The organism is Streptomyces sp. 184, from assembly GCF_045781775.1.
Taxonomy (GTDB): domain Bacteria; phylum Actinomycetota; class Actinomycetes; order Streptomycetales; family Streptomycetaceae; genus Streptomyces.
In genome coordinates this window covers 1,228,317-1,285,987 of the sequence record NZ_CP123230.1, presented here as the reverse complement: position 1 = coordinate 1,285,987, position 57,671 = coordinate 1,228,317, and the positions used below count along the sequence as shown (strand labels likewise).

The following is a 57,671-nucleotide window of genomic DNA, read 5'->3' as shown; positions in this document are numbered from 1 at the left end:
CTGCCGGCGCCGCGCCGCGAGCCGGAGTCCCTGGCGGCGGACATGGCGGCGAGAGCCGACACGGGCCGCGCGACCCGGGCCCTGGCGGCGGCGCTGCGCTCCCTGCGGGAGCGGGCCCGGCTGTCGAAGCTGGACATAGCCGAGGCCATGGGCCACTCGTCCTCGTACGTCTCGCGCATCCTCAGCGGCGACCGCAGCGCCCCGTGGCCGGTGGTACGGGCGCTGGTGACCGCCTGCGACGCCGACCCGGCGGTGGTGCGCCTGCTGTGGGAGCGCGCGCACGGCTTCGTGCCGCCGTCCCGTACCTCGGTCGGCGAGGCGGCCGGGCGGGTGCACGCCGCGGTGCACGGGCTGTATCTGGCCGCGGGCTGCCCCCGGGCCGAGGAGGTCGCCCGCGCCTGCGGCGCCGTCACGGCCGACGAGGTCGCGCACGCGCTGCACGGCACCCAGATCCTCGACTGGCCGCAGCTCAGCGCGCTGGCCTCCGCCCTGGGCGCGTACCCGGCCGACATCCGGCCGGTGTGGGAGGCGTTCCACTACGCCTCCCTGGCCACGCTCGACGCCCCGCCGGGCGCCGTCGCCGACGGCCCGGCGGCGCCCGGCCGCCCGGGGGCCTGAGCCGGCCGGGCCGGCGACCGACTTCGAAGCCGTGTCAGGGGGGTGCAGCCATGAAACCCGACTCCTACGGGCGGACGCTGACGATCGCGCTGCCGCTGGAGTACACCGCGTTCTGCCTGCTGCACGAGGAGCACTACGTCCACTACAGCCGTGCGCGCGTCGGGGAGGCGACGACCGGCCGGGTGGCGGTGGCGCGTGCCCTGGGCGATCTGGCGCTCGCATGGGACCGGGCGCTGCGCAGCGCGTCCGTGGCCGCCGCGGCGTGGGAGCTTCTGCGGATACGGGTACGGGCGGCGGCCCGCGCCGCCGGTCCCGCACCCGGCTGGGACCTGCACCGCACGCTGCCCGACCTCCAGGCCGACGCGATGATCCTCCGCTACCGGCTGGCGCTGACCGACGCCCAGTCAGCCCAGCTCATGGGCGTGGAGGAACCGGTGGTCGCCAGCCAGCTCCGCCTCGCCTGGCGGCAGTTGCCGCGCGCGACGGACCTCGCCTTCCCCTCCCGCGACACCGCGCACGACGCCTCCCGCGAAGACCCCCGAGGCGGCTCCCGCAACGACTCCCGAGACGGACCCCGCGACGGATCCCGCGACGACGCCGGCCGCGCAGGCGCGTTCCGCGGCGCGCGCGAACGCCGGCACCGAAGGGGGTGGCCGAAGTGCCCTGAAGCGCCCACCACTTGAGTGAGCGCGGCCTCGCCCCCGCCGACCCGGCTCCCTACCATGGACACGTCGGGCCGGAGCGTAGCTGGACGGGGGTCTGCCGCCGCATGGAACACGACGAAGAGGGACGTCCCCGCCTCCCCCGCGGTATCGACACACGGCTGCCCAGCGTCGCCCGCATGTACGACTTCTACCTGGGCGGCAGCAACAACTTCGCCGCCGACCGGGCGGCCTGCGCGGCGCTGTCCGCCCGGGCGCCCAGCACCGAGGTGCTCGCGCAGAACAACCGGCGGTTCCTGCGGCGCGCCGTGCAGGTGCTGGCCCGCGACTTCGGCGTGCGGTCCTTCCTCGACCACGGCTCCGGACTGCCGACCCAGGACAACGTCCACGAGGTCGCCCAGCGCGTGGACCCCGGCGCCCGCGTCGTCTACATCGACAACGACCCCATCGTGCTGGCGCACGGCCGGGCCCTGCTGGAGGAGAACGAGAACACCGCGGTCATCCAGGCGGACATGCGCGACACCGCGGGCATCATGGCCGACCCGCACGTCAGACGGCTGGTGGAGTCCGGCGAACCCGTTGCCGCGCTGTTCGTCTCCGTACTGCACTGCATCCCCGACGCGGACGACCCCGGAGGGCTGGTCCGTACGGTCATGGCCGGCCTGCCGCCGGGCAGCTTCCTGGCCGTCAGCCACCTGGTGAGCGACGACCCGGAGGTCCGGCGGTCCACCACGGACTTCATGCTGGAGAGCACCGGGGGGAACTGGGGGCGCGTGCGCGAGACCCACGACGTCGAGGGCTACTTCGGCGGCCTGGAGATCCTGCCGCCCGGCCTCGTCGAGGTCTCCACCTGGCGGCCGGACACGGACCTGGTGCCCAGGCAGCCGGGCACGGAGTGGATCGAGTACGGCGGCGTCGCGCGCCGAAGTCACCGGTAGAAGCGGATGGCCTCCTCCAGTCGATCCTGCGTCTGCCGGCGCGTCAGCGCGTAGCCGACGAGCGTGTCCAGCATCTCCAGGTGGTTGTTCACGTCCTCGGGGCCGTCGAGGTACTTCGCGCCCTTCAGGTACTCGACGTAGACGGTGTTCGGCAGCTCGGGCTCGGTGAACCGCAGGTAGGTGAAGGGGATGTACGGCTCCAGGTACACCCGGTCGAACGGCACGACCTGGAGCGTGACCCGCGGGTGCTCGCTCAGGTGCCGGAGGCGCTGCATCTGGGCCCGCATGACCTCGGCCCCGAACGCGCCGCGGACCAGCGCGGTCTCCTCGATGACCGCCCACAGCCTCGGCCCCTCGGCACCGCCGAGGATCCTGTCCTGCCGCTCCAGGCGCAACGCCACCCGCTGGTCGGCGAAGGCGTCCTCCAGCCTGCTGAGGGTGGCCATGCCCCGCGCGTACTCCTCGGTCTGCATGAGGCCGGGCACCACCTGCGCCTCGCAGGTGCGGATCATCTCGGCGGCGGTCTCCAGGCCGACCAGCGGCTCGAACCACTTCGGCAGCACCTTCGCGTACGGGCGCCACCACCCCGGCTGGACCGAGCCCTCGACCAGCTCCAGCACCAGGGCGATATCCGGCTCCCCCACCCCGTACCTGCGCAGCAACTCCGCGACGTCCGACGCCTTGCACGCACGCTTGCCCGTCTCCATCCTGCTGACCTTGGAGATGGACATGAGGTGGTCCTCGGACAACTGCTCCATCTGGATACCGGCGTCCTCGCGCAGTTTGCGCAGGTGGTAACCGAGCGCGATACGCAACGCCGTCGGGCTCTTTTTCGGCCGCTGGAGATGGTGCGTTATGGATGTCGCAAGATCCGGTTCCGGACGCATGAACGCTCCTGGGTACGTATGGAGGCGCCCAGTATCGCACCCAGGACCGCGCACTCGTGTGCTAACAAACAGACGGACAATCCGAATCAGCCCGCCAGGAAGTCGAACTCGCCGTTCTTCGCGCCGTCGAGAAAGGCGATCACTTCGTCCCTGGTGTATACCAGCGCCGGCCCCTTCGGATCACGGGAATTGCGGAACGCCGCCCCGCCGCCGGGAAGTCGGGCAACCTCCACACAGTTGCCTTCCACCCCGCTTCGCGCGCTCCTGATCCACCGAACGCCCGGAATCGAGCCGGCCATCACCCCGTTGTCGAACTGCTGCACGCACCCCAACTCCTCTTTGCCATCAGGGAACTCACCCGTCGCGGACCCGGGCGATTGCCGTGGCAATTGCCCGGATCAGCCGAACAGTGATACTACTCAGCGAGTTGAGATCATCTCTATGCCCGCCTCGGGTTATCGCTCGAAGGGATGAGGTATGACGGCGCACCACCACACCGCCGACCGGCGCCCCGAATACCGCTGTCCCGGAGGAGAAACACCCGATGCCCGCACTTCGGCACCCGGCCTCCTGCCGGGCGCCGGCTGCCACGACTGGGCCGTCGCACTGGGGCTGACGGCCGGCAGCCTCACCGCCATGCGCATCGACCCCGCCCCGGGATGCGCCCGCGCGGCCCGCCACTTCCTGCGTACCGCGTTGCGCCGCTGGCGGCTGACCCGGTACGCGGACGACGCCGCCGCCATCACGGCGGAACTCGTCACCAACGCCCTGCTGCACGCACTCCCCCGCGCCCCCCGGCGCACCACCCTGCACAGCGCCTGGCTCACCCTCACCCGCAAGGAACACGCGCTTCTGTGCGCCGTGACCGACCCGAGCCCGGACCCGCCCGTGCTCGGGAGCGCCGACCCCCTGGCCGAGGGCGGGCGGGGGCTGCACGTCGTCTCCGCGCTCAGCGCCGACTGGGGCTGGTCGCACGCCACCGGCCCGGGAAAGACCGTCTGGGCCCGCATCCCCACCGCCGCCGGCGAGGGCCGCGGACGTCGTTGACGGCGAGTCCGCCCGACATGGGGGCCCAACTGTCCGACGCCGTCCCCGGCCGGGACGACGTACAGTACCCCTAGGGGTATTTTGCGGAGGAGTGAGCGTGGAGCTGGAGCTGGAGGGCCCGGACCTCAAGGCCGTGCTGAACCGCCTGCGCCGGGCCCAGGGCCAGATCTCCGGGGTGATCCGGATGATCGAGGAGGGGCGCGACTGCGAGGACGTCGTCACGCAACTCGCCGCCGCCTCGCGGGTGCTGGACCGGGCCGGGTTCGCGATCATCGCGACCGGCCTCCAGCAGTGCGTGACCGACATGGAGTCCGGCCGCGCGAACGGCGAGGACCCCGAGGCGGTGCGCGCGCGCCTGGAGAAGCTGTTCCTGTCGCTGGCGTGATCACCCGGTCCGTACGGTGAGTCCCGCGTCCGCGGCGGAGTCGAAGGCGTCGTCCACGGCGACGACGTCCCGGCCCGCGGCGGCCAGCAGGGAGGCGGCGATGGCGGCGCGCATGCCGCTCGCGCAGTGCACCCACACCTGCCCCTCGGGGACCTCGGCGAGGCGGTGGTACAGGGTGTGGACGGGCAGGTGGACCGACCCCCCGACGTACCCGGCGGTGCGGCGCTCCGCCTCCCGGCGTACGTCCAGGACGACGGCGCCCGCGGACCTCCCGGCGAGCTGCGCGAAGGTGCCCCGGGGGAAGGAGGCCGGGACCTCGCCGTCGCGCACCCAGCCGGCCGGGGCGCCGGTGGCGGCGGCGGCCGGGCGGTCGATGCCCACCCGTACCAGCTCGCGCTGGGCGTCGGCGAGCTGCCCGGCCGACTCGGCGAGCAGGGTGACGGGCCTGCCCCACGGGATCAGCCAGGCGAGATAGGTGGCGAGCTGCCCGTCGGCCTCGAAGTTGAACGAGCCGGGGACGTGCCCGTCGGCGAAGGCGACGCGGTTGCGCAGGTCGACGACCCACTCCCCCGCGGCCAGCCGGTCGGCGATCTCGTCGGCACCGGCGAGCGCGGGCGGGGTCAGGTCGACGGGGGCCGGTCCCGCGGCGTTGGCGGGGCTCATGTGGACGTAGTACGCGGGGGTGTCGTCGAGGCCGGCGAGCAGGTCGGCGACGAAGCTGTCCACGTCCCGGGTGAGGGCGTCGTTGACGGCCTTCTCCCGGCCGATCGTGGTGTCGTCGCCGGTGGCCTGGGCGGAGGAGCAGAAGCTGCCGAACCCGTGGGTGGGCAGCACGGCCGTCTCCTCGGGCAGTTCGGCCGCGAGCCGGCGCGCGGAGGCGTGCTGCGCGCGGGCCAGTGACTCGGTGAGCCGGGGCTCCACGAGGTCGGGCCGGCCGACGGTGCCGATCAGCAGCGACCCGCCGCTGAACACCGCCTGGGCGGCGCCGTCCTCCTCCAGGACGTACGAGAGGTGGTGCGGGGTGTGCCCGGGGGTCGCCAGCGCGCGCAGCACGAGGCGGGCGGCGGGGTCGATCTCCGTACGGTCGCCGTCGTGCACGGGTAGGCGGGCGAAGGAGACCCGGGCGCCGGCGGGCACGAGGTACGCGGCGCCGGTGAGCCGGGCCAGCTCGGGGCCGCCGGTGACGTAGTCGTTGTGCACGTGCGTCTCGGCGACGTGCGAGATCCGCACCCCGCGGCGGGCGGCGGCGGCGAGCACGCGGTCGACGTCGCGCGGCGGGTCGACGGCGACGGCCGTGTGCCCGCCGCCGGCGAGATAGCCGCGGTTGCCGAGGCCCGGCACCTCGATCGTGTCGACGAAGAACACGCCGTACTCCTTTCCGGTGACTCATTACCCCAGGGGGTATACGAGGGCATGATTACCCCGGGGGTATCCGGCGATACGGGCCGCCCGCCCGCTCACCGCGGCCGGGGGGACGGGCCGGGGTCCGCCCGCCGGGCGGCGGCCCGGGCGATGTTGCGGGCCATGCCGCCGAAGACGACGCTGTGGAAGGGGAACACCGACCACCAGTAGGCGTGGCCGGACAGGCCGCGGGGGTGGAACAGGGCGCGCTGCCGGTAGCGGGTACGGCCCTCGGCGTCCGTCTCTGCGTACATCTCCAGCCACGCCAGCCCCGGCATCCGCATCTCCGCCCGGAGCCGCAGCAGGTGGCCGCGCTCGATCTCCTCGACGCGCCAGAAGTCCAGCGAGTCGCCGACCCGCAGCCGCTCGGCGTCGCGCCGGCCGCGGCGCAGGCCGACGCCGCCGGCGAACCGGTCGAGCCAGCCCCGTACCGCCCAGGCATGCCGGAAGGAGTACCAGCCGTTGTCGCCGCCGATGCCCTCGATCACCTTCCACAGGAGGTCACGGGGGACGTCCACCGAGACCTCGCGGTCGTCCTCGTAGAGGCTGCCGCCCGCCCAGTCCGGGTCGGTGGGCAGCGGGTCGCTGGGCGCACCGGGCACGGCGGCCGACGACCAGCGGGTGGCGACCTGCGCCTCGCCCACCCGGCGCAGCGCCAGGGCCAGCGCCTCGTCGAACGGCAGCGGGCGCCCCGGCAGGTCGGGCACGTAGCGGGCGATGTCGTGCTCGCGGCAGACGACCTCGTGTCGCAGCGACTCGGTCAGCGGCCGGGCGAGGGCGGCGGGCACGGGGGTGACGAGCCCGATCCAGTGGCTGGACAGCCACGGGGTGAGGACCGGCACCGGCACGATGACGCGCTTGCGCAGGTTCGCCGCCTCGGCGTAGCCGCGCATCATCTCCCGGTACGTCAGGACGTCGGGACCGCCGATGTCGAAGCCCCGGTCCACGTGCTGCGGCATCGTGGCGGAGCCGACCAGGTAGCGCAGCACGTCGCGGACGCCGATGGGCTGGGTGCGCGTGTGCACCCAACTGGGGGTGACCATGATCGGCAACCGCTCGGTCAGATAGCGCAGCATCTCGAACGAAGCCGAGCCCGAACCGATCACGACCGCCGCGCGCAGCACCGTGGCGGGCACCGGCCCGTCGAGGAAGATCCGCCCGACCTCGGCGCGGGACCGCAGATGCGGCGACAGGTCCGCCTCCGGTACGCCGCGGGGGGTGAGCCCGCCCAGGTAGACGATCCGCCGCACGCCCGCGACGTGCGCCTGCCGGGCGAAGGTGTCCGCCGCGCGCCGGTCGGTCTCCTCGAACCCGGCACCGGAGCCGAGGGCGTGCACCAGGTAGTACGCGACGTCGATCCCGCGCATCGCGGCCGCCACGGAGTCCGCTTCCGCGACGTCACCGCGGACGACCTCGGCCTGTCCGGCCCAGGGGTGGTCGCGGAGCTTGGCGGGCGAACGGGCCAGGCACCGCACCCGGTGACCGGCCGCCAGCAGCTCCGGCACCAGGCGCCCGCCGATGTACCCGGACGCGCCGGTGACCAGGCAGTTCAGCGGGCTCCCGGCGAGTTGCCCAACGGTGTCCATGATCGGTTCCTTCCTCCACGACTCCATGGTCACCGCGGCGGGCCCACGGCGCGACGGCAGCGGCCCCCGGTACGCCGCCCGGGCGCGCGCGGCCAGGCGCGGGGTGCCCGCCGGAGCCGGGGCTACCCGGCGATCCAGAGGTCGGGGCCGAACACCTCGTAGTGGACCGCCTCGGCCGGCAGGCCGCGCCGCAGCAGGTCGCCGCGGACGGTGCGCATGAAGGGCAGCGGCCCGCAGAGGTACGCCGTGGCGTCCGCGGGGACGTCGAGTGCGCCGATGTCTGCCCGGCCGGCGGAGATCCCGGGGGACGGCGGGGCGTCGGGGTGCTCGTACCAGAGGTGGAGCGTGGCGTTCGGGAGCGCCGCCACCAGCGCCCGCAGCTCCTCGCGGTGGGCGTGGTCGGCCGGGCTGCGGTCGGCGTGGACGACGGTGACCGGGCGGGTGGGGTCGGTGAGGGCGATGTCCTTGAGGATGGCCAGCATGGGGGTGGTGCCGATGCCGGCGGAGGCGAGCAGCAGGGGGTCGTCGCCGGGGCCGGGGACGAGGTCGCCGAAGGGGGCGGAGACGGCGAGGGTGTCGCCGACCCGCGCGTGGTCGTGGAGCAGGCAGGAGACCTCGCCGTCGGGCAGGGCCCCGTCGCGTACGCGCTTGACGGTGATCCGCCACTCGGCCTCCTCGGGCGCGGAGGTGAGGCTGTACTGCCGTATCTGCCGCGCGCCGTCGGGGAGTTCGACCCGCACGCTGACGTACTGGCCCGCCCGCGGCACGTCGGCGGGCCGGCCGTCGCAGGGGCGGAGGACGAGGGAGACGACGTCGGGGGTCTCCGCGCGCCGCTCGGCGATCGTCATCTCCCGCCAGACCTCGCCGTCCGCGGCACCGGCCTGCTGGTAGAGCCGGGATTCGACGGCGATGAGCGCGTTCGCCATCAGCCAGTAGACCTCGTCCCAGGCGGCGGCGACCGCCGGTGTCACGGCGTCCCCGAGGACGTCGGCGATCGCGGCGAACAGATGGGTGTGGACGACCTTGTACTGGTCCGCGGTGACACCGAGGGAGGCGTGCTTGTGCGCGATGCGCGCCAGCATCACGTCGGGCCGGGTGCCGGGGTGGTCCACGAGTACGCCCGCGAACGCCGCGATCGAGCCCGCGAGCGCCTTCTTCTGCTCGCCGTTGGACTGGTTGCCGCGGTTGAACAGGTCGCGCAGCAGCCCGGGGTGGGCGGCGAAGAGCTTCCCGTAGAAAAGCTCGGTGATCTCTTCGATGGCGCCGCCTACGGCGGGCAGGGTCTCGCGGACGACGGGGGTGGCCTGCTCGGAGAGCACCGGACCTCCAAATTGTCTTTTCACATACCAATTTTGGACCGTGCGAACCCCCGGCGCGGGGGCGGAGTCGATCAGCCCGGACGGGACCCGGTCAGGCCGACGAGGACCGGACCGGTGGGAGACGCGACCAGTTCGGCGACGGTGAGGGGGTCGAGGGAGGCGTGGAAAGCCTCCTGCGCGTCACGCAGCGCCCGCCGCAACCGGCAGGCCGCCCGCAGCGGACAGGGCGCGTCCCCCTCGCAGGAGACGATCTCCCCCACTCCCTCCAGCGCACGAACCAGCCACCCGACCGAGGCGTGCCGCCCCAGCGGGGTGAGGCCGAGGCCGCCGCTGCGCCCGCGCCGGGCCTCGACGACGTCGAGATGCTGGAGGCGGCTGATCACCTTCGCCATATGGCTGTAGCTGATCCCCATGGCCTCCGCGACCTCCCGGGTGGCCGGGGACGCGCCTTCGTCGGCGACCGCCAGGTACATCACGGCCCGCAGGCCGGCGTCAGTGAACTTCGTCAACCGCACGCCGCCACGCTAGCAAATACGCATGCTGGGTTCGCATTTGGGGTCCGGGGCCGACGCAGCAGACGAGCTGCCGCCGGTCCCGGTCAGTTGAACGCGCGGGCCACCAGCCGCACGACTCCCGTGACCCCGCGGCCGATCCACCCGAGAAGCCCCCGGCCCACGCCCACGTCGGCCGCGCCCGCGGCCACGTCCGCCCGGCCCTCCCCGGCCCGGCACCCGGGGCACGGGCGGGGCCAACGCCGCTTCCGCACCCCGCACTTCCCGCACACCGCCACGAACCCGTCCTCCCCACCGCGGAGCCCCGCCCGGCCCGGGCCGCACGGGAGTCTGTGGGACCAAACCCCATCTCTGCCCGAGATGCCACGATTGAGTGAGAGATCCGCAGCGGCGCGCTTACGGCCGGGTCCGGTCGCTAACGTGTGTCCGCAGCCCGGATATTCGTGATGACAGCGTTAGTGGGGGGAAATGCGTCGCTTGGGACAGGTTCCTTGGCCGGACGCAGTCGCAGCCGAGTACGAACGCCAGGGATATTGGCGCCATCTCCTGCTCGGTGAAATGCCGTTCCAGTGGGCACGGCATTTCGGCGACCGAGTCGCCCTGGTCGACGGCGACATCTCACTCACGTACGACGAACTGGCCGAAGCGGTCCGGAGGGTCGCGGCGCGGCTGGCGCGGCTGGGGCTGCGCGACGGGGACAACGTCGTGCTGCAACTCCCCAACTGCTGGGAGTTCGTGCCCCTTCTGCTGGGGTGCTTCCGCGTGGGCGTCGCCCCGGTCATGGCCCTGCCGCAGTACCGCGAGCACGAACTGCTCCACCTGCTGCGGAGCGCGGAGGCCGCCGCGCTGGTGGTGGGCGGGACCGGCCGCGGGTACGACCACGAGGCACTGGCGCACCGGGTCGTCGCGTCGAGCGGGCGGGACGGGCGCGTACTCGTCGTGGGCGAGGCGGCGAAGCCGGCGTCGGTGTCCCTCCGCGCCGCACTGACGGGCCCCGGCGACACGGACGCGGATCCGGCGCCCGACCCGGCGCCCGGTGCCACGTCTCCGGCCCCCGGCGACCTGGCCCTCGTCCTGCTGTCCGGGGGGACGAGCGGCGGCGCGCCGAAGCTGATCGGCCGCACCCACGACGACTACGAGTACAACGTCCGCCGCATGGCCGAGCTGTGCGGGTTCGACGAACGTACCGTGTACCTCGCGGTCCTGCCGGCCGCGCACAACTTCGCCCTCGGCTGCCCGGGCGTGCTCGGCGCGCTGGCCTGCGGCGGCAAGGTGGTCATGCTGTCCTCGGCGGCGCCCGAGGCGGCCTTCGCGGCCGTCGAGCGGCACGGGGTGACCGCCACGGCGCTGGTGCCCTCGCTCGCCCAGCGGTGGCTCGACCACGCCGCGGCACCCGGACGTCCCGCCGTCGCCCTGCCGCTGATCCAGGTCGGCGGAGCGCGGTGCCCGGAGTCGGTGGTCACCGGGCTGGAGGCGGCTTTCGGGGGCGTCGTCCAGCAGGTCTTCGGCATGGCGGAGGGCCTGCTGAACTGCACCCGGCTGGACGACCCGCCCGAGGTCGTCCGCCGCACCCAGGGGCGGCCCATCAGCCCGGCCGACGAGATCCGCATCGTCGATGCCGAGGGCAGGCCCGCCGTACGGGGCGAACTGCTGACCCGGGGGCCCTACACGCCGCGCGGCTACTTCCGCGGGGGCGCGCACGCCGCCCGCAGCTTCACGGCCGAGGGCTGGTACCGGACCGGTGACATCGTGCGCCTGGACCCGACCGGAAACCTGGTGGTCGAGGGGCGTACCAAGGACCTGATCAACCGGAACGGGGAGAAGATCTCGGCCGCCGAGATCGAGGACCTGACCTGTCTCATCCCCGCCGTCCGCGCGGCGGTCGCCGTGTCGCTGCCGGACCCCGCCACCGGAGAACGCCTCGGGCTGGGGGTGGTGCTGCGGTCCGGGGCCACGCTCGACCTGGGCGACGTGCAGAAGTTCCTCACCGGAAAGGGCATCGCCCGCTTCAAGATGCCGGAGCGCCTGCGCGTCCTTCCCGACATTCCGCTGACTCCCATCGGAAAGCCGGACAAGAACAAGGTGCGCACTCTCTTCACTGCCGCCGATCACGCATAAGTTGCCCGAACACATCACGCCGCGCACATTCCCGACGAATCAGAACGCAGAAAAGGAAAGAGAGTTCAACTTGGCTGCGAGGTCTCGCTACCAGGAATTCAGTGCCGAGCTTTCAGCGGACCCGCTGTCGGCCTCCGTGGGACTGGTCAGGTCGAAACTCTTCGACCGCTACGTGCTGTACGAGAAAGACGGTGTGTACGCGGTGGCCGGGGGAATCGCCGGCGAGGTGATCGTCAACCACGCGCGCGTCCGGCTCCGCTGGCAGGGTACGGAGACCTCGCTGCCCTGGGACGGCCGCGACCTGCGGCCGGTGGCCACCCTGCTCGACACGCTCCCCGTGGCCGACTGGCGTGTCTACGGCTGGGCCGCCTTCGAGTTCCTCCACGCACGCGCCGGACTGCCCGTACCGCCGACCGCCGATCCGCTGCTGCACCTCGTGGTGCCCCGGGTCGAGGTCTTCTTCCGGGAGGGACGCGCGCGGGGCCGCGCGCTGGACTCCGGCGAGCGGGAGAAGGTGTCGGAGTGGCTGCTCGACCCCGACGGCGGCCGGGCCGCCGCGGACGGCGGCGCCCCCTTCGGCACGGCGGAGCCGGCGCTCCACCGGCGCGTGGACGCCGCGGGACAGGACGCCGCCGCGTACCAGAAGTCCGTACGCGAAGTGGTGGAGCACATCAAGGCGGGCCACCTGCAAAAGGTCATCCTCTCCCGCGTCCTGCCCGTCGACTTCGACGTCGACCTGGCCGGCACGTACGCCGTCGGGCGGCGCCACAACACGCCGGTACGGTCCTTCCTCTTCGACCTCGGGCATTTACGGGGTGCGGGGTTCAGTCCCGAGACGGTCGCCGAGGTCTCCGCCGACGGCAGGGCGACCACCCAGCCGCTGGCGGGGACGCGGGCGCGCTCGGACGTACCGGAGGTCAACGACCGCCTGCGGACGGACCTGCTGCGCGACGCCAAGGAGATCTACGAGCACGCGATCTCGGTCAGGGCGTCCTTCGAGGAGCTTCAGCAGGTGTGCGACCCGCAGAGCGTCCGGGTCAGCGACTTCATGTCCGTCAAGCAGCGCGGAAGCGTGCAGCACCTCGGCTCCCGGGTCGCCGGTGACCTGGCGGCCGGGCGCACCGCGTGGGACGCGTTCGCCGCGCTGTTCCCCGGCATCACCGCATCCGGTATCCCCAAGCACGCCGCGTACTCGGAGATCCGCCGGCACGAACCCGTACACCGCGGGCCCTACGCGGGCGCGGTGCTGACCGCGGGCGCGGACGGCAGCCTCGACGCCGCCCTCGTCCTGCGCAGCATCTACCAGCAGGGCGGGCGCACCTGGCTGCGGGCCGGCGCCGGGATCGTGGAGAAGTCGGACCCGGCCCGGGAGTACGAGGAGACCTGCGAGAAGTTGCGCAGCGTCGCGGACTTCCTCGTGCCGCACCCTTCCGCGGTCCTCCTCAACTGACGCCGCGCCGCCCCGCGGGCGAGCCGAGTGCGACGCCCGGGCAGAGCGACCTTCGAGGCCGAAAGAGCTGACAAGCATGTCTGGAACCATCTCGTACGAGCTGACGGCCGGTCAGCGAGGCATCTGGCACGCCGAGCAGATCAGGGCGGAGGGCGAGGCGGCCTACTACACCGGGGAGTACCTGGAGATCCTCGGCCCGCTGGACACGGACCTCTTCGAGACGGCTCTGCGCCGGGCCGTCGGTGAGGCCCAGACCCTGCATCTGCGCATCACCACGACCGGCGACGGCACCGCACACCAGCACCTGGCGGTCTCCGACGACTGGCCGCTGCGGCGCATCGACGTCAGCGCGGAACCCGATCCGCGCGGCGCCGCCGAGGCGTGGATGCGTACCGAGCTGCGACGCCCCCTCGACCTGGCGACGGGGCCGCTCTTCGACCAGGCGCTGTTCACCCTCGGGCCGGACCGGTTCCTGTGGTTCAACGCCTTCCACCACCTGCTGCTGGACGCGTTCGGTTCCTTCCTCCTCGCGGAGCGGGCCGCACACGTCTATACGCGGTTGTCGCACGGCGGCGCCGTCGACGGCCCTCCGCTGGAACCGGTCTCCGTCCTCTTCGACGCCGACGCCGCCTACCGGGCGGCACCCGAACGCGAGGAGGACCGCCGGTTCTGGCTCGACACCCTCCACGACGTGCCACGTCCGGTCGCGCTGAGCGGCCGGACGGCGTCCCCGGGGGCGCAGGCACCACCCCTCAGGCACACCCACGGCCTGCGTCCGGCGGATCTCGCGGCCCTGAAGGCGGCGGCGGAACGCCTGGACACCAGGTTCTCCACCCTTCTCGTCGCCGCGGCGGCCGTCCTGCTGCACCGTGTCACCGGCGCACAGGACGTCCTCGTCGGGCTGCCGGTGCTCAACCGCGAGCGGGGCAGGGAGCGCCGCGCGCCCGGTACGGCGGCGAACGTCCTTCCGCTGCGCCTCCGCCCGCGCCCCGGCATGCCGGTGGGCGAACTGCTGGAGCAGACCGCCGCAAGCATCCGGGAGGCGCTGCGGCACCGGCGCTACCGGTACGAGGACATCGTGCGCGACCTGCGGCGCGTGGGCGACGCCGGCGGCCTCGTCTCGCTCTCCGTCAACGTCCAGTCCTTCGGCTCGGTCGCGTTCGGCGCCTGCGTGACCCGCGCGCACCTCGTCTCCTTCGGCCCGTGCCACGACCTGGCCGTCACCCTCTACGACCGCGCCTTCGACGGCAGCGCGGAACTCACCTTCGACGCGGGCGAGGAGCTGTACACCGCCGGGGAACTCCGCGACAGCGCCCGGCGCTTCCTGCGCGTCCTCGACTGGCTCGCCGACGTCTCCCCCCGGGACACCCTCGGAAGCGCCCCGCTGCTGGGCGCGGCCGAGCACCGACGCGTCCTGGAGGAGTGGAACGCGACCGGCAGCGCCACGACCGCGACGCTCCCCGGACTCTTCCGGGCTGCCGTCCGCTCCGGTCCCGGCGAGGTCGCCGTGGTGGCCGGTGACGAGCGGCTGACGTACGCGGAGCTGGAGACGCGGACCAACCGGCTCGCGCACGCGCTGATCAGCCGGGGCATCGGGCCCGAGGACGTGGTCGCCCTGGCCCTGCCGCGGTCGGCGGAGCTGATCGTCGCGATCATCGCCGTGCTCAAGGCCGGAGCCGCCTACCTGCCGCTGGACGTGACCCACCCCGCCGCCCGGCTCGGCGCCATGGTCGACGACGCCCGGCCGGCGCTCCTGCTGGCGGTCGCCGCCACCGCGGGCGCCGTCGGTCCCGGCGTACCGCGTCTGCTGCTCGACACGTCGGGCGCGGCCGGGGAGCTGACGGCCGCGGAACCGGCGGCCCTGCCGGACACCGATCCGCACCGGGAGCCGGCGCCGGACCAGGCGGCCTACGTGATGTACACCTCGGGAACCACCGGGGCTCCCAAGGGAGTCGTGGCGCGGCAGGCCGCCGTGGCCAACGTGGTCACGCAGTACCGGGACGAGGTCTTCGCGCCGGGGGCCGCGCGGGCCGGCGGGCGGCGGCTGCGGGTGGCGCTGGGGACCTCGCCGAGCTTCGACGCCTCGTGGAGCCAGCTCGCCGCTCTCCTGTCCGGTCACGAACTGCACGTGACCGACCCGGAGGTCTGGGCGGACGCGGACCGCTGCGTGGCCTGGCTGGCGGAGCACCGCATCGACTTCGTCGATGTCACCTCCTCGTACATGCGGGTGCTGGTCGACCGCGGGCTCTTCGCGGACGAGCGCCGGCGGCCGGGCGTGGTCGTGGTCGGCACGGAGGCGGTGCCGGAGGGGCTGTGGCGCGAACTGCGGGCCCTGGAAGGCGTGACGGCGTTCAACCTGTACGGGCCGACCGAGTGCACCGTGGACGCCGTACGGGCGCCGCTCGACGCGGCCGAGACCCCCGTCCTGGGCAGGCCGATCGCCGGGGCGCGCGTGTACGTGCTGGACGCCGGGCTGCGGCCCGTACCACCGGGGGCGGCCGGTGAGCTGTACGCGGCCGGCGCCGGTCTGGCGCGCGGCTACCTGAACAGGCCGGACCTGACCGCCCAGCGGTTCGTGGCCGACCCCTTCGGCCCGGCCGGGACACGCATGTACCGCACCGGGGATCTCGCCCGCTGGCGGGACGACGGACAACTGGAGTACCTCGGCCGCGCGGACCGGCAGGTGAAGGTACGCGGCCACCGCATCGAACCGGGCGAGATCGAATCCGCCCTGACCGCCCACGGCACCGTGTCCCAGGCGGTGGTGACCGTGCGGGCGGCGGGCTCGGGTGCCGAGCGGCTGGTCGCGTACACCGTGCCCGCCCCCGGGACCGCGACGGATCCGGGACGGCTGCGCGCCCACCTCGGCCGGTGCCTCCCCGCCCACATGGTGCCGTCGGCCTACGTGGAGTTGCCGGAGCTGCCGCTGACACCGAACGGCAAGCTCGACCGGGCCGCGCTGCCCGCGCCGGCCGCCGTGGCGGGAGAGGTGGGCAGGCGCCCCCGTACGGCGCACGAGGGCATCCTCTGCGGGCTGTTCGCCGAGGTGCTGGGGGTGCCGGCCGTGGGTGCCGACGACGACTTCTTCCTCCTGGGCGGTCACTCCCTGCTCGCCGCCCGGCTGATCGGCCGGGTCCGGGAGCTGCTGGGGGTTCCGCTCGGGATGCGGGCGCTCTTCGACGCCCCCACTCCGGCGCGGCTGGTGGCCCACCTCGGCTCGGCCGGCTCGGACGCGTTCGACGTGGTCCTGCCGCTGCGGGCGGCGGGCGGCCGGCCGCCGCTGTGGTGCATCCACCCCGGCATCGGGATCGGCTGGTCCTTCGGCGGACTGCTCCGCCACGTCCCCGCCGACGTGCCGCTCTACGCCCTCCAGGCGCAGACCCTGACCCGGCCCGAGCAACAGGCCGCCACGCTGGCGGAGATGGCGGCCGGATACGTCCGGCACCTGCGCACGGTGCAGCCGGAGGGTCCGTACCGCCTGCTCGGCTGGTCGACCGGAGGTCTCCTCGCACACGCCGCCGCCGAGGAGCTGGCCCGGCAGGGACAGCGGACCGGCCTCCTCGCCGTGCTGGACACGTACCCCCCGCGGGAAGCACCCGGCGCCTGGTCGGGCAAGTCGGTGCGCGACCTCGTCATCGAGACCTACGGCCCGTACGCGGACGCCCTGCCCGCCGACCCCGGCCCCGCCGACTTCGCGGCCGTCCTGCGCAGGCTGGACCATCCGCTGGCCGGTGCGGACACGCACCGGCTGGACGCCGCCCTGGTCACGTTGCGCCATCTGTACGAGGTGACCTCCGCGCACACGCCCGGGGTCGTCGACGGCGATCTGCTGCTGTTCACGGCCGCCCGCGAAGCCGTCGCGTTCTCTCCCGGGTCGTGGAGCGATCATGTACGGGGGCGGATCAGAACCCTGCCGGTTCCCGCGACGCACCTGACGATGACCAAACCGGACGCACTGGCCCGTATCGGCCCCGCCCTCACGGCGGAACTCGACCGGATGGACGCCCCGCCCCCGCACGTGTGACCGCCCGGCCAGCCCGGTCCACGCCTTGGAAGGAAAGTCACGTGGATGACGCAGGTCTCCAGAAGCTCGCGCTGCTCGGGTACGGCCACTTCACCTCGATGCGGGTCGACAACGGCTTCGTCCGCGGGCTGGGGCTGCATCTCGACCGACTGGTACGCGACTGCGCGACCGTCTTCGGCATGCCCCTGGACCGGGGGCGCGTCCTGGAACGCGTACGGGAGGCGGCAGACGGCCGGCCGGGCTCCTGGATCGCGCGTGTCACCGTCTTCGACCCGCACCTGGACGTGGGCCGCCCCGCCGACAACGGCCACCCCGCCATCGCCGTGACCGGCCGCAAGGCCCCGGCCCTGCCGGTGGCGCCGATCCGCGTCGCACCCGTGCGGTACGTCAGGGACTTCCCCGCGGTGAAGCACGTCGGCCTCTTCGGCGCGCTGCACGTCCGCCGGCAGGCCCAGCTCGCCGGCGCCGGCGACGCCCTCCTGCACGACGGCGACGGCGTGGTCTCCGAGGGCCCCACCTGGAACGTCGGCTTCATCCGCGACGACCGCGTGTGGTGGCCCGACGCGGCGGTGCTGCCGGGCGTCACCATGTCCCTGCTGCAAGGCGGCGGCCCCGACCAGGTCACGACCCGGATCACGCTCCGGGACGTCCGTCGGGCCGAGGCCGCCTTCGCCACCAACGCCGCCGTGGGGGTCCGGTCCATCTCGGCCGTCGGGGACACCGAGCTGCCGACCGGACACCCCGTGCTCGACATGCTGCGGAAGAGTTACCTGGCCGATGTGGGAGAGGAACTGTAGGCGGGGCCCGCCGACCCGCGTGAGCCGCTGTACCGCACCTCCTGCGGGTCGGGGAGCGCCTGGAGGGTCGCCGCGGCCTTGAGCAGCATCTCGGCGTACTCGTCGGCGGGATCGGAGTCGAGCACGATCGCGCCGCCCGCCCCCACCGTCAGGGCGTCGTCACGCACCACCGCGGTGCGGATGACGATGCTGAGGTCGGTGGCTCCCGTGGTGGAGAAGTAGCCGAGGGCGCCGGAGTAGATGCCGCGGGGCTGTCCCTCCAGCCGGTCGAGGATCTCCATGGACCGCTGTTTCGGAGCGCCGGTCATCGAACCGCCGGGGAAGCACGCGCGTACGGCGGCCACCGCGGTCACGTCCGGACGGAGCCTGCCGCGGATCGTGGAGACGAGTTGGTGCACGGTGGCGTAGCTCGCGGTCGCCAGGAACGCGGGGACCTCGACCGATCCGACGGCGCAGACCCGGCCCAGATCGTTGCGGAGGAGGTCGACGATCATCAGGTTCTCTGCCCGTGTCTTCGCGTCCGTCTGTAAGGCCCGGCGGAGCTTCTCGTCCAGGACCGGGTCGTCGCTTCGCGGCGCGGTGCCCTTGATCGGCCTGCTCTCCGCCATCCGGTGCCGGTCGACCTTCAGGAAGCGCTCGGGAGAGGAGCTGAGCACCCAGGTCTCCCCGAAGCGCAGCAGCGCGGCGTAGGGCGCGGGGTTGAGGGTGCGCAGGCGCCGGTAGAAGGCGGCGGGGTCGCGGGGTGCGGGCAGAGTGGCGGTGTTCGTCAGACACAGCTCGTAGCTCTCCCCCTCGCGCAGCAGCCGTTGGCACTCGGCGATGTCCCGGAGGTAGGCGGCTTCCGGGCGGGCGAACGCCCCGGGCGGAAGCCCCGGTACCAAACGGCCGCCCCGCGGTTCGGTACGCGGCAGAGGTACCGCGGCGCGAGGTCGGGGGCCGGGCAGTTCGGCGAGGATCCGGGCGACCGTCCGGAGCCATTCGTCCGCCTCCGCCTGCTTGTCGGCGGGGCACAGCGCCACCGCGTAGGTACGGCCCTCCTGGTGGTCGACGGCCACGAAGCGGTCGCAGAAGAGCCACTGGGCGTCCGGGGCGGTGCCGCGGTGAGCGTGCGGGGAACCGCAGTCCTGCCTGACCTCGTAGCCGAGGTAGCCCACGTATCCGCCGGTGAAGTCGAACGGCAGGTCGTGACCGGCGGTCACCGTCGTGGCGCGGAGCCGGGATTCGAGGACGTCGAAGAGGGAACCGGCGTACGCGGTCCGGCCCTGCCGCCCGCCGCGGATCTCGACGGAACCCTGGCCGGCCCGGTAGTCGATGACCTCTCCCAGCGGACCCTCGGCGTTGCCGAGGAAGGAGAAGCGGGAGTTGTTCCCCTCCACGCGCGCGCTGTCCAGCCAGAAGGCCGGGTCGCTGTCCCGGAAGAGCCTGTCGAAGACGGCCTCGGCGTCGACTTCACGGCCCACGCTGACGTGCCGCACGCGCAACGCGGGTGCGGGCAGGACGGGGGCCGCCGGCCGGGCGGCGGGGATCGGGCGGTGCCCGTTCGCGGTGGAGTGGGGGCGTCGCCGGCAGAGGCGCTGGAAGTTCCGGATCAGCAGCGCTCCGTACTCGGAGGAGACCGACTCCGGATGGAACTGCACGCCCCACCACGGGCGGGTGGCGTGCCGGACGGCCATGACCACACCGTCCTCGGCACGGGCGAGGGGCAGCAGCCCGTCCGGCAGGGGCTCGGCCAGGCACAGCGAGTGGTAGCGCACCGCGGTGAACGTCCGCGGGATGTCGCGGAAGAGGTCGTCCCCGGTGTGGGTGAGGGTGGTGAGGTGACCGTGCCGCGGCTGCGGCGCGGACACGACGCGCGCCCCCGCCGCCTCCCCGATGCCCTGGTGCCCGAGGCACACGCCCAGCACGGGAATCCGGCCGTGCCGGAGCGCCGCCCTGCACTGGCCGAAGTCGGCGTCCCGGCCGGGACGTCCGGGGCCGGGCGAGAGCACCACGGCGTCGTAGCGGTCGAGGTCGAGGGTCGCCCAGGCGGGATCGTCGTTGGAGATGACCTCCGGCTCGATTCCCAATTCGACGGCGATGAGCTGAAAGAGGTTATAGGTGTAGGAGTCGTAGTTGTCGACGAGCAGCAATTTGATGGCGGGCTCCGGGGTCGGGTCGATATACCGTCCCGAGACTTCAAGAACCGGTGTTCCGGAAAAGAAGGCACGGCAGACGGGACCAAGCTCCTCAGGTGATCAGGATAGCCCGGATATCCCACGCAATCGCCGTCCGGCCGGTAGATCGCCCGAAAGGGCGGCGCCGCCTGCTTGTTGCCCCTCGTCAAGCTCCCCAGAAGAGTGAACTGCCCTGCCGCGGGCTGCCGTTGCCCTGCACCGTCGCCTAGGGTGGCCCGGCGAAGAAACGAAACGCGGAGGAAATAAGCGTGAAAGTTCGTCCGCCCGACTCACCGCCGGCCGGCGGACCCGGTCTCGACAGCGCACTCCGGGAGCGCCTGGTCGCACCACCGTCGGCCGACGGGCCCGACCTCTACGCCGAAGACCCGGCGCGGGACGGGACACCAGGTCACAGCCGTCGTCCGCTCCCCCACCGCCATCGCCCAGGCCGCGCACCGCGCTTCCGCCCGGCGCGCACCTCGAATTCCGCGTCGCGGACGCCACCCGCCTGGACGACCTCGACGGCGGCTATGACACCGTCCTCAGCAGCGCCCTCTACCACGCGCTACCGAGGAACGCCCGCTCCGCGTACGCCGCGGCGGTCCACCGTGTGAGCAATCCAGGCGCACGCCTGCACCTTCTGTCTTTCGCAGACGACCTCCCGGAGAGCTACCCCCTGGATTCGGGAATCACCCGGGACGAGTTGCGTGCGGCATTCGGCGTGGCATTGGCGTATCGACGGTATCGAATGGGTCTACTACGACACGTCGTTCACGCCCGAGACGCTTGGTTCCGTGGGTTCCGCGCTGACGTCACGCGGCGGGTCCGGGGCCGGTCCGGAACGCGGAATTCATTGGCGGCGCGGCGAAGAAGGACACCTCCGGCTGAAGATGTGGTATCTCCTCGCCACCCGGAAATAGGGAACGTCCACGGCAACGCGGTCCCCTGCCGAATCGCCGGATCCGGCGACGTGATCCGGCAGGGGTGCGGGCGGGCAGCGTTCCCCGGCTCAGCCCGCCCCGCCCGGCCGCGTCTCGGGGCCGGCGCATCGTTTACACCTCGGAGGAGGAGCGCTACGCTCCGGCGGGAGCGCTCCCAAACGTATGACGTATACCAGCGGCGGCGGATGGCGGACCTGGACGTCGGGAGAGATGTGGACGCCGCCCCGGGACACCCGGGGCGGCAAGGACGTGCGCGCGATCAGGGCTGCCGAGAACGGAGGAACGATGAAGAAAGTGCTTGTGCTCGTCGGCGACGCAACCGAGGAACTTGACGCGATGTACCCGATCTTCCGCATGCGCGAGGCGGGCTTCCAGGCGGACGTCGCGGCGTTGACGCGCCGGGACGTGCAGTTGGTGATCCACGACTTCGAGCCGGAGTCGGACGCCTACACGGAGAAGAACGGGCGCAGGCTTCCGGTCGACCTGGCCTTCTCGGAGGTCGATCCGGCGGCGTACGCGGGCTTGATCATCCCCGGTGGCCGCGCACCCGAGTACATCCGCCTCGACGCCGACGTCCGTCGCATCACGGAGTACTTCTTCGCCCACGACCTGCCCGTGGGCACGGTCTGCCACGGGCCCCAGGTGCCGGCGGTCTACGGCCTCCTGAAGGGGCGCAGGACGGCCGCGTTCGGCCCGTTGGCCGGTGACATGGAGAACGCCGGCGCGACGGTCGTCGACGCGCCCGACGTCGTGGACGGGAACATGGTCTCCTGCCGGGGCTGGCCGGACATGCCGGAGTGGTCGCGGGCGTTCGTGTCGGTCCTTGAGCGCTCCAGCGCTCCTGACTGACCGCCGCCGCGTGGACTTTCCCGCGGGTGGCGCGCGCCCGGACGACGCGAGGACGACGCGCACCGGCATCGAGGGACGGACGGTCCGGGCCGCCGGGCGGGAGACCTATGTGCGCGAGGCGGGTTCCGGCCCGGCCGTCGTCCTGCTGCACGGCTCCGGCCCGGGCACCACGGGCGCGGCCTGGGAGCCTCTCATGGCCGCGATGGCGCCGGACTTCCGCGTCATCGCGCCCGACTTCGCCGGCTTCGGCCGGAGCGGGCCGCTCCCGGGTCCGGAGTGCGACGGGGAGCACCCCTACGGCCGCCGCGCGTGGACGGCGCAGGTCCTCTCGCTCCTGGACGAGCTGGCGCTGGACCGCTGCGCCGTCGTCGGCAACTCCCTGGGCGGCGCCGTCGCACTGTCGGTGGCCCACGCCCGGCCGCGTACGGTCACCCGGCTGGTGGGGATCGGCACCCTCGGGCTCGACATGCCGTTACCGCCGGGCCTCGACCAGCTCTGGGCGTACCGCCCCGGGCACGCGGCGGCCCGCGGGCTCCTCGAACTGCTCCACGTCGACGAGGCGTTCCGCACCGACGACGCCGTCGAGGCGCGGCTGACCGCCACGCTCGAACCGGGTCCGCGCGAGGCGTTCGCCGTCATGTTCCCGCCGCCGCGCGAGCGGTGGGTACGTGACCTCGCGCTGACCGCCGGCGAACTGGCGCAGATCCGGGCGCCCACGCTCCTGGTGCACGGCGTGGAGGACCGCGTCGTACCGCCGGAGTCCAGCACGCTGCGACTTCTGCACCTGCTGCCCGACGTGCGGGCCCACCTGTTCGGGGCGTGCGGGCACGCCTCGCCGGCCGAACGACCGACGGAGCTGCACCGGCTCCTGACGACCTTCCTGGAGGAGCCATAGACGACTTCGCGATCCTGCGCACACCCGCCCAGGTGATCTTCGGAACGGGGATGGCCTCGGCGGCAGGCCCTCTCGCCGCCGGGTACGGCGACCGGGCGCTGGTGGTCACCGATCCGAACATCGTCGGATCGCCCGGGTTCGAGTCGGTGCGCACCTCGCTGCACGAGGCGGGTGTCGACGTGGGCGTCTTCTCCGAAGCCGTCGTGGACGTACCGGAGAGCACCATCGCGCAGGCGGTCGAGTACGCCGCACCGTACCGCCCGGACGTGGTGGTCGCCGTCGGGGGCGGGAGCACCATCGACCTCGCGAAGGTCACGGCGCTGCTGGCGCGCCATCCGGGCCCGCTGAGCAGCTACTACCCCGTGGAGTCGGTGCCGGGTCCCGTACTGCCGCTGATCGCGGTGCCCACCACGGCCGGTACGGGCTCGGAGGTGACGCCGGTCTCGGTGATCACCGACGCGACGACGCGGATGAAGGTCGGCATCGCCAGCCGGCACCTCATCCCGCGGCACGCGCTGTGCGACCCGCTGCTGACCGTGGGTGCGCCGCGTACGGTGACCGCCCACTCGGGGATGGATGCGCTGGCCCACGCCGTGGAGTCCTTCATGGCAATACGCCGGCCCCCGACCGCGTCCACGGTGCTCGCCCGGCCGCAGGTCGGCAAGAACCCGCTCTCCGACACCCTCGCGCTGACCGCGGCCGGCGACATCTGCGCGAACCTGGCCCGCGCCGTCGAGGACGGGGACGATCTGGACGCCCGGTCGGCGATGCTCTACGGCAGCCTGCTCGCCGGCATCGCCTTCGGCAACGCCGGCGTCACCGCCGCGCACGCCCTCCAGTTCGCGGTCGGGGCGGCGACCCACACGTCGCACGGCCTCGGGACCGGGCTCCTGCTCCCGTACGTCATGGAGTTCAACCGACCGGCGCGCTCCGCCGAGATGGCCGCTCTGGCCGGGGTGATGGGCTGCACCGACCCCGTGGCGGCGGTCCACGCGCTGGGGCTGCGGGTCGGGCTGCCCGCATCGCTGGCCGAGATCGGGGTCGAGGCCGGTCAGGTCCGCCGACTGGCCGAGGACTCGGTCGGCATCAGGAGACTCGTCGACAACAACCCCGTGCCGCTCGACGTGGACGCGCTCGAACAGATCCTGACGGCGGCCTGGCACGGCGAGCCGCATCGGCTCAGCACGGCGCGCGTGTGAGATCACTTGTGGTGGCCGAGCAGGGTCGGTCGCTCACGACCAGGGGGTGATGCGGAAGCTATTGACGGTCCCCTGAACCGTCATCATCATACGTATCAACATTCAATCAGTCGACCAATGGTCGAAGTATCGAACGTCTGCCGCCCCAGGCACCGTTGGGGCCTCCCGCGGACCACCCGGCCGAACGCGGGCACGGGCACGGCGGGAGCGCGCGCTCTTCGCCACGGTTTTTTCCGTTCGGCCCCCGCACGTTGCTCGCCGTGCCGGCACCGCCGCGGCCGGTGGTCCACAGCCGGGGGCCGGCACCGCACGGGTGGCAGGCGTGCAGGGCGACACCCCGCACCGGCCGTCGGTCGACCGACACCCACCGGCTCCCGAACGGGGCCCGGACGCGAAGTCCGGCTCTCCGACCGGCGGTACGGGAGCCGCATTCCACCCGAGAGGAACCCCCCACATGAAGGAACACCACCGCAAACGCCCCCGCGCCCTCGTGGCGCTCGCCATGGCGCCGCTGCTCGCGACCGGCGGCTTATTGGCGACCGCGTCCCACGCGGAGGCCGCCGAGGCCCGGGTCCTGCTGTTCACCAGGGCCGTCGGCTACGTCCACGACTCCATACCGGCCGGCATCCGGATGTTCCAGGAGGAGGCGGCCGAGCAGGACATCGAGCTGGTCCAGACCGACGACCCGGCCGTCTTCGACGACGCGGAGCTGTCCGGCTTCGACGCCGTCGTCATGCTCCAGAACTCCGGCATGGTCTGGGACACCGACGAACAGCGCCAGGCCATGCAGGACTACGTTTCCGGCGGCGGGGGCGTGGTGGCCGTCCACAACAGCCTCGACGCGGGCATCGAGGGCGAGTTCCCCTGGTGGGACGAGACCGTCAACGGCGGCGCCCACATGCCCGGCCACGCCGCCGGCATCCAGGACGGCACCGTCCGGATCGAGGACCCGGACCACCCCTCGACCCAGGATCTCCCCGGGTCCTGGACGCGGCCCGAGGAGTGGTACAACTTCGCCCCCAACCCGAGGCCGAACGTCCATGTGCTCGCCACCGTGGACGAATCGACCTACGACCCGGGCCAGTTCGCGATGGGCGAGGACCATCCCATCTCCTGGTGCAGCGTCGCCTCCGGCGGAAAGGTCTGGGCCACCGCCATGGGTCACGACGCCGCCTCCTACGCGGAGGAGGATTTCCGCAACCACGTGATGGGCGGCGTGCAGTGGGCGTCGGGCAACCTGCCGGGAGAGTGCGGGCAGGACGCACCCGACCAGGACGCCTTCGAGAAGGTGACGCTCGACGACGACACCGCCGACCCCATGGAACTGGACGTCGCACCGGACGGCCGCGTGATCTACATCCAGCGCGGCGGCGCGGTGCGCGTCTTCGACCCGGCAACCGGATCCACCACGACCGCCGGAACCCTCAAGGTGTACACGGGCGGTGAGGACGGGCTCATCGGGCTGGCCCTCGACCCGGACTTCGCCGCCAACGGCAGGATCTATCTCAACTACTCCCCCGCCGACAGCGCGGAAGACGTCAACAGAGTGTCCGCCTTCACCCTTGAGGGAAACACCCTGGACCTGGCCGGCGAGCAGCGGGTACTCGACGTCCCCGCCTACCGGGACCGGACGTTCCCGGAGCCCGGCCACACCGGTGGCGGCATCGAGTTCGGCCCGGACGGCAGCCTGTACATCGGTACGGGCGACGACACGGCACCCAACCTCGACCCGGCCTGGCAGGGCTACGCCCCGCTGGACTGGCGCGCGGGCCGTGAGATGCAGGACGCGGCGCGCACCGCCGGCAACACCGACGACCTGCGCGGCAAGATCCTGCGTGTCCAGCCCACGGACGGCGGCGGATACAGCATCCCTGACGGCAACCTCTTCCCCGCGGGGACGGCGAACACCCGCCCCGAGATCTACGCCATGGGCTTCCGCAACCCCTTCCGCTTCTCCGTGGACCCCGCCACCGGCGCCGTGCACATGGCCGACTACGGACCTGACCGCCGCGGTTCGACCGACGGCCGCGGCCCCGCGGGCATGGGCGAGTACAACGTCATCACCGAGCCCGGCAACTACGGCTGGCCCTTCTGCCACGGCGACAACCAGCCCTACGCCCCCTACAACCCCGACAACGGCCAGGTCGGCCAGAAGTTCAACTGCGCCGACCCCGTCAACGAGTCGCCGAACAACTCCGGACTGAGGGAGCTGCCGCCCGTCCAGATGCCCCAGATGTGGTACGGCTACGACTCCTCACCGCAGTTCCCCGAGCTGGGCGCGGGCGGCATCGCCCCGATGGCCGGACCCGTCTACCGCTTCGACGCCGACAACCCCTCCACCACCAGGTTCCCGCAGTCGTTCGACGGCTCGGCGTTCTTCTACGAGTGGGATCGCAACTTCATCAAGGAGATGCGCTTCGACGGGAGCGGCGACCTGGGGTCCGTCAACGACTTCATGTCCGGCACCAGGCTCACCAGGCCGATGGACATGACCTTCGGCCCGGACGGCTCGCTCTACCTCCTGGAGTGGGGCAGTTCCTTCGGCGGCGGCAACGACGACTCCGGCCTCTACCGCATCGACCACGTGGGCGGCGGCTGAGAGTTCGCCGGCACGCCGCGGGCGGACGGCGACGGAGTGGAGCCAGGTTCGTCCTGGCTCCACTCCGCGGTGGGGCGTGTCACTGGAACTGTGCGAAGAACCTCCAGATCTCTGCCTTGGTCCAGGTGGTGACGCCGCTTTCGTTGGTGGAGCCGTCGACCGGACCGGGGATGTGGCCGCCGTCGAACGCGGCCCACTGCACCGGGTATCCGGCGCGGCAGCCCGCGTAGGTGGTGGTGACGTGCGTTCGGCTGCCCGCTGCGGGCTCGCGCGGGCTTTGTGGGGTGCAGCCGTTGTTGCTGACGAACTTGTCGCGCAGGGACCGTCCTTGGGAGATGTTGAGGACGGAGTCGCTGATGCCGTGGATGCCGAAGTAGGCGATGGGCTGGGTGCCGCCGCTGCATCCGCTGATCTGGGCGCCGGAGATGACCGCGACGGCCCTGAAGACGTTCGCCCGGCTGCATGCGAGTGCGTAGCTCATGCCGCCGCCCCAACTGAATCCGGTGGCGAACCGCTGTGCCGGGTCGACACAGAGGTCGCCCTCGATTCGCCGGATCATGTCGTCGACGAAGGTGACGTCCTCACCGTTCGCATTGGCCCAGCCATTCCCGAAGCCCTGGGGGGCGACGAGGATCGCGCTGTTGTTCGACTGTTCTTGCTGGCCGTAGTAGGACCAGGCGGTCCCGCTCGTTCCGCCCGAGGCGACGTCGCCGGCGGTTCCGCCCCGCCAGTGGAACGCGAAGATCAGCCGGTAGGGGTGGCTGTTGTCGTAGTTGGCGGGGACCCTGAGGATGAAGCTGCGGTTCTGACCGCCGCTTTGGATCGTGTGCGTACCGCTGGTCAGGGTCGGCGCGCTGCCGCATCCGCCGCCGCCGCCGTCGGACGACAGCTTGATCATCTGCCATTGCTGGCTGGCGCCGCCCCCGTCGGTGTACTGGACGACGCCGGCGCCGTCGGCGGTGGAGCCGCCCTGCACCTGCACCGCCTTGCCGCTGTTGCGGTTGATCAGCCGGACGTGGCCCGCGTCGGAGTCGGCCAGGCGGAACTGCTGGTTGGCCCCGTTGTGGTCGGTCCACTGCTGGATCGCGGCACCGTCGGCGGTGGAGACGCCGGCCACGTCGAGGACCTTGCCCGAATGCCGGGCCTTGAGCCGGTAGAAGCCGTCGCCGGAGTCCACGAACTGCCACTGCTGGTTCTCTCCGTCGTGGCGCGTCCACTGGCTGACCCGCGCGCCGTCGGCGGTGGACACTTCGGCGACGTCGAGCGCCTTGCCGCTGTTGCGGTTGACCAGGACGTACCAGGCACTGGTGTCCACCGTCGCCGCCTCGGCGGGCGCCGGGTTCACCACGGCGAGCATGCCGAGCGCGAGGGTCGCGGCCACCAGGGCGGCGATCCGGGACCACAGGCGTTGTCTTCGTGGCGGGGCGGAGGAGGCCGCACCGTAGGTCTTCATCGATTCACCCTTTCGTTCGACAGGTCCCCTCAGGTGCGGGTCCAGCGTTGGTTGCTGCTGTTCGAGCAGGTGTAGAGCTGGACCGGGTTGCCGTTGGCGCTTCCGGAGGCGTCGAGGCAGAGGCCGGACTGGACGCCGACGATGGATCCGTCGGAGTTGACGCGCCACTTCTGGTTGTCGCCGCCCCAGCAGCTATAGATCTGGACTCTGGTGCCGTTGCCGGTGCCGGCGGCGTCCAGGCACTTGTTGCCGTAGACCCGCAACTCGCCGGCGGTGGTGGAGGTCCACTGCTGATTGGTGCCGCCGTGGCAGTCCCACAGCTGGAGCTGGGTGCCGTCGGCGGTGCTGGCGTTCGGCACGTCCAGGCAGCGGCCCGAACCGACGCCCTTGAGCGGTCCGGAACCGTCAGGCGGCGTGGTGGAGTCGCCGTTGAGCGCGTTGAGGACGGCGGTGTACGCGGGCTTCTTGCTGCCGTCGCCGTTGAACAGCAGCGGCGTGTCCTGCGCCCGCCAGGAGTCGGTGTCGCGCACACCCCAGACGGTGATGCCGAGGCAGCGCGGGACGGCCAGGCAGTCGTTGGTCACGTTGGCGTACGTCGTGGGCGAGGCGCCCTGGATGTCGAGTTCGGTGATGGCCACGTCGACGCCGAGGGCGGCGAAGCTCTCCAGGGTGGTGCGGAAGTTGCTGTTGTAGGGGCTGCCGCTGTTGAAGTGCGACTGGAAGCCGACGCAGTCGATCGGTACGCCGCGCTGCTTGAAGTCCCTGACCATCGCGTACACGGCCTGGGTCTTGGCCCAGGTCCAGTTCTCGATGTTGTAGTCGTTGTAGCAGAGCTTGGCGGCGGGGTCGGCGGCGCGCGCGGTGCGGAAGGCGACCTCGATCCAGTCGTTGCCGGTGCGCTGGAGGTTGGAGTCGCGCCGCGCTCCCGAGTTGCCGTCGGCGAAAGCCTCGTTCACGACGTCCCACTGGACGATCTTGCCCTTGTAGTGGCCCATCACGCCGTTGATGTGGCCGATCATCGCCTGGCGCAGCGTGCCGCCGCTGAGGCTCTGCATCCAGCCGGGCTGCTGGGCGTGCCAGGCCAGGGTGTGGCCGCGCACCTCTTTTCCGTTCTGCACCGCCCAGTTGTAGACGCGGTCACCGGCGGTGAAGTTGAACTGGCCGCGCTGCGGCTCGGTGGCGTCGATCTTCATCTCGTTCTCGGCCGTCACCGAGTCGAACTCGCGGCTCGCGATCGACGTGTACGCCGAGTCGCCCAGCCTGCCCGAGGCGATGGCGGTGCCGAAGTAGCGGCCGCTCTGCGCCGCCGCGGCGCCGAGCGTGCTCTCGGCGGCCTGCGCGGGCGGGGGCGCGGCCAGCGTGGCGACCGCACCGAGGACACCGACGACCAGCGTCAGCAGCAGGCCGCGGAGCTTCCGGCGGATAGCGGCTCTGGGAAGGGCATAAGAGCCCATGACTGTGCCTCCAAAGTAGAGATCACGGAAGGACTGAAGCGCGGGGGAATGCGTCGTCCGCTCCCACTCGGCGCTCGGACGGGGCGGGCCGGATCGACACGGGCACGGGGGTGCTCCCTAGCGGCTCTGCCGGGGGACCGCCACGCGGCGTCGCGTACCTCTCCAACTGCGCGAAGAGCCAGGACGCACTGGTGCGAACCTCACCGGGGACGAAACGGGTGGCGCAGGTGCTTTGGTGCGCGGATCTGTCGTGCAGCAGTGCGTGGGGGACTGCCGTGCGGTGCGGACTGCTCAGGGCCGAAGTTCGAGATATCGAACTGTGGTCAGCCCCTCAGACATGGATGATTGAGGGACCGGCCAAGGATCGTCAACACTTCCCGCAGAAAAAGTTTCCGCGTGCCTCTCGAAAATTTCGGAACCGGGCACGGGGCCCAGGGCCAAGGGGGCCGGGACCGGGGTGGCGGGCAGACGCCGGGTGTCGTGCGGACAGATCGACGACAGGTCCTGTCCAGGGAGACCTACACACCTGGCTTGCGTCGTCGGAACATGCGGGAACGCCTCGAAACACTTTCGAGGCGTTCCCTGCCCCCGGCCGGACCGCAGCCGCCCGACGACAGCCTGAGTGTCGTCGGGCGGCGGTCGACCACGGCTCGCGCCGGTAGCCGGACGGCTCCGGTGCGGCGGAGCCGTGCGGATGCTTACGGAAGTTCTCGGATGGCTATCGCGTCGTAGACCATCCAGGAGCCTGCGGTGCTGGTGAGGGTGACGGTGTTCCGGCCGGTGCGGAGCCGGTCGGCGGGGAGGGTGACGTCGAGGGTGCTGGGGCGGATGGCGGCGTCGCTGCCGCCCTCCCACTGGAAGCCCTGGCCGCCGCCCTTGGGCAGGGCGACGGTGGTCGACGGCCCGTCGTTGAGGGAGAGTTCCACGGTCGGCGGGCCGGATTCCTGGGTGTCGATGAGCCAGGCGGTGAGGGCCAGGTCGCCGGTGGGTGCCTGGTCGAGGTCGAAGCGGAGGGTGAAGGTGTGGGGCTTGGCGCCGGCCCAGGCGTCGTTGGGGCCGGGGTGGATGTAGCTCCATGCGGTGGCGGGGTCGCTGGTGCCGATGGTGAAGTCGACGTCGTCGGGGAAGGCCGTGGGGTAGTCGCCGAAGCGGGCCGGGGACAGGGCGAACTCCCCCGTGGCCAGGTCGACGGCACCGACCAGGGCGACCTTCCGGCTCACGGTCGCTGTCAGCTCACGGCTGAAGTCGCCCTCCCCCCATTGACCGGTGAGCGTCAGCGACTCCTCGCCCGACCTCTCCGCCGGCGGGGTGAGGGTGAACGTGGTCCCGGTCTTGCCGCCGGCGGGCACGTCGAGCGACCGGTTTGCGGGCTCGACGGTCCAGCCATCCGGCGCCTTCAGGCTGACATCGACGGAGTGTGCCCGGTCCAGGTCATTGCTGTTCACCTGCACCCGGACGGTCGACGGAGTGCCTTGCAGCAGGATCAGCCGCTCCGGGACGGTCTCGATGGAGAGGGCGGGTGCGACGTGGATGTAGGTGATGGCGTCGGGTAGTTCGGTGCCGTCGCCTGCCTGTCCGCTGATCACGACGCGGTGCAGTCCGGAGGGGGTGTCGGCGGCGACGCGCAGGGTGAGGTCCCGCTCGGCGGTGTCACCGGCAGGTGCGGTGAGTCTTCCGCGGTCGGGCTCGATCGTGATGCCGGCGGGCGCGTGGGCGTGCCAGGTGGCCTTGACCGGTCGGCCGGTGAGGTTGCGGGCGGCCAGGGTGAGGGTGCCGGCCTCGCCGGAGTCGACCCGTACGGTGTCGCGGGTGGTGTGGAGGACCGCGGGCGCCTCCGGGGACTTCGAGGGCGGGAGTTCGGCGACGCCCCAGTCCTTGTTGGGCTCGGGGCCCATCCAGAGTTCCAGGGTGCCGCCGGCGGTGAGCCGGTCGTGGTGGAACCAGGCGTTGTCCTGCCGCCGCCCGTCGAGCGTGGCCCGCTGGATGTACATGTGCTCGGCAGAGTTGTCGTGGGTGACGATCCGGAACGTACGGCCGCGGTAGTACTCCGGGTGCAGTCGGACGGTGACCGCGTCGAACACCGGCGAGGTGATGTCGTACACCGGCCGCGACAGACTCGCGCCCGTCACCTCGAACAACCCCATCGCCATCAGGGCGCTCATCGACCCCATCTGGCCCTGATCCTCGTCGAAGTGGCCGTAGCCGTCGGTCGTCGAGGTCGCGCCGTAGGTCTTCTCCTTCACCTGCCGTACCCAGTACTGGGTCAACCACGGATGTCCCACGTAGTTGAAGAGGTGCGCCACCTGCAACCCGGGCTGGTTGCCGTAGCTGACGTGGCCCTTCCCGTACTCGGCGATGAAGTTCGCGTCGGCGGACTGCTCGAAGGCGTAGTTCAGCTTGTCGGCGTACGCCTTCCGCCCGCCGAGCCTGTTGGCCAGGGCGATGACGTCGTGAGAGGTGAACCAGGTCGCCTGCCATGCGTTCGCCTCGACGAAGTCGTCGTGCGACAGCGGGTCGAACGGGTCCTGCCAGTGGCCGTTCATGCCGCGGGGCCGGATGAATCCGGTGGACCGGTCGAAGAGATTCCGCCAGTTCCCCGACCTCTCGATCAGGAAGGCACCCATATCGGTGTCGTCCCACACCTCGATCTCGTTGAGCCCCACGTTCTCACCGGTGCCACCCGTGGCCTCGAACCTCACCCAGCTCACCCGCCTGGGCCGGAAAGCCACCGCCTTGCCCCGGCCATCGGCCGGGATACCACTCACCTTCACCGACGACCCGTCGCTGAACACCAGCACACCGGAATTCACCCGCGAATCACCCGCAGACCGGTCGCTGACCACCACCTTGTGAACCCGCTTACGCTCCGCCCAGCTCAGCTTGATCCACGGCTTACGCTCCCTCGACGCCCACCCCACGTTCACCGGCTCGGTCACACTCGAACGCGCCGGCCGCCCATCCACCGCACGCACACCCGCCAACGTCGAATCATTCACCTCCGACGACACCGACACCTCGGCGAACTGCGCCACATTCAGACCCGACTTCCCCAACCGCCGAGCCAACTGACCCAGCGTCCAATCCTGGAACGAGTACTCCAGCGTCTGTCCCGCGCCGCCCTCAAGCGGCCCGCCGCACACCTCGTTCGGCACGTATCCGAGGTCGAAGTAGTGGCGGGCGCCGCCGCAGCTTCCCCAGCGCCCGTACTCGAACGCACCGGCCTCGAAGAGGCCGCCGAGCGAGTGGGCGTCGAGCATGGCCTCGTACGCGAGGTCGATGTCGAAATCCCGGATGCCCTTGTTCCAGGCACCGCTGATGAACGAGGTCACCGGCGATCCGGTCATCACCCACGAGTAGTCGCCGGCGACGGGGCCCCGCGGCAGCAGCCCGCCGTCCTCGTACATCCGCAACTGCGACTGCACGATGCTGGAATAGATCTCCGGATAGGCCAGCCCCAGCACCGTGTTGAGATTCCACTGCGTCAACCACAGCGCGTCGTAGTTGTACATCGCGAACCGCGGCACACCGCGGGCGTCCGACGGGATCTTGTTGACCTTGCGGTGCTGCCAGGTGTTGTCGAGGTACGTACCGTCGGTGTCGCTGATCACGCTGCGCCCGCACAGGACGTGGAACATGTCCGTGTAGAACTTCACCTGCTGCTGCTCGCTGCCACCCTCGACATCGATCCGGCCCAGCAACCGGTTCCAATGCTCCTGCGACGCCGCCTTCACCGCGTCGAAATCCCAACCCGGCAGCTCCGCCGCCAGATTCCGCCGCGCCCCCGCCACCCCGGTGAACGACAGGGCCACCTTCACCTGCACCTGCGCACCCGCATCAAGGCGGTCGTAACGGACGTAGAACCCCGCGTTGTCGCCCTCGACCTCCTCGACCGCGGCCCCGCCCTCGACAAGCTCGCCGCCCGCCCAGCCGCGCATGGAGTCGAAGGCCCGGTCGAACCGGATGCTGAAGAAGAGCTGGTTACTGTGTGCGGGATATCCGGTGCCGTGCTGGAAGACATAGCCTTCCACCTCGCGATTGCTGCGCCTGGTGATCCGGGCGTTCTTCATGACCGCCTCGCCCAGCGTTCCGCCGAGGTTGACGAGGATCTCGCTGGGGCCGGCGTCGTCGTACGTGTAACGGTGCAGCCCGACCCGATCCGTGCAGGTCAACTCGGCGGTGATGCCGTACCGGTCCAGATGCAGCCTGTGGTAACCGGGCTCCGCCACCTCACCCACATCGTGGTTCACAAACGACTGCCACCCGGTATCACCCTCCAGCTTCGGCACCTCCGCACCCGACGTCGGCATCACCTGCACACCGGCGATCTGCCAGCAGTGCAGATGGCTGAAGCCCTTGACCTCGTTCTCCTTGTGCAGATAGCCCGTTCCCCATGCCGTGTGGGTGCTGGTGTCCGGACGCAGCTTGACCATGCCGAAGGGATTGCTCGCCGACTGGAAGAAGAAGAACCGGCCCCGGTCGGCCTCCACCCAGGGATTCACGAGCTTCACGTAGTCCCGGCCCGCCTGCCCGCCGGCGCCGTCCTCCGACGTTGCCGCCCAGGCGCTACCGGGTCCGTAGGCACCGACCACGCCGGCGCCCAGCATTCCGCCGGTGGACAGGAGGAGACGGCGACGAGACATTCCACCGATGGCTTTCCTTGCGGGCATGACAATCCCCTGTCGATCGTTTGGGCACGGTTGACGAGCTGGACGCGCGGTCTTACGCGGTGGACTGCGGCTACGGCGTTTCGCGGATGGCGAGGGCGTCGTAGACGAACCAGGAGCCGGCGGTGTTGGTGAGGGTGACGGTGTTCCGGCCGGCCTGGAGCCGGTCGGCGGGGAGGACGACGTCGAGGATGCCGGGGCGGATGACTCCGCCGGCTCCGTCGCCCCAGTGGAAGCCGTCACCGCCACCGCCGGGCAGGTTGACGGTGGTGGCAGGCCCGTCGTTGAGGGAGAGCTGTACGGTCGGGCCGGACTGCTGGGTGTCGATGAGCCAGGCGGTGAGGGCAAGATCGGTGGTGGGTGCCTGGTCGAGGTCGAAGCGGAGGGTGAAGGTGTGGGGCTTGGCGCCGGCCCAGGCGTCGCTGGGGCCGGGGTGGATGTAGCTCCATGCGGTGGCGGGGTCGCTGGTGCCGATGGTGAAGTCGACGTCGTCGGGGAAGGCCGTGGGGTAGTCGCCGAAGCGGGCCGGGGACAGCGCGAACTCCCCCGTCGCCAGATCGACGTCGCCGAGGCGGGCGACGGCCCGGTGGACGGTGGCGGCGGGCTGGTGCTCGGCGCTGCCCCACTCGCCCTGCGCGAGCACCGTGAGGGTCTGCGGTCCGACGACCCCCTGCGGCGGGGTGACGGTGAAGGTGGTGGCGGCGCTCGCCCCGGCGGGGACCTGCACGGTGCGGGTGACCGGCTCGACCTGCCAGCCCTCGGGGGTACGCAGGGAGACGTCGGCGCCGAGGTCCTGGTCGTCGTTGCCGGTCAGCCGCACCTGGAAGGTGACGGGGGCGGATTCCAGCAGGTGCAGCTCCGCCGGCTCGGTCTTGATCGAGAGCGCGGGTGCGACGTGGACGTAGGCGATGGCGTCGGGTAGTTCGGTGCCGTCGTCGGCGTGTCCGCTGATCACGACGCGGTGCAGTCCGGAGGGGGTGTCGGCGGCGACGCGCAGGGCGAGGTCGTGCTCGGTGGTGTCGCCGGCGGGTGCGGTGAGCCTGCCGCGGTCGGGCTGGATCGTGATTCCGGCGGGCGCGTGGGCGTGCCAGGTGGCCTTGACGGGTCGGCCGGTGAGGTTGCGGGCGGCCAGGGTGAGGGTGCCGGTTTCACCGGAGTCGACGCGCACGGTGTCGCGGGTCGTGTGGAGGACCGCGGGTGCTTCCGGGGACTTCGACGGCGGGAGTTCTGCGACGCCCCAGTCCTTGTTGGGCTCGGGGCCCATCCACAGTTCCAGGGTGCCGCCTGCGGTGAGCCGGTCGTGGTGGAACCAGGCGTTGTCCTGCCGCCGCCCGTTGAGGGTGGCCCGCTGGATGTACATGTGCTCGGCAGAGTTGTCGTGGGTGACGATCCGGAACGTACGGCCGCGGTAGTAGTCCGGGTGGAGCCGAACGGTGACGGCGTCGAACACCGGTGAGGTGATGTCGTACACCGGCCGCGACAAACTCGCGCCCGTCACCTCGAACAATCCCATCGCCATCAGGGCACTTATCGACCCCATCTGACCCTGATCCTCGTCGTGCCCTCCGTATCCCTTCGTCGTGGAGGTGCCGCCGTACGTGATCTCCTTGACCTTGCGCACCCAGTACTGGCTCAGCCATGGATGTCCCACGTAGTTGAAGAGGTGCGCCATCTGAAGGCCGGGCTGGTTGCCGTAGTTGACGTACGCGTCCTCGTCGCCGTTCTGTCCGGCCCCCGTGAACTCGGCCTCCTCGGACCGCTCGAAGGCGCCGTTGAGCTTGTCGGCGTACGCCGTCCGTCCGCCCAGCCTGTTGGCCAGCCCGAGGGTGTCGTACGAGGCGTACCAGGTGGCCTGCCACGAGCTGGCCTCGACGAAGTCGTCGGGGGACAGCGGGTCGAAGGGGTCTTTCCAGCGGCCGTTGGAGTCCCTGGGCCGGATGAATCCGGTGGACCGGTCGAAGAGGTTGCGCCAGTTCCCCGACCTCTCGATCAGGAAGGCACCCGCGTCGGTGTCGTCCCACACCTCGATCTCGCCGAGCCCGACGTTCGCACCGGTGCCGCCGGTTGCCTCGAACCTCACCCAGCTCACCCGCCTGGGCCGGAAAGCCACCGCCTTGCCCCGGCCATCAGCGGGAATACCACTCACCTTCACCGACGACCCGTCGCTGAACACCAGCACACCGGAATTGACCCGCGAGTCACCCTCGGACCGGTCGCTGACCACCACCTTGTGGACCCGCTTACGCTCCGCCCAGCTCAGCTTGATCCACGGCTTCCGCTCCTTCGACGCCCACCCCACGTTCACCGGCTCGGTCACACTCGAACGCGCCGGCCGCCCGTCCACCGCACGCACACCCGCCAACGTCGAATCGTTCACCTCCGACGACACCGACACCTCGGCGAACTGCGCCACATTCAGACCCGACTTCCCCAGCCGCCGCGCCAACTGACCCAGCGTCCAATCCTGGAACGCGTACTCGACGGTTTCACCGGCGCCGCGGCTCCGCCATTCGGCGTGCAGGTCGTGGGGTACGTACCCGATGTCGAGATAGGCGCGGCCCCCGGCGTGGTTCTCGCCCCAGGTGGCGTATTCGTACGGCGCCTTGTCGAAGAGGCCGCCGAGCGAGTGGGCGTCGAGCATGGCCTCGTAGGCGAGGTCGATGTCGAAGTCCCGGATGCCCTTGTTCCACGCGCCGCAGATGAACGATGTGGCCGGGGAACTGGTCATGACGAAGGAGTAGTTGCCGGCCACGGGGCCCCGCGGCAGCAGCCCGCCGTCCTCGTACATCCGGAGCTGAGACTGCACGATGCTGGAATAGATCTCCGGATAGGCCAGCCCCAGCACCGTGTTGAGATTCCACTGCGTCAACCAGATTGCGTCGTAGTTGTACATCGCGAACCGCGGCTGCCCCGACCTGTCGAGCGGGAGCCGACCGATCCGCTGGCGGCTCCACGTGTCGTCGAGGTACGTGCCGTCGACGTCGCTGATCACGCTGCGCCCGCACAGGACGTGGAACATGTCCGTGTAGAACTTCACCTGCTGCTGCTCGCTGCCGCCCTCGACATCGATCCGGCCCAGCAACCGGTTCCAATGCTCCTGCGACGCCGCCTTCACCGCATCGAAATCCCAACCCGGCAGCTCCGCCTCCAGGTTCCTCCGCGCACCCGCCACACCGGTGAACGACAATGCCACCTTCACCTGCACCTGCGCACCCGCATCGAGACGGTCGTAACGGACGTAGAAGCCCGCATCGTCGCCCTCGACCTCATCGACCGCGGCCCCGCCCTCGACAAGCTCACCGCCCGCCCAGCCGCGCATGGAGTCGAAGGCCCGGTCGAACCGAATGCTGAAGAAGAGCTTCGTGTGCTTGTTGTCGCTCTTGCCGTAGTAGTAGCCGTTGGCGAGCGTGCCGGCCTGTGCCACATATCCCTCGATCACCCGGTCGCTCACCTTGGTGACGTGGGCGTCCTGCATCTCGGCCTCACCGAGCACACCGCCGAGGTTGACGACGATCTCGCTCGGACCGGCGTCGTCGTACATGTAACGGTGCAACCCGACCCGATCCGTGCAGGTCAACTCGGCGGTGATGCCGTACCGGTCCAGATGCAGCCTGTGGTAACCGGGCTCCGCCACCTCACCCACATCGTGGTTCACATGCGACTGCCACCCGGTATCACCCTCCAGCTTCGGCACCTCCGCACCCGACGTCGGCATCACCTGCACACCGGCGATCTGCCAGTCGTGGAGGTGGCTGAAGCCCTTCACGTGGGACTCGCTCCTGCGGTAGCCGGTGCCCCAGACCGAGTGGGTGCTGGTGTCCGGACGCAGCTTGACCATGCCGAAGGGATTGCTCGCCGACTGGAAGAAGAAGAACCGGCCGACGTCCGCCTCCACCCACGGGTCGACGAGGCGCACGTAGTCGCGGGAGGGACCGGCCGAGGGCGCGCCCTCAGGCACGGCCGCGGAAGCCGTACCTCCGCGGGCGGCTGCTCCCAGGGTGCTCACGGCGAGCAGTCCGCTGGTGGAGGCGAGGAAGCGCCGGCGGGACGGGTCCGGAGCGGGCGGATCGGTCTGCGACATGTCTCTGCCTTGTCTATGCGGCGGCTCACGGGACCTGTTGGTCAGCACCCCTGGCGGTCGGCCGACCGGCTCGGGTGGTGGAGGCTCGGGGAGAGTTATCGTTACCATGCTCCAGTGCGGTTGGAACGTAAGGGCCCGATCCGCCAGCGTCAAGAGGGTGCGCGCACCTCGGTCGAGACACACTCCCCTGACCTGGCACGAAGAAGATCGACCGTACCGGCCCGGCGAACTCCTCCTCGCCAAGCGGGCTTTGCGTTGCCCAGGCATACCGCTCTACGTGAAGATAGCGTTACCATCGCAGCGGAACGCAGGTCGGCGACGCCCTCGCGGCCGGTGGCGACACTGCCGCCACCGTCGTGCCTCCTCGGCCCGTTCCGTACCCCGGCGTCGCTCTCCGACCTCGGGTGATGGGCTTCGGTGCTAGCGTGGTGCTGCTCGGCAGGTCGATGGCAGGATCGCGGGATCTCCCCGCGCCACCGTCGCGCAGCGGCCTCGACGTGACACAGCGGGGGAGACGACGGTGACCGGGGATTCTCCTTCTCGCCGCCCTCCGACGATGCGGGACGTCGCCGACCATGCGTCGGTCAGCCCCATGACGGTGTCCCGCGTGCTGCACGGCGACCCCGGGGTGAGCAAGGCGACCCGGGAGCGGGTGCTCGCCGCGGTCGACTCCCTCGGCTACCGGCGCAACGAGGTCGCCCGCAACCTCCGGTTGGGGCGAACCAGCGGACTGATCGGCCTCGTTGTCACCAACCTCGCGAATCCCTTCTACTCACAGTTCGCCCTGGGCGTGGAGTCGGGCGTCAGCCGAGTCGGCCTGAAGGTCCTCCTCGCGAACACCGACGAAGACGTCGAACGCGAGCGGCGGCTCGTGGAAGAACTCACCGCCCGCCGGGTCGACGGCATGATCGTCGTCCCGGCCGGCAACGACCACTCCCACCTCGCCGCGCAGCCGGGCTCGGTCCCCATCGTCCTGGGCGCCCGCCCCCCGTCCGGCGTGCCGCTGGACTGCGTACTGGTGGACGACTTCGGCGGCGCACGCGAGGCAACGGCCGGCCTCCTGGCAGCAGGCCACACCCGGCTCGGGTTCCTCGGCCTGCCACCGTCCGTCTGGACCAGCTCCGAACGGTTCCGCGGCTTCTCCGTCGCGCTCGAAGACGCCGGAGTCGCGCTGGACGAACGATACGTACGGCTACGGCAACGCACCATCCCGGCCGCCGAGGCCGCCGCCCGCGAACTGCTCGAACTCCCCCAGCCTCCGACGGCACTCTTCTGCGCCAACAGCCGCAACACACTGGGCGCCTTCCGCGCCACGAGCCGCCTCCGGCACCCCGTCAGCCTGGCGGGCTTCGACGACTTCGAACTGGCCGACGTGCTCGGCGTGCCGCTGATCGTGGCGTACGACCCAAGAGAACTCGGCCGACGAGCCGCGGAACTGCTGCTGCGCCGCCTCAACGAGCCGAATGCCACGCCGGACAACGCCGCGCCGCTACGCATCGTGATCCCCACGCAGGTCGTCCGCTACGGCGACCCCGGCTCAGGTCACAACTGACGGGGCAACGAACCCATCGGTCCTGTGCCCTGCCGGGATTGCGAATCTGCGACCAACGGACGCCGTGTCCGTCGCACAGGTGTGCGAGTGACGTGCTCCGAGTTTCCCGGATCCAGCAGCAATCCAGCACAGGAAAACCGGACCGGATTCAACCATCCGATCGCCCCCCCACCCGGACGAATTCGGATTGCCGGCAGCCCTGTAACCCCACCGACACCGGGAGGGCCGAACAGGTGCGCAATTGCGCGCTGTTCACCGAAGTAACAGCTCTGTCCGCCCGGGTGCGTTTGCGGTGCAGGACCATCAGGCCGGTGTTGATGTAGGCGCCGTCTCCGAGCAAGCTCACGCCTCGCAGTGTGCGGCCAGGCCGGAGTCCCGCCAGGCTCCAAGGATCCCAGAACGGTTCACTTTCGTTCAAGCTCTGGGCCTTGGCAGGACCAACTTCGCGGCAAGCACTGCTTTTCATTCCCACCGAAACGACAGTCGGTGAGGCGGCGCAGTGCGTCTGTGGCGTAGTACTGACGGTCGGTGGTCTGCTCCGCGTCCTGGCCGCTGGTGGTGGTCTGGGAGGTGATATTGCCGGCGTCGTCGCGGGTGTAGCGTACGTCGTCCAGGCGCTGAGGGCCCGTGGTGCGATCGGTGACCTGGCGGGTGAGGTCGCCGGTGTGCTCCATATTCGTGCGTGCGGTACAGCTTGCGGTCGTCGGAGCCGTACTCGGTGCGGACGGGGCGGGCGAAGCTGTCGTAGGAGACGTGGGAGACCAGGGCGACGCCGCGGTCATCACCTCACGAACCGCCCTTTGAGAGCCCCCGTACATCCCCGCTCGGCAGCAATGAAACCAATGGGCTCCGGCCTCCACAGCCACCGTCACGCAAATGCACAGGTCACCGCTGTGTGCAGACCAGCCATGTTCTCTCGTACCCAGCTCCGGCTCGCCCGGCCCCTCGCCGTCGACCTGCGATGGCCCTGGGAGCGAAGGACCGAGCCGAACAAGCTCACCCCTGCACGCGTCCGCCGCGGGTTCCGGAACCTCCACGCGAAAGTGGCCTCGCCGGCGCGTGCACCGCAACCTCCCGACCTGGCCCCCCAACACCGGCACAAGCTGGCACGACTTCAGGATTCCGGGCGACGAAGAACTGGTGCTTTAATTACTCCATCCCCTTTTCGAAATACCTTTCTGCTTGAACCTTGATGGATTCACCGCTGTACACCTCATCTGGATCGATGTAGCGCCCGGTCGACATGAGGACAGATTCGGGGAGCATGGTCGTTTCATCCCCGATGAGGACAGCGTAGGTCGTCTCCCCGGCTCCTTGACTCTTGCCCAAAATCGCCCCTGTGGCGCCAGCAGCTCCGAGTTCTACGGTGTGGCTGGTTACGAGAACGGTGACGATTTCATCGAAATCGAACTCCCTCATCTATGAGTCACCTCTCCAAAGGGATCTACGTTGACGTGCCGATTATCGCGAGAAAGCCAACCGATCTTCGCTCGCCCTTGGCGCGACAACTGAACATCCCACTCGAAAGGATGCCCCTCGGTACGTGATGGGCCCACTGTCCACTCGTTTCCGAATCGATCAACATATCCATCGTTACGACCTCGCGGCAAGGGGTTCGCGGGATTATAGTCCCTCGGAGGAACATATCGAATGCGACCTTGGCTCGGCAGACCGAAATCGTCCCCCGGACCGGCTGCACGCATTCTCGCTTTGACGCTCCAACAGTTGTGAACGAGGACCGGAGTCTCGCCCGCCGGAGAGCTCCAGGCCGACCGTCGTCGCCTTGGTCGCCACCATGCCGTCAGCCGAAGGAGCCAAGTCCGTGTCGACAGGCAACCACTCGCCGCCGACCCGAGCGTGCACCGGCCTTACGTACTCGCGCGCTTCAAGGTTTCCGTCCGGAGTGGCGAACACCTCGCTGCTCTCCCCGCGCAGCGAGGTGACTTCCACCGGCTCGCCTGAGCGCCTCGCCCGGGCCAGAGCCTGTTCCTCCGTGGCGGCCTGCTCCTCGGCCGCTCGCTCTGTCGACGCCTGCGCAGACGATTCCGTGCGTACGTCGTTGGCGGCTGCGGTTGCCTGCACCTGAGGAGCTAGAGCGTGTCTCTTTGATGGGTTGATCCGTTGATCGGATGTGTCTGTCCGGTTAGTGATCACTGATGCGATGTGGGACCGGATCGAGCCGCTGATGCCGGCCGATCCGGTCCGTGGACGACGGTGGGCCCACCACCGCAGGACCCTGGAAGCCATCGCGTGGAAGTACCGCACCTGCTCACCCTGGCGCGACCTGCCAGAAGAGCTTGGATCCTTTCAAACCGCGCACAACCGCTTGATCAGATGGGCCAGGGACGGCACTTGGGTACGGGTCCTGGCGGCGGTCCTTGCCGCGGCGGACGCCGATGATGACCTGGGCTGGACAGTCTCGGTGGACTCCACCGTCTGCCGCGCTCACCAGCATGCGGCCGGAGCCAGGAAAAAGGGGTGCCCGGCCGATCCGAGCCCGAGGACCACGCCCTCGGACGCTCCCGCGGTGGCTTGAGCACAAAGGTCCACCTGGCCAGTGACAGCCGGGCACGGCCTCTGTCCATCCACGTCACCGCGGGCCAGGCCGGTGAGGCGCCGGCTTTCGAGGCGGTCATGGCCGGGATCCGGATCCCGCGGAGCGGACTTGGCAGGCCAAGAACCCGCCCCACGGCCGTCCTTGCGGATCGCGCCTACTCTTCCCGCGCGATCCGTGGGCACCTCCGTCGACGTGGCATCCGTGCGGTCATCCCGCAGCCCGCCGACCAGATCGGCCATCGCCTGCGGCGAGGCCGCGCCGGAGGCCGCCCGCCCGGCTTCGACGCCGAGACATACAAGAAGCGCAATACCGTCGAGCGGTGCATCGCCCGACTCAAGCAGTGGCGCGGCCTCGCCATGCGGACGGACAAGCTCGCCATCACTTACCAGGCCGCACTCCACCTTGCCGCCATCCTCATCTGGACCCGGCGCTGAGCCAAGCGTCCCAAGGGTTCGTCAGGCCAGCTCGTGGACGATAAGTCGGTTCTGTTCTCCGTCAAAGATGCCGGCCAGGACATCGGACTCCTGCCGGTGCCCGTCGAAGAGACCCTGCCGGTCGACGTGCACGATCAGGATGTCGTGGCTGTCGATGACCTCAGAGATGCCCCGGGTCTGGATCGTGTCTGACCACGCGTCCAGGTTCCGGCCGAACCACTCCGGCAGGCCGCACGGCTCGCTCACCGCGTCCCAGAAGTCGTTGAGCGTCTCGATCAGCCGACCGCGCAGGTCAACGATCAGCTCGCTGTCCGTCATCGCAGCAGACTAACCAGCCACACCAGGAGTCACCCACCGGTCAAAGAGACAGGCTCTAGGCCCAGCAGCATGATCACACCGAGGCCGATGGCAGATCCCGCCCGAAATCTTCGCCCACGCGTAGCCAACTTCACGAGCCCCCACCCCTAGAGACACCGAAAGTAACAGCGCTGAAACCTAACGCAACCAACATGCCCGAACTAGAAGGCCATATCTGGCAATTAACATAAGTGTCCTATCAAAAATAAGATCCACATCACGGTTGCCTATGAATCGAGCACAAGTTGCTTACGAGGGAAACGTGTTCAGGCGTCCCGGCTGAGGAACCTCCGCCGCTACCGACCGAGGCGCCACCTGCAACCTGCGCCCTCAGCAGCCCGCCGCCCGCGATCGTCTTCGACACGATGCTGTGGCGCGCGAACATTTCCGAAGGGCCGTCCTCCCATGGCGCCCGGGGATGGGACGCCCCCTGCGCTTTGCCTGACCTTCCCGTCGATCTCCGAACCGGAGTCGTCAGCTATGGAGCGTTCGCCCGCACTACGCGCAGGCGTCCGGCCGCAGTGCGTTCTGCGTGATCATTCGGCGTGGGTTCCAGGAGGCGGGAACGAGATGGCCGTACACGTCGACGGTGGTCTTGGTCGAATTGGGTCGTGTCCCGCGGCCTGGTGTTGGCGATGCCCACCCGGGTTGGCGTCCAGGAACGTGGGCGTGACTCGGCTGTGGCTGGAAAACGGCAGGTAGCCATCCGGATCTTCGCAGGCGCGGACAAACCAGAGACGGCCCTTGCAGCGAGGACCGCAGGCTCAATCCGGTTCTGACTCAGGCAGTCCGAGCCCGTCGCGGTGAGCCCTCGCAAGGGCACTCTCTTCAATTCCGATCTTCCCTTCACTGACAATACGAAGGAGAGCAGTTCTCATGGATGCGTAATCAACATGCGGCGGCACGTCGACTGCCCACAAAGATCCGGTTGCATCAATCTCCCAGGAACAGTCAAAGGCGCGGAGCATGGTGTCGACTTCCCCTCCCATGCCGTCACCTTTGATGATGACGCGGACCGCCGAATGACCGGACTCAGAAACGAACTCCTCGAACACCAACTCCCTGCGCTCATGGTCAGCCCTGACCCGCACGATGTCCCCGAAGGCAACACCCTTCACGTAGAAGGGGGTGTTCCGAACCTGAACCTCCATCCTTACGGAAGTCTTCCCGGCCCAGAGCCGCTCCGCAGACGCACGCGCCCAATGGGCTGTCTTTTCAGGGAGGTCGAAGGCCACCTTGTACAGCCTCTCACGCTTATCGTCCGGAGTGGACATTCCGGCACTAATCATCGAGGAATCCTCTGAGCTCATCGTCCCGATCCTCCAGAGGCTTCGTGGACTTATCCCTGTTACATCGACGGCAGGCCACAGCACCATTATGGTCGCCGCCATGACCGCCACTTGCCTTCGGCTCTACGTGGTCGACCGCGACAAGAAGGACAGCAAGCTCTACGTGCTTTCCGATGCTCAGTGCTTACCCCTCGCCCTCGGCGTCTCCGGTGCGAACGTCCACGACAGCCAGGCACTGCTTCCGCTGGTCCTCGGCATACCGGGCTTCCGATCCCGGTGCTGTCCTCGCAGACGCCGCCCTGGCAGGCTCCGCGCCGACAAGGCGTACCACTGCGCTGAGAGGCTGAAGTGGCTGCGCGAGCGGGGCATCGTTCCGCGCATCGCCCGGCCCGGCGTCGAGTCCAGCGAGCGTCTCGGCCGACACCGATGGAAGATCGAACGGTCGATCGCCTGGCTCTTCGGCTACCGCCGGCTCCCGCATGGGTTGCAGGTACCTCCAGGACGCGGCACTATCCGGGTCGAGCGATAGACGGTAGGTCGCCGGCATGCGCCTGCCTGCTGCCCAGGAACTGGAGTTCCGCTACGCGCAGTACGCCACGGATGAACGACAAGATGCGCGCCTGGGCGAACTCGATGTGCGCCGGCCACGATACGGAGAACTTGGTCAAGGGCTTCTGCTCGGCGGCTCCTCCAGGGCACTCGGGTACGGCTGGCTTACGGTAGCTTCAAGATCATCGAGGATCTCAAGATCGGCGACAAGATCGTCGTCACCGATCCTCAGACGGGCAAGACCACGATTCGCGAGATTGTGGCCACGATCACCACGGAAGACGACAAGGAATTCGTCGACCTCACCATCAAAGCCGACGGCAGCACCACCACCCGGACGTCCACCACCACACACCCGTTCTGGGTACGGGAGAAGAACGACTGGGTTAACGCCGGCGAGCTTACTCCCGGCCAGAACCTCCGCACACCCGACGGCACCACCGCCACCATTCAGGACGTCCGCCACTACACCAAGCGCCACCGCACCCACGACCTCACTATCAACGACATCCACACGTATTATGTGCAGGCGAGTGAGGCGCCGGTTCTGGTCCGTAACTGCAACAGGGCTGGTTTGGATTTCACCGGTGCTGAGAGGGAGAAGGTCTACGACACCAACGCGGCGAGGAAGGGCGGAGAGTATAAGAGCTTGTCTCATGTGGCGAGTTTCGTGAGCTTCTTAGACAATGTCTCACGTGGTGAGTTTCGCGAGCTTCTTGTAGCAGGTCAGGGTTGCCGCGAGCCCGAGGAAGGCCAGGAAGTGGCTGCCTTCGCGCTCGTACCGGACGGTCAGGCGGCGGTAGCCGAAGAGCCAGGAGATTGACCGTTCGATCTTCCAGCGGTGTCGGCCAAGGCGCTCGCCGGACTCGACGCCGGGCCGGGCGATACGCGGAACGATGCCCCGCTCACGCAGCCACTTCAGCCTCTCAGCGGAGTAGTACGCCTTGTCGGCACGGAGTATGCCGGGGCGGCGTCTGCGGGGACCGCGCCGGGACCGGATGGCGGGTATGCCGGCGACCAGCGGCAGCAGCGCCTGGCTGTCGTGGACATTGGCGCCGGAGACGCCGAGGGCCATGGGTAAGCCCTGTGCGTCGGACAGGACGTGGAGTTTGCTGCCTTTCTTACCGCGGTCGACCGGATTGCGCCCGGTCAGCGATCCCCCCTTTTCGCGCGGACGGAGGCCGCATCCACAATCGCCGAGGACCAGTCCACCTCACCACGGGCGCCGAGTTCGTCCAGAACGGTCTGATGCAGGCGACGCCAGAGGCCGGCCTCAGTCCATGCGGCGAACCGGCGGTGTGCAGTCGCCGGCGAGACACCGAACGTCTCCGGCAGATGCCGCCAGGCGCATCCGCTGGTCAGCACGTACACGACGGCAGTGAACACCGCTCGCTCATCAACCGGGGCCGTGCCTCCGCCCTGCGGACGCGACGCAAACGGCGGCAGCAACGGAGCAACGAGGGACCACAGTTCGTCAGGAACCAGCCTCTGCGACAGACCAACACGCATGGCACGGCATCATGCCGCATCAACCCGACACCACATGAGACAACCTCTTATAGCAGGTTAGGGCTGCCGCGAGCCCGAGGAAGGCCAGGAAGTGGCTGACTTTGCGCTCGTATCGGACAGGTCCGCGTCGCTGCTGGGCTGGTTCACCGTGTACCCCCGGGCCTGGATAGCTGGCAGAGACACAAGGACCATAGACGCTGATCTCAAAGCAATTCACCCCTGATTTCACGATGAATGAACACCTGATCGCTTACGCTCGTGCGCAGCAGCGATTTCAGACCCTGAATACTCTCGACCGGATTAACCGCACACGCTACTGGAGTTGCAATCTTCTCGACGAGATCCGCTCGAAGGAAATTCTCCCCACTCGCCTCCACCACTTCACCAGATAGTAGGTCAAGATCTCCACGAGGAATAGAGATGATTGCGTCCGCCCTGAACCTAACGAGACACTTCGACTCCGGGAGCCACCCCGCCTTGACATTGACCGCTGGAGCGAATCCGACATTCACATGGCACGACTCGTCCCAGCGTGACTCCTGGACTCCGACTACGCAGTAGAGATCGCCAGACACTCTGTACCAGTTCGCCGACCTCTTTCGAAACCCTAGCGGCTTGAAGACCTCATCGAGAGCCTCCAGGAGAATCGAGTTAACCATTAGTCAAACCTCTTATACGTATCGAGATGGCCAGTCCAGCTCTGACCGGTCATATCCTCCAGCTCGGCGACGTAAGTTTGCAGCTGTCGCCGCCCCGTCGCCTGGCTGCTCTTCGCGTCCGACTTCAACTCACGCACGACTCGGTTCTTCCAATCGACCGCATCAGGTTGGAGCCCGCTCGGAAGCCTGACTTCGAAGTCGTATCCAGCACCAAGAGCATTTCTGTAGTTCAAGTGTGTCTGGCGCCCACGGGCCGCGTCCGCATTCTCTCCAGATATAAACTGCCCCTTCTCGTTACGGGCGACACCGCATCCGTTGCTGTTGTGAACGAATACCGGCGTAGCCCCCGCCATTACATAGTACGTGTGGATGTCGTTGATGGTGAGGTCGTGGGTGCGTTGACGCTTGGTGTAGTGGCGGACGTCCTGGATGGTGGCAGTTGTGCTGTCCGGGGTGCGGAGGTTCTGGCCGGGGGTGAGGTCGCCGGCGTTCACCCAGTCGTTCTTCTCCTGTACCCAGAACGGGTGTGTGGTGGTGGACGTCAGGGTGGTGGTGTTGCCGTCTGCTGTGATGGTGAGGTCGACGAATTCCTTGTCGTCTTCGGTGGTGATCGTGGCGACGATCTCGCGGATCGTGGTCTTGCCTGTATCAGGGTCGGTGACGACGACCTTGTCGCCGATTTCGAGTTTCTCGATCGGCTTGGAGCTGCCGTCGGTCAGTAGCACTCGGGTGCCCGGGACGAAGCTGTGGCACTTCTTCGCCGCTTTGAGGAACTTGATCGGCTTGAGTGCCTTGGCCCAGGGCAGGTCGAGGGCGGCGGAGCCGCAGGCGCTGGTGAGGCCCGGGTTCTTCAGGCATTCCTTCCAGGCGCCGACGTCAGGTGCGACGATCGAAAGCACCAGCTGGTCGAAGAGAGTCGGTTCCCGATCCAGCCAGCCGAGGTCGCCTGCGGCGGCGCAGAAGTCCGCCGCGCTTGAAGCAATCTCTCCCGGTCGGCAGGTGGCTTGGATGTGGTGGTCCAGCCGGTCATCCTCATTGCTGAGCGTCGGGTACATCCGCTCGAGTTCGAGAGCCGAGGGCAGCCGGAAGCCCTCCATCCAGACCACGTTGTCCTTCTGGACGATGTCGATCGTCTGAGCGGGGGTCTGCGACGAGCAGTTGCTGTTGCATGGATGGCTCACGGACGGTCGGCCCATGACCCCGCCGCCCGTCTGGTTCATGCCGTTGCCGCGGCTGCCGTCCGCGCGGGTCTGGCCGCTTCCGCAGCTCACGCCGCTCGGTGATCCTCTGCCGCAGTCGAGGCCCAGGCCGGTGGGGTCCTTGAAGGTGAGGGGGTTCTGGGCGGCGTAGGTGTAGCCGTTCAGGGTTTGGGGTTTGTCGAGTTCGAGGAGTGGGTCGACGCTGATGAAGCGGCCCAGTTTCGGGTCGTATTCGCGGGCGCCCAGGTGTTGCAGGCCCGTGCTGGCGGTGTCGTCGGTGCCGCCGACGAAGCCGCGGGTGCCCGGCCAGGAGGGGGGTTCCGGGCCTCGGGGGGCGCCGAAGGGGAGGCTGCGGCGCTGGTCGAGGGTTTGGGTGGCGGCGTCGATGGCCAGTTGGCCGGTGCCGTTGTGGTCGGCGAGGGTGAACGAGACGCTGCCGTCGTCCTCCTGGACCGCCTGGTGGCCGCCGCCGAGTTCGTAGTAGCGGGTGGCCTTGGCGGCGGCGGCGCCCTTGGGGAGGGTGATCTCGGTGGTGCCGAGATAGAGGGTGGTCTCCGTGGGGGTACGGGCAATGAGGCGGTTGCCGCTCGCGTCGTAGACGTAGTCCGTGACCTTGTCGGCGCTGCCCTCGACCGGCTCCGTGACCTTGGCGAGGTGGCCTTCGGCGTCCCAGGTCAGCGTCTGGGTGTCGCCGCTCAGGTTGCGGGTGGCGGTGTTGCCGGACTCGTCGTAGGTGTAGCTGTCCTGGGCGGTGCCGGTCGGGCCGGTGCTGGTGACGGACGTGAGGGTGTGCGGCCGCGGGCTGCCCGGGGCCGGGTAGGCGTAGGTGCGCTCGGTGTCCTTGGTCGCGTCGCCGCCGATGTCGTGCTGGGTCTCGGTCAGGCGGCTACCCGCCTTGTCGTAGGTGTACGAGTGCCGGTACGGCGCCAGGCCGCCCACTGCCCCGCCCGAGGGCTGGGCGGAGCATTCGGTGTCGCCTTCGGTCCAGGCCGTGGTCAGCCGGCGCGCGAAGTCGTAGTCGAAGCACTGGGTGTCCGTGCCCGACCGGGAGACGTCGGCGACCGACAGCACGTTGCCGGCCGCGTCGTACGTGAACGTGTTGTGCTGGTCGACCCCCGGCACGTCCTGACGTTCGACCCGCGAGGTGGCAAGGCGCTGCGTCCCCCGCTCGAAGGTGTTCGCGACCTCGACGCTCTTGCCGCCGCTGTTCGAGAACTCGTACCACTGCGGCTTGCCGTCGTTGGTGTAGCTGGTCTTCGCCTTCAGCCCCTGGTCACCGCCGAGTTCGATCGGGCGGAGGGTCTCGTCCTCGTACGTGTACCGCACGCTTGAGGACGGCAGCGCCCCGGCCTTCGGGAAGCCGACGGCCTGCACGGTGCCGGAGACGTTGTACGTGGTCCCGGAGAGATACGTCCCGGCCAGCGCCCCCTCCGACGCCGGAATGGTCACGGAGGAGCGCAGCACCCGGTACTGACGGTCGTACGCGACGACCTTGTTCGTGTACGCCTCGCCGTCCACGTAGCGGGTCGACGTGGCCAGATGCCCCTTGGCGCCGCTGACGGTGTCGTATGTCCAGTCGGCACGCAGTGTTCCGGTGGGCGAGGACTCACGCAGCTCGGTACGGCGCCCGATGCCGTCGTAGACGCTGACGAGCTTGGTCCCGCGGGCATCCGTGGTGGACGTGACCTGCCCGCGGTCGTCGTACACGGATGTGGTGGTGCCCTTGTCGGGGTCGTTGGATTCGACCTGGCGTCCGAGTTGGTCGTAGCGGTACGTCCAGGAGTTCCCGGCGGGGTCGGTCACCTTTTCCAGCACGCCGCGCGGCGTGTAGCGGTAGCCGGTCTCGTCGTAGGTCGACTCCGCGCTCCGCGCGTGGTGCTGGCGCACGGCCGTGGTCTGACCCCGTGCGTCGACGAGCGATGTCGTGGTTGTTCCGCCGTCCGGCGGGATCACCGTCGTGCGATCGCCGCGGTACTGGGTGGTGGTGGTCGCCAGGACAGTGCGGCCGGCTCCGCTGCCTGCCACCTGCTCGGTCTGGACATTGCGTCCGAGGCCGTCGTAGGAGTGGTGGTACTGGGTCTCCACAGTGATTGCGTCGTCCGGGGCGAACAGTTCGGGGGACGGCAGCTTGTCCGTGTAGTACGGCTCGAAGGTCTCGGCGACAAGGCCCCGCTCGTCGTAGAAGACGTCGCTCAGAAGCCTGCCCCCGCGAGGGCCAGGCACCTGGGTCTGGCGTTCGCGCAGAAACCCGTCGAAGAAGGTGTACGAGGTGCGCTGGGCGCCCGAGTTGCCGAGGGTCTTGGTGCCGACTGCGACCGGCTTGCCCTCGGTCACCTGGTACGTGAATTCGTAGCTCGGCGTCAGGCCGGTTTGCCGGTCGGCCAGCCACACCTTGGTGGTACGGCCCAGAGCGTCGTACGCCGACGTGGTCGTCTTGCCGTTCACGTCCGCCTGAGTGAGCGGGAGGCCACGCGTCGGGTCGTAGGTGGTGGTGGAGGTCAGTGCCGTGGCGGCGTTGCCGGGGGTTGACGGTGGCGTGGTCTCCTTGACCTGCGTGGCAAACCCGGTTGCCGGGGTGTAGGAGGTAGTGGAACTCCGGCCGTCCGTGCGCGGGTTCCGCGACTGGAGTTGTCCGCTGCCGTTGAAGGTCAGATTCGCGGTGAGATCGGTGCTGGCGAGCTCACGCCCGTAGGTGTCGTATTCGGCGGTGGACTCAAGATAGACGGCCTCGTCGGCGGTACGGGACTTCAGCACGGCCGTGGCGGTGGCATCTCCCTTGCTCGGGACGGACGGCGTGCCGCTGATGGCACTACCGTCGTAGGCGGTGCGGACATCCGTGATGACGTCCTTGGTGCGGTCGACGGGGTCGCCGCACGCCTTGGCGACCGTCTCCACCCTCGAAGGCAGGACGAGGATGTTCTTTTCCTCGTTGGTGGAGTACGTGCTGCGGGTGCACCGGTTGTCGGACGCGGTGGAGTTGTCCGCGAAGTCGTCCACCTCGGTAAGCCGGCCGGCGACCGTATCGTAGGTGTTGGCGGTGGACGTCACGCGCCAGTCGTTACCTGCGCCGTTGTCCAGGGAGGTCCAGGTCTTGGTGTGCGCGGTGCCGGTGAGATTCGCCGTCACCGTGCCCCACGAGCGTTCCTTCTTCGCCGTCTGATGGTGCCAAGGCCGGTTGACGGTCTTGCTCAGCACCTTGCCGCCGGGTCCGGAGAAATCGACAGTCTTGTACGCGAAACCGGCGGCCGACTCATGGTCGGTGAGCGGGTCGCCCTCGCCGCTGCCGAGGCCGACGGACACGCTCTTGCTGCCACCCGCGGGGCTCTCGCGGCCGCCGTGCATTCCGCGCAGGAAGTAGGTGTCGGACTGCGACTTCATCGCCGCGTCACCGCCCTCCCCGCCGGTCTTGACGCGCACCTGGCCGTAGCCTCGCCACTGGGACCAGGTCTTGAACTTCTCCTTCGTCAGCCCGTCGTCATCGTCGTAGTGCCAGGCAGCGCCGCCCAGGTATTCGTAGCGCGTGGCCTTGTCCGAGGCGCCGCCGGTTCGGTCGTGCTCCGTCATCAAGGTGACGACGTACTTGTTGAACCACTGCCGTTCCGGATCGGCGCTGTCACTGCCGCCGATGTACTGCGGGAAGCACCGGGTGGTGTTCGTCTGTGGCGTGGGCAGCGCGTTCCAGTCGCAGGCCGCGCCGGAGTAGTTGGCTGCGATCTGGCCGCCGTACTCGTCGGCGACGCTCGACAGGCGGGCCTTGATGAACGGCGCGTAGCCGTCACCTGTCTTGTCCAGGCGGTTTTCCAACTGGGTGTAGGCGAAGGTGGTTTTCGGCAGGGTGATCGCCGGGGTAGCGGTGTGGCCGGTGCGCTGGATCGAGTCGAGCAGGAGTTGGTAGTCGATGTCGGCCTGGCCCCAGCGGTGTGCCAGCTTCCAGGAGTCGACCGGGCCGTACGTCCCGTCGCTCTTGAGCACCTCGGTGGTCACACCGGTCAGGCGCTTGCGGGTCCAGAAGCTGGGCGAGTACCGGCCCTGGTCGCAGTCGGCTGTCTCCGCGCAGTTGAGGTCCCAGGGGGTGTCGTACCAGTACGCCGAGTCGGTGCCGATCGACTCGCAGGTCGTCTGCGCGTTGGGCAGGCATCGCTCGCCGCTGCTGAAGTCGACTCTGGCCAGGGGCTTCGTGTCGTACACCGAGGAGTGCTTCAGCCCGTACTCGATACGGTCCAGGCTTCCGCCGCGGGTGTAACGGGTGTTGTTCTCCGCCTTCAGGTTGCGGCCGTAGGAGTTCTCCTCCTGGTGGTAGTAGTAGGAGACGGCGTTGCCGTGCGGATCGACGACGTAGTCGAGGTTCCAGCGCCACGCCTGCTGGCACCAGGACGAACCGAACCCGGCGGCGTCGTGGCACGGCTCACCGGAGTCGTCGCCGAACACCGGGACCTTCCAGGCCGAACCCGTGGTCTCCTTGCCGTCCGCCCAACCCGGCAGCCGGTTGTAGCCGAAGTAGTAGCGCACGCCTTGGGGGTCCGTGAGGCGCCAGTACTCGCCGTTGTTGTCCCCGTTGCCACGGTCCGCCGAGGCCAGGCGGGTGACCCGGGTGCCGTCGTCGTCGCGCAGTTTCCACTCGTCGTTGCCGACCGGGACGAGTTCGCCGCCCTTGCCGTTGAAGGAGATGAACGCGTTGTCGTAGCCCCAGCACAGGTCGCCCGGCTTGCTGCCGTCGGAATGCTCGACGCCGTCGTCCGAGCACGGCTTGTACTGGCGCTCGATGTAGCCGGGCCAGAGGTCGAAGCCGTCGCCCAGCCACGAGGACTGGTTGTTGGTCCCGCCGGTACGGCCGTCCACCGAACCCGAGGAGTACGACATCCCCACGCTCGGCTGGAGCCCTCCGGGCACCTCGGGGACCGGAATGCCGTACGACCAGGAGAAGTCCCCGGAGCTGAGGTTCACGTCCCAGGACGACGACGGCGCCAGCGACGTGGCCTTGAAGTCGCCGTTCTCGCTCGCCGCGGCGGCGACGGCGGCCAGCACCGTCGGCTCCTGCGTGTCGAGCCGGACCGATTCGGCGGTGAGCGTCTGCTTCTCCGCATCGTTCACCGTCGGCAGCGGCTCGCCCTCGCGGCACTCGCCCTTCGCGGGGGTGTCCAGCGCGCAGGCCGGCATCTCGACGAGGGTGAGCCGAGAGGCGTAGCTGCCGCCGAATGCCTCGGAGAAGGCGGCGTAGTCCACCGTTGCCCGCACCTCACCCGCCGCCTGCCGCGGTCCGGGTACGGACTCCAGCGCGAACAGCACCCCGTCGACGTCGGCCTTCCGTGCCGCATCACGACCGAGAACCCGTGCGGTCACCTCCCCCCGGGCACCCTTGGCCGCCTCCGCCGCAGCCGCAGGATGCCCGCTGTCCGGGGAAGCCACGTCGAGGGTGAGGGGGAGCGTCGTCGCGCCCGGCGAATCCTCGGTGACGTCTCTGACGCCCGCCGACGTCAGCTCGACGTGAGCCGTCGACGGTTCCGGCCACGCCGTGTCCGGCCTCCGGCGCGGTGTCGTCGGGCCATCCTGCGAGGCGCGCGGCTCGACCTCGGTCATCGACCGGCCCGCGACCGGCTGCTCGGCCCGGGGCACGTCCGGCCCGCCCCTGCCCTCGTCCGCGAAGGCGGTGGTCGCGGTCGTCGCGTCCTGTAGGAGGGTGGCGACCATCAGGGCGGCGGCTCCCCAGGCAACCCGACGGCTCGCCCATCTCGCGCGCTTGCTGACCGTACGATTCATCCCGTCGTCCTCGTCTCCGCTGCCGCGCCACCATCGCCCGCGAACAGGCCCCGGTGGAAGCTGGGTGCTGGTGAAAGGGGTTTCGAGCCCCAGCGCCGTTGGGGGGCAGCGCCGGGCGGAGTGCGATCTCAGGTGTCGTCGGGGACGTCGGTGACGACGTCCGGCCAACCGAGCGCAAGGTGGGCGATCTGGCCAGCGGTCAGGTCTCCCTGGAAGACCCACACGTCGTCGACCGCCCCGGGCCAGTACTCGCCCCACGTGCCGGCCGTCTTGCTGCGGCCGATCTGCATGGACTCGCCGGCCCGGAAGGTCAACACGTCCTGCGCCCAGGACAGGCGGTCGGTGCAAGCGGGGTCGTCGGCTTCGCCGTTCCCGTCGTCGTCGGCGCAGGCCACTTCTTCCAGTTCACCGTTGACGTACAGCCGGGCCTCCTTGGAGAGCCCGTCGTAGACCAAAGCGAGATGGTTCCAGTCCCGTACATCCCAGAACTGCTCGTTCTTCACACGCACCACGCCTGCTGCGTCACTGTCGGCCCCGGGAAGTGCTATCTCCCAGCTCCCGGTGCCGGTTGCGGGATCTGCCGCGGGTACGTAGCGGACCGCGAAGGCGCCCTGTCTGCTTCCGGTCGCGCTGACCACGGCCGCGGCATCGTCCGGCACGGCAGCGGCCTGCGCCCAGGCCGTGACCGTGTAACTCCCGCTCGTGTCCACCGGCACACCCGAGGTCGCCGCGTAGGCGTCGACTCCGTCCAACTCCATCGCGCCTGAGTCGACCCAGCCGGAGCCGATTGCGGCGCCGCCGTGGAGGGTCATGTCGTTGCCCCCGGGTGAGTCGTCCGCAGTAGCCGGAGGTGTCGCGCCGTTGCTGCCTTCCAGCTTCCAGCGGCTCTTGACCAGTGGCCGCTGCTTGTAGAGCTGCTGGACTTCGGCCGGGGAGATGGGGCGGTCGAAGAGGCGGATGTCGTCGATGGTGCCGGGGAAGTGGCTCTTGAGGGTGTTGTTGACGGAGACCGCGCCGACGTACATGGAGCCGGCGGCGTAGAAGGCGTCGACGAGGGTGGTGGATCCTGCTTTCTTGCCGTTGATGTAGAGGGTGAGGGTGTTGGCGGTGGTGTCGTGTACTCCGACGAGGTGTGCCCAGGTGCCCGCGTATGCGTCTCCTGGCTGGTCGGCCATGGCCCGGATGATGGGTGCGCCGGGGGTGTCGGAGGCGTACTGGTTGAAGACCCAGCGGTCGTAGGCGGCGGAGTAGTAGAGCTCGAAGCCCAGGGCGAACTCGCCTGTCTGCGCGACGACGGTCGCCTGGCGGTCGGGTTTGGCGTCGAGCTTGGCCCAGGCGGAGACGGCGAAGGACCGTTCGCTGTTGATGTGCGGTCCGGAGGTCTGGCCGATACGGGCGTAGCCGTCGGTGCCGTTGAACTTCGTGGCCTTGCCCGCCACGCCGGGCACGCCGGTGGTCACGCCGCCCTGGTAGCGGGCGGGGAGAACACCGCCGCGGCCGGCAACCTCGGTGGCGCCGGCGGGCTCGTCGAGTTCGAAGACGGCGGTGGCGGGGCGGCCGGGGTCGCCGATGGTCTGCTTGGCGTAGAGCTTGTCGACCTCGTCCTGGGCGATGCGCTTGTCGAAGATCTGGACCTTGTCGAGGATGCCGGGGAAGAAGTCCCTGGCAACCCCGCTCGCCGAGCCGGCGCCCAGTTGCAGACCGCGGCGGGCGTTCCAGGAGCTGACGAAGGGGGTCTCGCCGACGAGGGTGCCGTTGACGAACAACTGGAGCTTGTCATCGACGGAGTCGTACGAGCCGACGAGGTGGGTCCAGGTTCCGGTCTGGACGCCGCCGGGGTTGGGTGCCATGGCCCGGTGGACTGCTGCGTCGGGGGTGTCGGCGGAGAAGCCGTTGAAGATCCAGCGGTCATGGGCAGCGGCGTAGTGCAGCGCGAAACCCATCCGCTCGTTGCCCGGCTGCGAAGCAACCACGGCCGCGCCGGTCGTCGGCTTGGCATCCAGCTTCACCCACGCCGAGACGGTGAAACCGCCGGTGTTGTTGACCGCCGACAGATCGGTGGCCGCGTAGGCATCGGTGCCGTTCAGCCCGAGCGCGGTGCCCTCGGCCCCGGCGGCGCCCGTGGTCGCCCCGCCCTTAAGAGCCAAAGTCCGCGCCGGCGTTGAGCCTTCGGCCTGGGTGGCGCCAGCCGGCTCGTCGAGCTGCCACGTCGCGCGATCCGGCTGACCGGCCTTCACCCGGAACTGGTAGGTGCGGATCTCGCTGTTGTTACCAGCGGTATCGAAGGACTGGACGGTGAAGAAGTTCAGGCCCGGCCGCGTCGGGAGGATCTTGATGTCCTTGGCCGCGCCGCCGGAGGTGGAAACCTGGTTCGTGGGCAAGGGATCACTGTTGATGCCGTAGCGGTAGCGGTTCACGTCCGCATCGGGCGAGTCAACGGTGAAGGTGCCGTACTGGCCCACCCCGTCCAGCCACGGGTCGTTCGGATCTTCCGGATTCGACTCCGGATACTCGCCCGAGGTCACCGAGGGCGCCTCGGGCTCCTTGGTGTCGTAGACGAAGTAGCAGGCGGTCTTCGTATCGCCCGAGTACGACCACGGCGACCACTGCGCCCCGTCGTACGCGCGCGCGTACCAGTGCACCGTCTTGTCGGCCGGAATCCCTGTGGGCAACGCGATGCTGAAGGTGGAGTTCGAAGGCCGGCTGCCGGTCCTGGCCGGCGTCCAACTGCCACCGTCCCACTTGGCCTGGAACTGCACGGAGACGTTGTCGCCGTCGGGATCGGTCACGTCGTTGGCGTAGATCGTGCTGAGCTTACGGACGCGCGCCTTCTCGTCAGGTCGCTTGCACACCCCGCCGAACTTCATCGTCAGTTGCGCCATCTTGATCTGCGGCGGCGGACGGTTGTACTTCACCCGCAGGAACGCCTTGTCCGAGAACCGCTTCCACGCATACTTGTCGTCCTCGTTGGCCGCACGCAGCCCGAAGGTCATCGTCGTCAACTTCTTGTTCGCGGCTTCCTGCACTCCCGCGCGGATACCGAACTCCGCGTCCTTTGCGGCGCAGCCGTCGTGGCCGTACGCGAAGGATCTCGTGTCCAGTTTGTCGAGCCAGAACCCGGAGCCCGCGTCCTGGCTGTTCCACGTGGTGGACGAGCTGATGTCCTTGGTCCGCCACAGCTCGACGCTCCGCTCGGAGCAGGAGGCGGACCAGATGTTGCGTGTGACGAACTCCGCCGACAGGATCGACTTGCCCGCGAAGCGGGAGGTCGGGATGCGGTAGAAGACGCGCTTGGTGTCGTGCGGGGCGCAATAGTCCCAGCCGCAGTAGCCCATCCCGGCGTTGTCCTCGCCGTTGAACTTCCACTGCGGCGACGACGCCCAGTACTTCGACGCGAAAGTCCACGCCGACGCCCGCGGCGAATACCACTGCGGATCGATGAACACCGGATAGACGGTGTCCGCACCCTTCAGCACCTGCGTGTCCGGAGTGAGCACCAGTCCGTCCGGCTCCTGGGTCACCTCGACATCGACCGGGGCCAGCTTGCCCGTCTCCCCCGCCACCGGCTCGCCACCCGGATCGCTGCCGGCGCTGCGGGCGCCGGGGGTGGTGCCGCCGCTGGAGTCCCACATCACGGGCTGGGGTGCCTCGAACACCGCCCCGCCGGCACCGGCATCGACCGCCTCCAGGCCGCCGGCCGCGGTCTCACGTACGTCCATCCCCGTCGCGCCCAGGTGCAGCCGAAGCTGCGTCAACTCCGGATTCTGCGCCGCCTCG

37 protein-coding genes and 3 pseudogenes (2 of these 40 cut by a window edge) are annotated in these 57,671 nt (G+C 69.8%); 18 read left to right on the top strand and 22 right to left on the bottom strand.

Annotated features, from left to right (window positions below; genetic code table 11):
- From QBL21_RS05680 to QBL21_RS05670, 3 genes are all read left to right on the top strand, one after another.
- On the top strand, nt 1-618 hold the 3' portion of the coding sequence (locus QBL21_RS05680; RefSeq protein ID WP_407560879.1) for a helix-turn-helix domain-containing protein. Its footprint begins 465 nt before the window's first position; only the last 618 of its 1,083 coding nucleotides appear in the window; its start codon lies beyond the left edge, outside the window; its stop codon occupies nt 616-618.
- A 50-nt stretch (nt 619-668) separates the two neighbouring features.
- Entirely contained in the window at nt 669-1,301 is a 633-nt protein-coding gene (locus tag QBL21_RS05675; RefSeq protein ID WP_407560878.1) for a hypothetical protein, read from the top strand.
- A gap of 86 nt (nt 1,302-1,387) precedes the next feature.
- The gene (locus QBL21_RS05670) at nt 1,388-2,218 is read left to right on the top strand and encodes an SAM-dependent methyltransferase (protein ID WP_407560877.1); all 831 of its coding nucleotides are present in this window, start codon (nt 1,388-1,390) and stop codon (nt 2,216-2,218) included.
- On the opposite strand, the gene QBL21_RS05665 is transcribed toward QBL21_RS05670, so the two are convergent.
- The gene (locus QBL21_RS05665; RefSeq protein WP_407560876.1) at nt 2,209-3,033 is read right to left on the bottom strand and encodes a helix-turn-helix domain-containing protein; all 825 of its coding nucleotides are present in this window, start codon (nt 3,031-3,033) and stop codon (nt 2,209-2,211) included. The two genes, QBL21_RS05670 and QBL21_RS05665, sit on opposite strands and share 10 nt — an antisense overlap.
- 158 nt (nt 3,034-3,191) lie before the next feature.
- Nucleotides 3,192-3,428, bottom strand: coding sequence for a DUF397 domain-containing protein (locus tag QBL21_RS05660; protein ID WP_407560875.1), 237 nt, complete (start codon nt 3,426-3,428; stop codon nt 3,192-3,194).
- Nucleotides 3,429-3,582: 154 nt separating this feature from the next.
- On the opposite strand from QBL21_RS05660, the gene QBL21_RS05655 reads away from it, so the two are divergent.
- Both QBL21_RS05655 and QBL21_RS05650 read left to right on the top strand, forming a co-directional pair.
- Nucleotides 3,583-4,152, top strand: coding sequence for an ATP-binding protein (locus QBL21_RS05655; RefSeq protein WP_407560874.1), 570 nt, complete (start codon nt 3,583-3,585; stop codon nt 4,150-4,152).
- A 97-nt stretch (nt 4,153-4,249) separates the two neighbouring features.
- Nucleotides 4,250-4,537: a metal-sensitive transcriptional regulator gene (locus QBL21_RS05650; RefSeq protein WP_407566317.1), complete on the top strand. Its 288-nt coding sequence runs from the start codon at nt 4,250-4,252 to the stop codon at nt 4,535-4,537.
- On the opposite strand, the gene QBL21_RS05645 is transcribed toward QBL21_RS05650, so the two are convergent.
- The 4 genes from QBL21_RS05645 to QBL21_RS05630 form a co-directional block, all read right to left on the bottom strand.
- Nucleotides 4,538-5,902, bottom strand: coding sequence for a rhodanese-like domain-containing protein (locus QBL21_RS05645; RefSeq protein WP_407560873.1), 1,365 nt, complete (start codon nt 5,900-5,902; stop codon nt 4,538-4,540).
- A 92-nt stretch (nt 5,903-5,994) separates the two neighbouring features.
- Nucleotides 5,995-7,524: an SDR family oxidoreductase gene (locus tag QBL21_RS05640; RefSeq protein ID WP_407560872.1), complete on the bottom strand. Its 1,530-nt coding sequence runs from the start codon at nt 7,522-7,524 to the stop codon at nt 5,995-5,997.
- 122 nt (nt 7,525-7,646) lie between these two features.
- On the bottom strand, nt 7,647-8,843 hold the full coding sequence (locus QBL21_RS05635; protein ID WP_407560871.1) for a globin domain-containing protein: 1,197 nt from the start codon (nt 8,841-8,843) through the stop codon (nt 7,647-7,649).
- A 71-nt stretch (nt 8,844-8,914) separates the two neighbouring features.
- A complete protein-coding gene (locus tag QBL21_RS05630) occupies nt 8,915-9,358 on the bottom strand; it encodes an RrF2 family transcriptional regulator (protein WP_407560870.1) in 444 nt (147 codons plus the stop codon).
- Between the two features lie 555 nt (nt 9,359-9,913).
- On the opposite strand from QBL21_RS05630, the gene QBL21_RS05625 reads away from it, so the two are divergent.
- The 4 genes from QBL21_RS05625 to QBL21_RS05610 all read left to right on the top strand — a co-directional run bounded on the left by QBL21_RS05625 (nt 9,914) and on the right by QBL21_RS05610 (nt 17,744).
- Entirely contained in the window at nt 9,914-11,473 is a 1,560-nt protein-coding gene (locus QBL21_RS05625; RefSeq protein ID WP_407560869.1) for a (2,3-dihydroxybenzoyl)adenylate synthase, read from the top strand.
- A 70-nt stretch (nt 11,474-11,543) separates the two neighbouring features.
- Nucleotides 11,544-12,923: a salicylate synthase gene (locus QBL21_RS05620; RefSeq protein WP_407560868.1), complete on the top strand. Its 1,380-nt coding sequence runs from the start codon at nt 11,544-11,546 to the stop codon at nt 12,921-12,923.
- 76 nt (nt 12,924-12,999) lie between these two features.
- On the top strand, nt 13,000-16,947 hold the full coding sequence (locus QBL21_RS05615) for an amino acid adenylation domain-containing protein (protein WP_407560867.1): 3,948 nt from the start codon (nt 13,000-13,002) through the stop codon (nt 16,945-16,947).
- A 41-nt stretch (nt 16,948-16,988) separates the two neighbouring features.
- Nucleotides 16,989-17,744: an aminotransferase class IV gene (locus QBL21_RS05610; RefSeq protein ID WP_407560866.1), complete on the top strand. Its 756-nt coding sequence runs from the start codon at nt 16,989-16,991 to the stop codon at nt 17,742-17,744.
- Here QBL21_RS05610 and pabB read toward each other — a convergent pair.
- On the bottom strand, nt 17,714-19,873 hold the full coding sequence (gene pabB / locus QBL21_RS05605) for an aminodeoxychorismate synthase component I (protein ID WP_407560865.1): 2,160 nt from the start codon (nt 19,871-19,873) through the stop codon (nt 17,714-17,716). The two genes, QBL21_RS05610 and pabB, sit on opposite strands and share 31 nt — an antisense overlap.
- 1,250 nt (nt 19,874-21,123) lie before the next feature.
- On the opposite strand from pabB, the gene QBL21_RS05600 reads away from it, so the two are divergent.
- The 4 genes and pseudogenes from QBL21_RS05600 to QBL21_RS05585 all read left to right on the top strand — a co-directional run.
- Complete coding sequence (locus QBL21_RS05600) at nt 21,124-21,687, top strand: DJ-1/PfpI family protein (protein WP_407560864.1); 564 nt, start codon at nt 21,124-21,126, stop codon at nt 21,685-21,687.
- 10 nt (nt 21,688-21,697) lie between these two features.
- Complete coding sequence (locus tag QBL21_RS05595; protein WP_407560863.1) at nt 21,698-22,582, top strand: alpha/beta fold hydrolase; 885 nt, start codon at nt 21,698-21,700, stop codon at nt 22,580-22,582.
- A 32-nt stretch (nt 22,583-22,614) separates the two neighbouring features.
- Entirely contained in the window at nt 22,615-23,781 is a 1,167-nt protein-coding gene (locus QBL21_RS05590; RefSeq protein WP_407560862.1) for an iron-containing alcohol dehydrogenase, read from the top strand.
- Between the two features lie 502 nt (nt 23,782-24,283).
- Nucleotides 24,284-26,374 (top strand): annotated as a pseudogene (locus QBL21_RS05585) (ThuA domain-containing protein); the annotation flags it as partial.
- 85 nt (nt 26,375-26,459) lie between these two features.
- On the opposite strand, the gene QBL21_RS05580 reads toward QBL21_RS05585, so the two are convergent.
- From QBL21_RS05580 to QBL21_RS05565, 4 genes are all read right to left on the bottom strand, one after another.
- On the bottom strand, nt 26,460-27,764 hold the full coding sequence (locus QBL21_RS05580) for an RICIN domain-containing protein (protein WP_407566316.1): 1,305 nt from the start codon (nt 27,762-27,764) through the stop codon (nt 26,460-26,462).
- A 98-nt stretch (nt 27,765-27,862) separates the two neighbouring features.
- Entirely contained in the window at nt 27,863-29,287 is a 1,425-nt protein-coding gene (locus QBL21_RS05575) for an endo-1,4-beta-xylanase (protein WP_407560861.1), read from the bottom strand.
- A 698-nt stretch (nt 29,288-29,985) separates the two neighbouring features.
- Complete coding sequence (locus tag QBL21_RS05570) at nt 29,986-33,927, bottom strand: glycoside hydrolase domain-containing protein (RefSeq protein ID WP_407560860.1); 3,942 nt, start codon at nt 33,925-33,927, stop codon at nt 29,986-29,988.
- Nucleotides 33,928-34,024: 97 nt separating this feature from the next.
- On the bottom strand, nt 34,025-38,032 hold the full coding sequence (locus QBL21_RS05565; protein WP_407560859.1) for a glycoside hydrolase domain-containing protein: 4,008 nt from the start codon (nt 38,030-38,032) through the stop codon (nt 34,025-34,027).
- A 556-nt stretch (nt 38,033-38,588) separates the two neighbouring features.
- On the opposite strand from QBL21_RS05565, the gene QBL21_RS05560 reads away from it, so the two are divergent.
- Entirely contained in the window at nt 38,589-39,584 is a 996-nt protein-coding gene (locus QBL21_RS05560) for a LacI family DNA-binding transcriptional regulator (RefSeq protein WP_407560858.1), read from the top strand.
- A gap of 148 nt (nt 39,585-39,732) precedes the next feature.
- On the opposite strand, the gene QBL21_RS05555 is transcribed toward QBL21_RS05560, so the two are convergent.
- Together QBL21_RS05555 and QBL21_RS05550 are read right to left on the bottom strand one after the other, a co-directional pair.
- Entirely contained in the window at nt 39,733-39,930 is a 198-nt protein-coding gene (locus QBL21_RS05555) for a hypothetical protein (RefSeq protein ID WP_407560857.1), read from the bottom strand.
- 58 nt (nt 39,931-39,988) lie between these two features.
- The gene (locus tag QBL21_RS05550; protein ID WP_407560856.1) at nt 39,989-40,258 is read right to left on the bottom strand and encodes a hypothetical protein; all 270 of its coding nucleotides are present in this window, start codon (nt 40,256-40,258) and stop codon (nt 39,989-39,991) included.
- Nucleotides 40,259-40,504: 246 nt separating this feature from the next.
- Between QBL21_RS05550 and QBL21_RS05545 the strand changes: the two are divergent.
- A pseudogene (locus QBL21_RS05545) lies at nt 40,505-40,683 on the top strand (transposase); the annotation flags it as partial.
- 50 nt (nt 40,684-40,733) lie between these two features.
- Here QBL21_RS05545 and QBL21_RS05540 read toward each other — a convergent pair.
- On the bottom strand, nt 40,734-41,003 hold the full coding sequence (locus QBL21_RS05540; RefSeq protein ID WP_407560855.1) for a hypothetical protein: 270 nt from the start codon (nt 41,001-41,003) through the stop codon (nt 40,734-40,736).
- Entirely contained in the window at nt 41,000-41,287 is a 288-nt protein-coding gene (locus QBL21_RS05535; RefSeq protein WP_407560854.1) for a polymorphic toxin type 17 domain-containing protein, read from the bottom strand. The genes QBL21_RS05540 and QBL21_RS05535 overlap by 4 nt, the downstream gene beginning before the upstream one ends.
- Nucleotides 41,288-41,745: 458 nt before the next feature.
- Here QBL21_RS05535 and QBL21_RS05530 point away from each other — a divergent pair.
- A protein-coding gene (locus QBL21_RS05530; RefSeq protein ID WP_407560853.1) for an IS5 family transposase occupies nt 41,746-42,575 on the top strand; the annotation gives its coding sequence in 2 pieces (ribosomal slippage) (nt 41,746-42,084 and nt 42,087-42,575; 828 coding nt in all).
- Nucleotides 42,576-42,596: 21 nt separating this feature from the next.
- Here QBL21_RS05530 and QBL21_RS05525 read toward each other — a convergent pair.
- The 3 genes from QBL21_RS05525 to QBL21_RS05515 all read right to left on the bottom strand — a co-directional run bounded on the left by QBL21_RS05525 (nt 42,597) and on the right by QBL21_RS05515 (nt 44,396).
- Entirely contained in the window at nt 42,597-42,893 is a 297-nt protein-coding gene (locus QBL21_RS05525) for a barstar family protein (RefSeq protein ID WP_407560852.1), read from the bottom strand.
- An 803-nt stretch (nt 42,894-43,696) separates the two neighbouring features.
- Nucleotides 43,697-44,206 (bottom strand): DUF4265 domain-containing protein, encoded by a 510-nt coding sequence (locus QBL21_RS05520; protein ID WP_407566315.1) that lies wholly within the window; start codon nt 44,204-44,206, stop codon nt 43,697-43,699.
- 7 nt (nt 44,207-44,213) lie between these two features.
- The gene (locus tag QBL21_RS05515; RefSeq protein WP_407566314.1) at nt 44,214-44,396 is read right to left on the bottom strand and encodes an HNH endonuclease; all 183 of its coding nucleotides are present in this window, start codon (nt 44,394-44,396) and stop codon (nt 44,214-44,216) included.
- On the opposite strand from QBL21_RS05515, the gene QBL21_RS05510 reads away from it, so the two are divergent.
- Together QBL21_RS05510 and QBL21_RS05505 are read left to right on the top strand one after the other, a co-directional pair.
- On the top strand, nt 44,322-44,750 hold the full coding sequence (locus QBL21_RS05510; protein ID WP_407560851.1) for a transposase: 429 nt from the start codon (nt 44,322-44,324) through the stop codon (nt 44,748-44,750). The genes QBL21_RS05515 and QBL21_RS05510 overlap by 75 nt on opposite strands.
- 120 nt (nt 44,751-44,870) lie before the next feature.
- Nucleotides 44,871-45,269, top strand: a pseudogene (locus QBL21_RS05505) (polymorphic toxin-type HINT domain-containing protein); the annotation flags it as partial.
- A gap of 192 nt (nt 45,270-45,461) precedes the next feature.
- On the opposite strand, the gene QBL21_RS05500 reads toward QBL21_RS05505, so the two are convergent.
- From QBL21_RS05500 to QBL21_RS05485, 4 genes are all read right to left on the bottom strand, one after another.
- Nucleotides 45,462-46,279 (bottom strand): IS5 family transposase gene (locus tag QBL21_RS05500; protein WP_407560850.1). Its coding sequence is split into 2 segments (ribosomal slippage): nt 45,462-45,929 and nt 45,932-46,279, totalling 816 coding nucleotides; the frame shifts between segments, so codons are not numbered across the junction.
- A 203-nt stretch (nt 46,280-46,482) separates the two neighbouring features.
- The gene (locus QBL21_RS05495; RefSeq protein ID WP_407560849.1) at nt 46,483-46,938 is read right to left on the bottom strand and encodes a DUF4304 domain-containing protein; all 456 of its coding nucleotides are present in this window, start codon (nt 46,936-46,938) and stop codon (nt 46,483-46,485) included.
- Complete coding sequence (locus QBL21_RS05490) at nt 46,938-53,825, bottom strand: polymorphic toxin-type HINT domain-containing protein (protein ID WP_407560848.1); 6,888 nt, start codon at nt 53,823-53,825, stop codon at nt 46,938-46,940. Before QBL21_RS05490 ends, QBL21_RS05495 begins: the two co-directional genes overlap by 1 nt.
- Nucleotides 53,826-54,022: 197 nt before the next feature.
- On the bottom strand, nt 54,023-57,671 hold the 3' portion of the coding sequence (locus tag QBL21_RS05485; protein WP_407560847.1) for a LamG-like jellyroll fold domain-containing protein. Its footprint extends 608 nt past the window's final position; the window shows 3,649 of its 4,257 coding nt (coding positions 609-4,257); its start codon lies off the right edge, out of view; it ends in the stop codon at nt 54,023-54,025.

Coding starts and splice junctions, on each gene's coding strand:
- QBL21_RS05655 (WP_407560874.1), top strand. CDS start 3,583: ATGACGGCGCACCACCACACCGCCGACCGGCGCCCCGAATACCGCTGT.
- QBL21_RS05570 (WP_407560860.1), bottom strand. CDS start 33,927: ATGTCTCGTCGCCGTCTCCTCCTGTCCACCGGCGGAATGCTGGGCGCC.
- QBL21_RS05625 (WP_407560869.1), top strand. CDS start 9,914: ATGCCGTTCCAGTGGGCACGGCATTTCGGCGACCGAGTCGCCCTGGTC.
- QBL21_RS05525 (WP_407560852.1), bottom strand. CDS start 42,893: ATGACGGACAGCGAGCTGATCGTTGACCTGCGCGGTCGGCTGATCGAG.
- QBL21_RS05535 (WP_407560854.1), bottom strand. CDS start 41,287: ATGCGTGCAGCCGGTCCGGGGGACGATTTCGGTCTGCCGAGCCAAGGT.
- QBL21_RS05560 (WP_407560858.1), top strand. CDS start 38,589: ATGCGGGACGTCGCCGACCATGCGTCGGTCAGCCCCATGACGGTGTCC.
- QBL21_RS05495 (WP_407560849.1), bottom strand. CDS start 46,938: ATGGTTAACTCGATTCTCCTGGAGGCTCTCGATGAGGTCTTCAAGCCG.
- QBL21_RS05640 (WP_407560872.1), bottom strand. CDS start 7,524: ATGGACACCGTTGGGCAACTCGCCGGGAGCCCGCTGAACTGCCTGGTC.
- QBL21_RS05600 (WP_407560864.1), top strand. CDS start 21,124: ATGAAGAAAGTGCTTGTGCTCGTCGGCGACGCAACCGAGGAACTTGAC.
- QBL21_RS05615 (WP_407560867.1), top strand. CDS start 13,000: ATGTCTGGAACCATCTCGTACGAGCTGACGGCCGGTCAGCGAGGCATC.
- QBL21_RS05575 (WP_407560861.1), bottom strand. CDS start 29,287: ATGGGCTCTTATGCCCTTCCCAGAGCCGCTATCCGCCGGAAGCTCCGC.
- QBL21_RS05520 (WP_407566315.1), bottom strand. CDS start 44,206: ATGTCCACTCCGGACGATAAGCGTGAGAGGCTGTACAAGGTGGCCTTC.
- QBL21_RS05550 (WP_407560856.1), bottom strand. CDS start 40,258: ATGGAGCACACCGGCGACCTCACCCGCCAGGTCACCGATCGCACCACG.
- QBL21_RS05490 (WP_407560848.1), bottom strand. CDS start 53,825: ATGGTCGCCACCCTCCTACAGGACGCGACGACCGCGACCACCGCCTTC.
- QBL21_RS05565 (WP_407560859.1), bottom strand. CDS start 38,032: ATGTCGCAGACCGATCCGCCCGCTCCGGACCCGTCCCGCCGGCGCTTC.
- QBL21_RS05675 (WP_407560878.1), top strand. CDS start 669: ATGAAACCCGACTCCTACGGGCGGACGCTGACGATCGCGCTGCCGCTG.
- QBL21_RS05540 (WP_407560855.1), bottom strand. CDS start 41,003: ATGAGGGAGTTCGATTTCGATGAAATCGTCACCGTTCTCGTAACCAGC.
- QBL21_RS05510 (WP_407560851.1), top strand. CDS start 44,322: ATGACCGCCACTTGCCTTCGGCTCTACGTGGTCGACCGCGACAAGAAG.
- QBL21_RS05670 (WP_407560877.1), top strand. CDS start 1,388: ATGGAACACGACGAAGAGGGACGTCCCCGCCTCCCCCGCGGTATCGAC.